This is a genomic window from Mycobacterium sp. pR1184 (genome assembly GCF_041287235.1).
Classification (GTDB): domain Bacteria; phylum Actinomycetota; class Actinomycetes; order Mycobacteriales; family Mycobacteriaceae; genus Mycobacterium.
In genome coordinates, this window is record NZ_JBGGKR010000019.1 from 1 (window position 1) to 56422 (window position 56422).

The 56422-nt window shown below is 67.4% G+C and carries 54 protein-coding genes and 1 riboswitch; of the genes, 12 read left to right on the plus strand and 42 right to left on the minus strand.

Annotated features, from left to right (window positions below; translation table 11 throughout):
- Positions 1 to 101: 101 nt before the first annotated feature.
- The 8 genes from ACAG21_RS25905 to ACAG21_RS25940 all read right to left on the minus strand — a co-directional run bounded on the left by ACAG21_RS25905 (position 102) and on the right by ACAG21_RS25940 (position 9784).
- Positions 102 to 2486 (minus strand): LGFP repeat-containing protein, encoded by a 2385-nt coding sequence (locus ACAG21_RS25905; protein WP_370499124.1) that lies wholly within the window; start codon positions 2484 to 2486, stop codon positions 102 to 104.
- Between the two features lie 547 nt (positions 2487 to 3033).
- The gene (locus tag ACAG21_RS25910; RefSeq protein ID WP_370499125.1) at positions 3034 to 4194 is read right to left on the minus strand and encodes an acyl-CoA dehydrogenase family protein; all 1161 of its coding nucleotides are present in this window, start codon (positions 4192 to 4194) and stop codon (positions 3034 to 3036) included.
- 75 nt (positions 4195 to 4269) lie between these two features.
- Positions 4270 to 5730, minus strand: a complete 1461-nt coding sequence (hflX, locus tag ACAG21_RS25915) for a GTPase HflX (RefSeq protein WP_370499126.1) — start codon at positions 5728 to 5730, stop codon at positions 4270 to 4272.
- Between the two features lie 46 nt (positions 5731 to 5776).
- Positions 5777 to 6643: a diaminopimelate epimerase gene (gene dapF, locus ACAG21_RS25920; protein WP_370499220.1), complete on the minus strand. Its 867-nt coding sequence runs from the start codon at positions 6641 to 6643 to the stop codon at positions 5777 to 5779.
- Positions 6644 to 6727: 84 nt separating this feature from the next.
- Positions 6728 to 7669: a tRNA (adenosine(37)-N6)-dimethylallyltransferase MiaA gene (miaA, locus tag ACAG21_RS25925; RefSeq protein WP_370499127.1), complete on the minus strand. Its 942-nt coding sequence runs from the start codon at positions 7667 to 7669 to the stop codon at positions 6728 to 6730.
- A 76-nt stretch (positions 7670 to 7745) separates the two neighbouring features.
- A complete protein-coding gene (locus tag ACAG21_RS25930) occupies positions 7746 to 8441 on the minus strand; it encodes a hypothetical protein (RefSeq protein ID WP_370499128.1) in 696 nt (231 codons plus the stop codon).
- A gap of 35 nt (positions 8442 to 8476) precedes the next feature.
- On the minus strand, positions 8477 to 9415 hold the full coding sequence (locus ACAG21_RS25935; RefSeq protein WP_370499129.1) for a DMT family transporter: 939 nt from the start codon (positions 9413 to 9415) through the stop codon (positions 8477 to 8479).
- 225 nt (positions 9416 to 9640) lie between these two features.
- Complete coding sequence (locus ACAG21_RS25940) at positions 9641 to 9784, minus strand: hypothetical protein (protein ID WP_370499130.1); 144 nt, start codon at positions 9782 to 9784, stop codon at positions 9641 to 9643.
- Between the two features lie 434 nt (positions 9785 to 10218).
- Here ACAG21_RS25940 and ACAG21_RS25945 point away from each other — a divergent pair, with 434 nt between their 5' ends.
- Complete coding sequence (locus ACAG21_RS25945; RefSeq protein WP_370499131.1) at positions 10219 to 11553, plus strand: DUF349 domain-containing protein; 1335 nt, start codon at positions 10219 to 10221, stop codon at positions 11551 to 11553.
- Here the strand turns inward: ACAG21_RS25945 and ACAG21_RS25950 are convergent.
- From ACAG21_RS25950 to recA, 4 genes are read right to left on the minus strand one after another with little or no spacing between them, the layout of a single operon-like run.
- The gene (locus tag ACAG21_RS25950; protein WP_370499132.1) at positions 11550 to 12179 is read right to left on the minus strand and encodes a hypothetical protein; all 630 of its coding nucleotides are present in this window, start codon (positions 12177 to 12179) and stop codon (positions 11550 to 11552) included. The genes ACAG21_RS25945 and ACAG21_RS25950 overlap by 4 nt on opposite strands.
- On the minus strand, positions 12167 to 13693 hold the full coding sequence (gene miaB, locus ACAG21_RS25955; protein WP_370499133.1) for a tRNA (N6-isopentenyl adenosine(37)-C2)-methylthiotransferase MiaB: 1527 nt from the start codon (positions 13691 to 13693) through the stop codon (positions 12167 to 12169). The genes ACAG21_RS25950 and miaB overlap by 13 nt, the downstream gene beginning before the upstream one ends.
- Before the next feature lie 44 nt (positions 13694 to 13737).
- Positions 13738 to 14259 (minus strand): recombination regulator RecX, encoded by a 522-nt coding sequence (gene recX / locus ACAG21_RS25960; RefSeq protein ID WP_370499134.1) that lies wholly within the window; start codon positions 14257 to 14259, stop codon positions 13738 to 13740.
- Entirely contained in the window at positions 14225 to 15265 is a 1041-nt protein-coding gene (gene recA / locus ACAG21_RS25965) for a recombinase RecA (RefSeq protein WP_096286348.1), read from the minus strand. Before recA ends, recX begins: the two co-directional genes overlap by 35 nt.
- A 156-nt stretch (positions 15266 to 15421) precedes the next feature.
- Positions 15422 to 15558: riboswitch (cobalamin riboswitch) on the plus strand.
- Positions 15559 to 15600: 42 nt separating this feature from the next.
- Here recA and ACAG21_RS25970 point away from each other — a divergent pair.
- Positions 15601 to 16275, plus strand: coding sequence for a (2Fe-2S)-binding protein (locus ACAG21_RS25970; RefSeq protein ID WP_370499135.1), 675 nt, complete (start codon positions 15601 to 15603; stop codon positions 16273 to 16275).
- 66 nt (positions 16276 to 16341) lie between these two features.
- Here ACAG21_RS25970 and ACAG21_RS25975 read toward each other — a convergent pair whose 3' ends face one another.
- Together ACAG21_RS25975 and ACAG21_RS25980 are read right to left on the minus strand one after the other, a co-directional pair.
- On the minus strand, positions 16342 to 16548 hold the full coding sequence (locus ACAG21_RS25975; RefSeq protein WP_370499136.1) for a DUF3046 domain-containing protein: 207 nt from the start codon (positions 16546 to 16548) through the stop codon (positions 16342 to 16344).
- An 11-nt stretch (positions 16549 to 16559) separates the two neighbouring features.
- On the minus strand, positions 16560 to 17726 hold the full coding sequence (locus ACAG21_RS25980) for a glycosyltransferase (RefSeq protein ID WP_370499137.1): 1167 nt from the start codon (positions 17724 to 17726) through the stop codon (positions 16560 to 16562).
- Positions 17727 to 17775: 49 nt separating this feature from the next.
- On the opposite strand from ACAG21_RS25980, the gene ACAG21_RS25985 reads away from it, so the two are divergent.
- Entirely contained in the window at positions 17776 to 18207 is a 432-nt protein-coding gene (locus ACAG21_RS25985; protein WP_370499138.1) for a limonene-1,2-epoxide hydrolase, read from the plus strand.
- On the opposite strand, the gene ACAG21_RS25990 is transcribed toward ACAG21_RS25985, so the two are convergent.
- The 4 genes from ACAG21_RS25990 to pgsA form a co-directional block, all read right to left on the minus strand.
- Positions 18204 to 19013: a hypothetical protein gene (locus ACAG21_RS25990; protein WP_370499139.1), complete on the minus strand. Its 810-nt coding sequence runs from the start codon at positions 19011 to 19013 to the stop codon at positions 18204 to 18206. The genes ACAG21_RS25985 and ACAG21_RS25990 overlap by 4 nt on opposite strands.
- 15 nt (positions 19014 to 19028) lie before the next feature.
- Entirely contained in the window at positions 19029 to 19859 is an 831-nt protein-coding gene (gene pspA / locus ACAG21_RS25995) for a phage shock protein PspA (protein ID WP_370499140.1), read from the minus strand.
- Between the two features lie 102 nt (positions 19860 to 19961).
- Positions 19962 to 20297: a transcriptional regulator ClgR gene (clgR, locus tag ACAG21_RS26000; RefSeq protein WP_370499141.1), complete on the minus strand. Its 336-nt coding sequence runs from the start codon at positions 20295 to 20297 to the stop codon at positions 19962 to 19964.
- Between the two features lie 57 nt (positions 20298 to 20354).
- Positions 20355 to 20945, minus strand: a complete 591-nt coding sequence (gene pgsA, locus ACAG21_RS26005; protein WP_370499142.1) for a CDP-diacylglycerol--glycerol-3-phosphate 3-phosphatidyltransferase — start codon at positions 20943 to 20945, stop codon at positions 20355 to 20357.
- 56 nt (positions 20946 to 21001) lie between these two features.
- Between pgsA and ACAG21_RS26010 the strand changes: the two genes are divergently transcribed.
- Complete coding sequence (locus ACAG21_RS26010) at positions 21002 to 21520, plus strand: amino-acid N-acetyltransferase (RefSeq protein WP_370499143.1); 519 nt, start codon at positions 21002 to 21004, stop codon at positions 21518 to 21520.
- Between the two features lie 6 nt (positions 21521 to 21526).
- Here the strand turns inward: ACAG21_RS26010 and ACAG21_RS26015 are convergent, their stop codons facing one another.
- Entirely contained in the window at positions 21527 to 24022 is a 2496-nt protein-coding gene (locus ACAG21_RS26015) for a DNA translocase FtsK (protein WP_370499144.1), read from the minus strand.
- Positions 24023 to 24229: 207 nt separating this feature from the next.
- Here ACAG21_RS26015 and ACAG21_RS26020 point away from each other — a divergent pair, with 207 nt between their 5' ends.
- Genes ACAG21_RS26020 through ACAG21_RS26030 form a run of 3 tightly spaced genes read left to right on the plus strand, consistent with a single transcriptional unit; the run spans position 24230 to position 26243 of the window.
- Entirely contained in the window at positions 24230 to 24544 is a 315-nt protein-coding gene (locus ACAG21_RS26020) for a putative quinol monooxygenase (RefSeq protein ID WP_370499145.1), read from the plus strand.
- A complete protein-coding gene (locus ACAG21_RS26025; RefSeq protein WP_370499146.1) occupies positions 24541 to 25365 on the plus strand; it encodes a mycofactocin-coupled SDR family oxidoreductase in 825 nt (274 codons plus the stop codon). Before ACAG21_RS26020 ends, ACAG21_RS26025 begins: the two co-directional genes overlap by 4 nt.
- A gap of 5 nt (positions 25366 to 25370) precedes the next feature.
- Positions 25371 to 26243 (plus strand): SAM-dependent methyltransferase, encoded by an 873-nt coding sequence (locus ACAG21_RS26030; RefSeq protein ID WP_342930360.1) that lies wholly within the window; start codon positions 25371 to 25373, stop codon positions 26241 to 26243.
- A gap of 5 nt (positions 26244 to 26248) precedes the next feature.
- Here the strand turns inward: ACAG21_RS26030 and ACAG21_RS26035 are convergent, their stop codons facing one another.
- Positions 26249 to 26563, minus strand: coding sequence for an ESX-1 secretion-associated protein (locus ACAG21_RS26035; RefSeq protein ID WP_370499147.1), 315 nt, complete (start codon positions 26561 to 26563; stop codon positions 26249 to 26251).
- Positions 26564 to 26608: 45 nt separating this feature from the next.
- Complete coding sequence (locus ACAG21_RS26040) at positions 26609 to 27970, minus strand: EspA/EspE family type VII secretion system effector (protein WP_370499148.1); 1362 nt, start codon at positions 27968 to 27970, stop codon at positions 26609 to 26611.
- Positions 27971 to 28149: 179 nt separating this feature from the next.
- Between ACAG21_RS26040 and ACAG21_RS26045 the strand changes: the two genes are divergently transcribed.
- Positions 28150 to 28575, plus strand: a complete 426-nt coding sequence (locus ACAG21_RS26045; RefSeq protein WP_370499149.1) for a YbaB/EbfC family nucleoid-associated protein — start codon at positions 28150 to 28152, stop codon at positions 28573 to 28575.
- A gap of 57 nt (positions 28576 to 28632) precedes the next feature.
- Here the strand turns inward: ACAG21_RS26045 and ACAG21_RS26050 are convergent, their stop codons facing one another.
- The 10 genes from ACAG21_RS26050 to ACAG21_RS26095 all read right to left on the minus strand — a co-directional run bounded on the left by ACAG21_RS26050 (position 28633) and on the right by ACAG21_RS26095 (position 39820).
- Positions 28633 to 30309, minus strand: a complete 1677-nt coding sequence (locus tag ACAG21_RS26050; RefSeq protein WP_370499150.1) for a ribonuclease J — start codon at positions 30307 to 30309, stop codon at positions 28633 to 28635.
- A 20-nt stretch (positions 30310 to 30329) separates the two neighbouring features.
- Positions 30330 to 31232, minus strand: coding sequence for a 4-hydroxy-tetrahydrodipicolinate synthase (gene dapA, locus ACAG21_RS26055; RefSeq protein WP_370499151.1), 903 nt, complete (start codon positions 31230 to 31232; stop codon positions 30330 to 30332).
- 82 nt (positions 31233 to 31314) lie between these two features.
- Complete coding sequence (gene thyX, locus ACAG21_RS26060) at positions 31315 to 32067, minus strand: FAD-dependent thymidylate synthase (protein WP_096286306.1); 753 nt, start codon at positions 32065 to 32067, stop codon at positions 31315 to 31317.
- 61 nt (positions 32068 to 32128) lie between these two features.
- Positions 32129 to 33703, minus strand: a complete 1575-nt coding sequence (locus ACAG21_RS26065) for an MFS transporter (RefSeq protein ID WP_243393841.1) — start codon at positions 33701 to 33703, stop codon at positions 32129 to 32131.
- 333 nt (positions 33704 to 34036) lie between these two features.
- Positions 34037 to 35122, minus strand: a complete 1086-nt coding sequence (locus ACAG21_RS26070) for a restriction endonuclease subunit S (protein WP_370499221.1) — start codon at positions 35120 to 35122, stop codon at positions 34037 to 34039.
- Positions 35119 to 36501 (minus strand): type I restriction-modification system subunit M, encoded by a 1383-nt coding sequence (locus tag ACAG21_RS26075; RefSeq protein WP_370499152.1) that lies wholly within the window; start codon positions 36499 to 36501, stop codon positions 35119 to 35121. The genes ACAG21_RS26070 and ACAG21_RS26075 overlap by 4 nt, the downstream gene beginning before the upstream one ends.
- Positions 36501 to 37727: a winged helix-turn-helix domain-containing protein gene (locus ACAG21_RS26080; RefSeq protein ID WP_370499153.1), complete on the minus strand. Its 1227-nt coding sequence runs from the start codon at positions 37725 to 37727 to the stop codon at positions 36501 to 36503. Before ACAG21_RS26080 ends, ACAG21_RS26075 begins: the two co-directional genes overlap by 1 nt.
- Positions 37728 to 37768: 41 nt before the next feature.
- Entirely contained in the window at positions 37769 to 38470 is a 702-nt protein-coding gene (locus tag ACAG21_RS26085; RefSeq protein WP_370499222.1) for a cell division protein DivIVA, read from the minus strand.
- 55 nt (positions 38471 to 38525) lie between these two features.
- Positions 38526 to 39023 carry a dihydrofolate reductase gene (locus ACAG21_RS26090; RefSeq protein WP_370499154.1) on the minus strand — a complete coding sequence of 166 codons (498 nt, stop codon included), beginning with the start codon at positions 39021 to 39023 and terminating at the stop codon, positions 38526 to 38528.
- Positions 39020 to 39820, minus strand: a complete 801-nt coding sequence (locus tag ACAG21_RS26095; protein WP_370499155.1) for a thymidylate synthase — start codon at positions 39818 to 39820, stop codon at positions 39020 to 39022. The genes ACAG21_RS26090 and ACAG21_RS26095 overlap by 4 nt, the downstream gene beginning before the upstream one ends.
- Before the next feature lie 42 nt (positions 39821 to 39862).
- Between ACAG21_RS26095 and ACAG21_RS26100 the strand changes: the two genes are divergently transcribed.
- The gene (locus ACAG21_RS26100; RefSeq protein ID WP_370499156.1) at positions 39863 to 40612 is read left to right on the plus strand and encodes a dienelactone hydrolase family protein; all 750 of its coding nucleotides are present in this window, start codon (positions 39863 to 39865) and stop codon (positions 40610 to 40612) included.
- Here ACAG21_RS26100 and ACAG21_RS26105 read toward each other — a convergent pair.
- From ACAG21_RS26105 to ACAG21_RS26120, 4 genes are read right to left on the minus strand one after another with little or no spacing between them, the layout of a single operon-like run.
- Positions 40609 to 41838 carry a glycosyltransferase gene (locus ACAG21_RS26105; protein WP_370499157.1) on the minus strand — a complete coding sequence of 410 codons (1230 nt, stop codon included), beginning with the start codon at positions 41836 to 41838 and terminating at the stop codon, positions 40609 to 40611. The genes ACAG21_RS26100 and ACAG21_RS26105 overlap by 4 nt on opposite strands.
- Positions 41839 to 41843: 5 nt before the next feature.
- The gene (locus ACAG21_RS26110) at positions 41844 to 42941 is read right to left on the minus strand and encodes an acyl-CoA dehydrogenase family protein (RefSeq protein ID WP_370499158.1); all 1098 of its coding nucleotides are present in this window, start codon (positions 42939 to 42941) and stop codon (positions 41844 to 41846) included.
- Positions 42938 to 44119 (minus strand): acyl-CoA dehydrogenase family protein, encoded by a 1182-nt coding sequence (locus ACAG21_RS26115; protein ID WP_370499159.1) that lies wholly within the window; start codon positions 44117 to 44119, stop codon positions 42938 to 42940. Before ACAG21_RS26115 ends, ACAG21_RS26110 begins: the two co-directional genes overlap by 4 nt.
- Complete coding sequence (locus tag ACAG21_RS26120) at positions 44112 to 44897, minus strand: SDR family oxidoreductase (RefSeq protein ID WP_370499160.1); 786 nt, start codon at positions 44895 to 44897, stop codon at positions 44112 to 44114. Before ACAG21_RS26120 ends, ACAG21_RS26115 begins: the two co-directional genes overlap by 8 nt.
- A gap of 133 nt (positions 44898 to 45030) precedes the next feature.
- Here ACAG21_RS26120 and ACAG21_RS26125 point away from each other — a divergent pair, with 133 nt between their 5' ends.
- The gene (locus ACAG21_RS26125; protein WP_370499223.1) at positions 45031 to 45360 is read left to right on the plus strand and encodes a PE-PGRS family protein; all 330 of its coding nucleotides are present in this window, start codon (positions 45031 to 45033) and stop codon (positions 45358 to 45360) included.
- Positions 45361 to 45380: 20 nt separating this feature from the next.
- Here ACAG21_RS26125 and ACAG21_RS26130 read toward each other — a convergent pair whose 3' ends face one another.
- Both ACAG21_RS26130 and ACAG21_RS26135 read right to left on the minus strand, forming a co-directional pair.
- The gene (locus ACAG21_RS26130; protein ID WP_370499224.1) at positions 45381 to 48608 is read right to left on the minus strand and encodes a carboxyl transferase domain-containing protein; all 3228 of its coding nucleotides are present in this window, start codon (positions 48606 to 48608) and stop codon (positions 45381 to 45383) included.
- Positions 48605 to 50137, minus strand: a complete 1533-nt coding sequence (locus tag ACAG21_RS26135) for a class I adenylate-forming enzyme family protein (protein ID WP_370499161.1) — start codon at positions 50135 to 50137, stop codon at positions 48605 to 48607. The genes ACAG21_RS26130 and ACAG21_RS26135 overlap by 4 nt, the downstream gene beginning before the upstream one ends.
- Before the next feature lie 37 nt (positions 50138 to 50174).
- Here ACAG21_RS26135 and ACAG21_RS26140 point away from each other — a divergent pair, with 37 nt between their 5' ends.
- Entirely contained in the window at positions 50175 to 51008 is an 834-nt protein-coding gene (locus tag ACAG21_RS26140; protein ID WP_370499162.1) for a thioesterase family protein, read from the plus strand.
- Positions 51009 to 51038: 30 nt separating this feature from the next.
- Here ACAG21_RS26140 and ACAG21_RS26145 read toward each other — a convergent pair whose 3' ends face one another.
- The 3 genes from ACAG21_RS26145 to dapB are packed head-to-tail and all read right to left on the minus strand — an operon-like array spanning position 51039 to position 52680.
- Entirely contained in the window at positions 51039 to 51440 is a 402-nt protein-coding gene (locus tag ACAG21_RS26145; protein WP_370499225.1) for a flavodoxin family protein, read from the minus strand.
- A gap of 50 nt (positions 51441 to 51490) precedes the next feature.
- Complete coding sequence (locus ACAG21_RS26150; RefSeq protein WP_370499163.1) at positions 51491 to 51946, minus strand: hypothetical protein; 456 nt, start codon at positions 51944 to 51946, stop codon at positions 51491 to 51493.
- Positions 51943 to 52680 (minus strand): 4-hydroxy-tetrahydrodipicolinate reductase, encoded by a 738-nt coding sequence (dapB, locus tag ACAG21_RS26155; protein ID WP_370499164.1) that lies wholly within the window; start codon positions 52678 to 52680, stop codon positions 51943 to 51945. Before dapB ends, ACAG21_RS26150 begins: the two co-directional genes overlap by 4 nt.
- A gap of 112 nt (positions 52681 to 52792) precedes the next feature.
- On the opposite strand from dapB, the gene ACAG21_RS26160 reads away from it, so the two are divergent.
- Positions 52793 to 54151, plus strand: a complete 1359-nt coding sequence (locus ACAG21_RS26160; protein ID WP_370499165.1) for an HNH endonuclease signature motif containing protein — start codon at positions 52793 to 52795, stop codon at positions 54149 to 54151.
- Here the strand turns inward: ACAG21_RS26160 and ACAG21_RS26165 are convergent.
- Positions 54141 to 55229 (minus strand): dihydrodipicolinate reductase, encoded by a 1089-nt coding sequence (locus ACAG21_RS26165; RefSeq protein WP_370499166.1) that lies wholly within the window; start codon positions 55227 to 55229, stop codon positions 54141 to 54143. The genes ACAG21_RS26160 and ACAG21_RS26165 overlap by 11 nt on opposite strands.
- 4 nt (positions 55230 to 55233) lie before the next feature.
- Positions 55234 to 56259: a Rieske 2Fe-2S domain-containing protein gene (locus tag ACAG21_RS26170; RefSeq protein ID WP_370499167.1), complete on the minus strand. Its 1026-nt coding sequence runs from the start codon at positions 56257 to 56259 to the stop codon at positions 55234 to 55236.
- Positions 56260 to 56422: the final 163 nt, after the last annotated feature.

A 56422-nucleotide genomic window follows, 5' to 3' on the forward strand; every position in this document is an offset into this window, starting at 1 on the left:
CTTCGACAAGCCACACCCCACCCGGGGGTTCTCCTCACATCAAGCCGACACGCCTGCTACAACCTCATGACCGAGTACATCTAGCGCCGCGCGTTACGGCGTCAGTCGGCTTTCACGAAGCCGTTGACCAGCGCGGCTTCCTCGCTGGACAGCCAGATCTCGGCGAGCGTGTCGTGGTAGAGATCGCTGTCCGGCGTGTAGTAGAGGCCGAAGCGAGCACTCGCCTTGATCGGGTAGCCGTCGGGCATCTGATACGGGTCGTCCAGCGGCATGTGGATCGTCGGGCGCCCGGCGGGGCCTAATGCCCCGATCGCCGCAACCGGTACGAAGTCCGCCTCGTCGTCGGCATCCGCGGCCGCGTGCCGCCCCGCCGCTCTGGGTGTGACGCCGGCCGCGGCACCCAGCGCGGCCGCCAGGCTGGCCGCGGCTCCACCCGCGGCGGGCCCACCGGCAGCACCGGACGCGCCACCGGCGGCGCCGGCAAGATCCGGAGGCGTGCGCGGGACGGCGACATCGGGGTACCCGGTCTCCGGTTCCTCGGCGGGATACGCGGCCTCGGGATAGGCGGCCTCTTCCTCGTCGGCGCCCGGGTAGCCCGCCTCCGGGTAAGCACCGCCCGGGTAGCCCGCCTCCGGGTAAGCGGCGTCCTCGTCGGCGAGTTCGGGATAGCCGGCCTCTGGATAGGCGCCTTCGGGTGAATAAGCGCCTTCCGGACCCGCGAGGTCGGCGTACTCGTCCTCCACGACGACGTCCGGATACGCGCTCTCCGGTACGTCCGGGCTGTCCGGATAGCCGGCTTCCGGCAGCTCATCGCCGTAGCCAGCGTCGGACAGATCGTCGGCCGACACGATCGGGATGGAATCGGTGTCGACCGAGTCGGGATCCCGCTCGTCGACCGCTAGCTCATCCCATTCCTCCTCGGTTAGGGGATGCGACGGCTCGTCATACCCACCGTCTTCGTCCATTTCGGCCGTTTCGGGTGAGTGCGGCCACCTGGCCAGCGGCGCGTGTTCGGCCTCGCGGTGATCCGGTTCGTGCGTGTCGGTGAACGACATGTGCTCGGCGTAGTCGGGATCCCAGCGCGGCTCACCCGTGCCCCCGTAGCCGCCGACGTCGACGTCGCGCTCCAGGTCGTAGGGAGCGCTGTTGCGATCGGCACGGTGCCGACGCCAGCGCAACGCCACGAACACCGCCAGCAGCACCAGAATCAGCAGCGGAACCAGGGCGAACAGGTACCACCAGTTCCAGGTGTACCACTTCTTGGCGTGCGCGGGCATCGCCGAACCGCTCGGCTGGTTCTGCCCCGACACCTGCAGGCCCGACAGCAGCGGAGCCAGGTTGGCCGGGTCCGTGGAGAAGGTGTTCTTCGCGCGGTTCCACGAGATCTTGCCGCCGGTGAACTTCTGCGAGATCACGTCGCCGTCGACGGTCTGGTCGCCGACCGGCGCGCCCAGTTTTCCGGTGGGACCACGCAGCTTGTCCCAGGCCGCCTTCATGGCGCCGCGCACGACGAACGCGCCGTGGTCGGACGTCCAGAAGATGACCGGCTTGTCGGCCCCGGAGAAGGTGGCGATCCGGCTGTTGGGGCTGATGCCGCCGTCGGACTCGTTAGCGGTGGGGAAACCCAGGTCGCTGCTGACCGGGCCACCGACCGACTCGTACTTCGCCAGGATGTCGCTTTCCAGCGCGCTCGCACCGGTCGCCGGGCTGAAGAACACCTTGCCGCCGGCGAAGTTCTGGACGATGCCGTCACCGCCGATCGGATTCGGACCGCCCTGCTTGGCGCCGAGCGGACCGTTGACGCCGCCGGCCGCGCGCCAGGCCATGTTGATGGCCGCGGTGGGATCGATCGCTACCTGCAGGCCTTTGAGCTGCTCGGCCAAATTCGCTGGCTCAGTGGTGAATTCCTTGGTTTTGCGGTTCCAGGAGATCTGGCCGCCGCTGAACTTCTGCGAGGACACTTCGCCGTCGTAGGTCTCATCGGAGACCGGGGCGCCCAGGACACCGCCGGAGCTGCCGAGCTTGTCCCAGGCGGCGTTCAGGGCGCCGCGCACGACGAACGCGCCGTGATCGGGCGTCCAATAGATCACCGGCTTGTCGCTGGCCGAGAACGTCGCCACCCGACTGTCCGGGCCCGCCAGACCGGGCACCTCGTTGATGGTCGGAAAGCCCAGATCGCCGCCGGCCGCACCGCCCAGCATGTCGTATTTTTCCAGGATCGGGCCGTAGATGAATTTCGCCCCGGTGGCCGTGGTGAAGAAGAACTTGCCGCCGTCGAAGTCGCACGCGAAGCCGTCGGCAACCGGGTAGACGTCGCCCTTGCGGGCACCGAGCGGGGAGGTGTCGCCGCCGGCCTTGGTCCACTCGGCCATGATGGCGGCTTCGGCGTCACCGATCGGAGACGCTGAAACGGTAGGTGCCAACAGCACGATGGCCAACGCTGTGGTCGCCACGCTGATGAGCGCCCGACCAGCGAGCCTGCGCACGTGACCTCTCTTCCCGTTCACCAAGCCTCCCAGCCGACGGATATGCCCCTTTGTATGGCCATGCCCGTACCCTGCGGCCCCTGCGCGCGGTTGGTGCCCCAAACGCGGGTTACGAACCCCACCGAGTTCGTATTATCGCCGGGCTCGCATAACTTTGCTCCAGCGAACAAGAAATACGAAGGCAATTCGCGAATATTACGAAAACGGAGACCACTCCGATGTCGAAATGATGCGGGACGACGATCGTGTCGCGACCGATCCTGCCTCAAGACACGCCGAGGGCGGGTGATTACGCGCTCCGCGTGGCCGATGGACATGCGCCGACCGTACGCGAGGCGCCGGCTATCCACTCGAGCAAAGGAGCTATTCATGGGCATCGACTATTTTGCCGTAAACCCAAGCAATGACAGCGTAAGCCGGCTATTTGCGCTCGGTTCGTGTCACCATCCGCGCGCATACCGCGCGTCTGCCGACGATGCGTTGTTGCGTGACAGCAAGATTGGTCCACCGCCGGCGACGTTAGCCGATGCGCGTCATGATCACCCGGCTAGACCCCGAGGCTGCGCCCGACGATCTCCTTCATGATCTCGGTTGTGCCGCCATAGATCGTCTGCACCCGGGCATCGAGATAGGAACGAGCGACCGAGTATTCGCGCATGTAGCCATAGCCTCCGTGCAGCTGCAGACAACGGTCGATCAGATGCACCTGTTTTTCGGTGGCGTACCACTTGGCCATCGCGGCCTGCTCTGCCGTCAGCTTCTTGTCCAGATGCAGTCGCAGGAACTCGTCGACCATGATGCGCACCACGGTGGCCTCGGTCGCCAGTTCGGCCAGCACGAAGCGACTGTTTTGGAAACTGCCGATCGGTTTGCCAAAGGCCTTGCGCTCCTTGGTGTATTGCAGCGTCTGTTCGAGCACTTGCTCCATCGCCGCGGCAGCCATGACCGCGATGTTGATTCGCTCCTGCGGCAGGTTCTGCATCAAATAGATGAAGCCCTTGCCCTCCTCACCGAGCAGGTTTTCGACGGGAACCTTGACGTCGGTGAACGACAACTCCGCCGTGTCCTGCGCGTCGAGACCGATCTTGTCCAAATGACGGCCGCGCTCAAAGCCTTCCATGCCGCGTTCGACGGCGAGCAGCGAAAAGCCTTGTGAGCCCTTGTCCGGATCAGTCTGCGCGACGACGATCACCAGATCGGAGTTGATTCCGTTGGTGATGAACGTCTTTGCGCCGTTGAGCACGTAGTGATCGCCCTGTTTGACCGCGCGGGTCTTGATGCCCTGCAGGTCGCTGCCCGTTCCCGGCTCGGTCATCGCGATTGCGGTGATCATTTCGCCGGTGCAGAACTTCGGCAACCAGCGTTGCTTCTGCTCGTCGTTGGTCAGCTCCAGCAAATACGGCGCGATGATGTCGTTGTGCAGTCCGAAGCCGATTCCGCTGTAGCGACCGGCGGTCGTTTCCTCGGTGATGATCGTGTTGTACCGGAAGTCGGGGTTGCCGCCGCCGCCGTACTCTTCGGGCACCGCCATGCCCAGAAATCCCTGTTTGCCGGCCTCCAGCCAGACCCCGCGGTCGACGATTTTCGCCTTCTCCCACTCGTCGTGGTACGGCGCGACATGGCGCTCGAGGAAGGCCCGGTAGGACTCGCGGAACAGATCGTGCTCGGGTTCAAACAGTGTGCGCTGGTACTTGATTGCACTGCCCATGGATAACCTCCGGCCGCCGGGAACTCTGCCGCCCAACATATACCAACCAGACGGTTGGTCGGCAGTCGCCCAGGTCTATCCCGGGGGCGTGGAGCCGTTGGCCGTGGCGAATTGCCGCAGGCTCGCGGCCAGGGCCACCGGAACCCGGGCCTTGATCCGGGTGCCAAACGAGCTGTGCTCTTCTTCCTGGACGCGGCCGTCGGCGTGCACGCGGGCCACCAGGTCGCCGCGGTCGTAGGGAATAACGACGTCGACGGCGGCGTCGGTGGGAGCGGCCAATTCGGCCATCCGCCGGCGCAGCTCGTCGATGCCCTCGCCGGTGCGCGCGGAGACGAACACCGCGCCGGGCAGCCCGTGCCGCAGCTTGGCCAGCATCAGGTCGCTCGCGGCGTCGATCTTGTTCACCACCAACAACTCCGGCGGCGGCTCCCCCTGATGCTCGGAGACCACTTCGGAGATCACCTGGCGCACCGCATTGATCTGGGCGACCGGGTTGACATCGGAACCGTCCACCACGTGCACCAGCAGATCGGCGTCGACGACCTCCTCCAGCGTCGAACGGAATGCCTCGACGAGCTGGGTGGGCAGGTGCCGCACGAACCCGACGGTGTCGGTGAGCACGAGCGGACGGCCGTCGGGGAACTCGGCACGCCGCGTGGTCGGCTCCAGGGTGGCGAACAGCGCGTCCTGCACCAGCACGCCGGCCCCGGTGAGTGCGTTGAGCAGGCTGGACTTGCCGGCGTTGGTGTAGCCGACGATCGCGACCGACGGCATGTCGCTGTGCACCCGGCGACTGCGTTGGGTGTCGCGGGCCTGCTTCATGTCCTTGATCTCGCGGCGCAGCTTGGACATGCGCTCGCGGATGCGGCGCCGATCGGTCTCGATCTTGGTCTCACCGGGACCACGCAGCCCCACCCCGCCGCCGCTGCCGCCGGCGCGACCACCGGCCTGCCGGGACATCGACTCACCCCAGCCGCGCAGCCGCGGCAGCATGTACTCCATCTGCGCCAGCGATACCTGCGCCTTGCCCTCGCGGCTGGTGGCGTGCTGAGCGAAGATGTCGAGGATCAGCGCGGTGCGATCGATGACCTTGACCTTGACGGCCTTTTCCAGGGCGGTCAGCTGCGCCGGGGAAAGTTCACCGTCGCAGATCACGGTGTCGGCGCCGGTGGCCACGACCACCTCCCGCAGCTCCTGCGCCTTGCCCGAGCCGATGTAGGTCGACGGGTCGGGCTTGTCGCGGCGCTGGATCAGCCCCTCGAGCACCTGCGAGCCGGCGGTTTCGGCCAGCGCCGCCAGCTCGGCCAGGCTCGCCCGGTTGTCGGCCGCGCTGCCCTCGGTCCACACGCCCACCAGCACGACGCGTTCCAGCCGCAGCTGTCGGTATTCGACCTCGGAGATGTCGGCGAGTTCGGTCGACAGCCCGGCGACGCGGCGCAGTGCCGATCGGTCTTCGAGGGCAAGTTCGCCGAGACTGGGCTCGGGCGTGGGATGGTCGGCCGATTGATCGGGGTACGGCAGTTCGGGATGTGTCATAGGCAATTAGCAATAGTGCACGCCAAATCCGCGGCGTGCATCCGAATTATTGGGCGTTCCACCAGTCCTCGCTCACTAGGCCACGGGCCAGCAGCACCGACGGCCCGCGCAGGTAGCTGGTGGCGTCGGTGATGGTGACGACGACGTCGCCCCCGGGCACCCGGACGGTCAGCGTCCCGGTGTCGGCCCCGGCGTCGGTGAGCGCGGCCACCGCGGCCGCGACGGTTCCGGTTCCGCACGAACGGGTTTCGCCGACCCCGCGCTCATGGACCCGCATCCGCACCACGCCCTCGACGGCCGGGGTGAGTACTTCGATATTGACACCTTCGGGGAACTGCGCCCGGTCGAACTGCACCGGCGCGGCGACATCCAACGCGGCGAGCTCGTCGCCAGTCAGCTGCGGGTCGACGCACGCCAGGTGCGGATTGCCGACGTCGATCGCCAACCCGCGCAAGCGCCTGCCGCCGACGACAGCCTCCCCCGCGCCCATCCGGTTGGCCTTGCCCATGTCGACGGTGACGTCGGCGTTGGTGGCATCGGCGTGGTGCATGGTGACCATCCGCGGCCCCGCCAGTGATCCGACGACGAACTCGTCGCGGGTCTCCAGGCCGCTGGCACGCAGGTAGTGCGCGAACACCCGCACGCCGTTGCCGCACATCTGCGCGGTCGAACCGTCGGCGTTGCGATAGTCCATGTACCAGTCGTCCGCGCCGACACCGTCGGGCAGCCGATCCAGCACGCCGACTTCCAAGGCGGCACCGGCGGTGGTGATCCGCAGCACGCCGTCGGCGCCCAGCCCGCGGCGGCGGTCGCACAGCGCGGCGACCCCGGTCGGGGTGAGCGAGAGCTCAGCGTCGAGGTCGGGCAGCAGCACGAAGTCGTTCTGGGTGCCGTGGCCCTTGGCGAAGATCATGTGCGCCATTCGCCCCCGCACGCGGGAGGTACCCCCACACCCCTGGCTGGGCCCGGGTCTTCGTCATTGGCGCGGATCACCTGTTCAGGGTACGTGCCGCCACGCCCGCAAGGTGTCGGCGACGACGCGGGCGCGGTCGGACTCGGTCGCGGCGCCCACGTCGACCCAGTGCACGCGGTGATCCCGGCGAAACCACGACCGTTGCCGCCGCACATAGCGGCGGGTGCCCACGAACGTCAGCTCCTGCGCGTCGCGCAACGCCGCGGGGTCGTCGGCATCGAGCACGGCGAGCACCTGCGCGTAACCCAGCGCGCGTGACGCGGTGACGCCGTCGCGCAGGCCCTCGCGTAGCAGCCCACGCACCTCGTCGACCAGGCCCCGGGCGAACATGATGTCGGTGCGTCGGGCCAATCTCTCATCGAGAATCGTTGTGTCACAATCTAATCCGACGATAGCGGTGCCCCAGCGGGGAGCGCCGATGCGGGGCGCGGACGCCGCGAACGGCTGGCCGGTGAGCTCGACAACCTCGAGCGCGCGCACCGTGCGCCGGGCATCGGTGGGCAGGATCGCCGCGGCGGCGGCCGGGTCGCGGCGGGCCAGCTCGGCGTGCAGCTCGCCCACGCCGACCTCGGCGAGCCGCTGTTCCCAGCGGGCCCGCACCGCGGGGTCGGTGGCGGGAAACGTCCAGTCGTCCAGCAGCGACTGGACGTAGAGCATCGACCCGCCGACGATGACCGGCACCGCACCGCGGGACGCGATCGCCTCGATATCCGCGGCGGCGGCCCGCTGATAGCGGGCGACGGTCGCGGTCTGCGTGACGTTCAGGACGTCGAGCTGGTGATGTGGGATACCGCGGCGTTCGTCGACGGGCAGCTTGGCGGTCCCGATGTCCATGCCGCGGTAGAACTGCATGGCATCGGCGTTGACGATCTCGGCACCCAGCTCGCCGTTGAGTTGCTCGACGACGTCGAGGGCCAGCTGCGACTTGCCGGTCCCGGTGGGCCCGATGATCGCCAGGGGTCTCATGCGTCGACCCTGCCCCGCAAGCGGGAGGTGCCCCCACGCGCCCGGCGTACCGCCGAGCTTGCGATCGCCGCGGGTCTCATGGCTGCCAGGCTCCGGCGAAGTACCCCACACCGTAGGGCGCTCCCCGGTACAACTCCTTGGCCGAACGTGGCCCCGGCTCGGTCAGCCCGGCCAGCACCTGGAATGCGACCCGCCCCAGGATCTGCCCCGGCAGCCCGGCCAGCGCGGCGCTGTCGCCGTTGGCCAACGCGTCGTCCAGGGCCCGCTGGGCGTCGGGGCTCGCGGGGTCAAACCCGCCGGGCGCGCCTTCGGTCAGGGTGTTCGCGCCGTCGGCGACAACCAGCACGCCGAGCGGATCGGACGCCCGGTCGATCTCGGCCCGCAGCCGCCGGCCCAAATCCAGTGCGGTGTCGACGTCGTGGTCGCCGCGGTAGACACGAACCTGAGCGTCGGCCTCCGGCCGGACCTGGCCACGCAACCAGCCCCCAATCAACGCGCAGAGCGGGAAGTCGGCCACCACATCGGCCGGCCCGGCGGCCGTCGGCGATAGGCGGACGCGCACCTCGGCGCCGTAGCCGGCAAAGCTGCCGACGCCGTCGGGGCCCAGCACATCGTCGGTGTCGGCCGTGCCGATCACGACCCACCGCGGCGGCAACAGCGCGGCCCCCGCCAGCACCGCCGTGGCCAGGTCGGCCAGTTCGGCGGCCGCCGCGCCGGCGAGCTCGGGAACAAGCAGCGGCGTGGAGGGAACGATCGCGATGGCGCTCAGCACGACATCAAACTAATCGACGCCCACTCAACCGAGCGTCAGCTGCGGCACTCCGCCTCGGCGAGGCGCACTTCGCCCGATCGGCGCAACGCTTTTTTCGCCAGCTTCTCCGCGAAGCTGCTGGACATGGTCGCCGCCTCACCGCGGGCCAGGGCCACGGTCGCGACCGCCACCACCACGACGCCGACGGCGAGCACCACCTTGGCGGTTCCGTTGCAGTCGAGATATTCACCGAGGACGGCCATGCCCAGGATCGACCCGACGACCGGCTTGGCCACCACGGAGGTCGGCAGCGAGGCGGTCAGCGAGCCGGCGCGAAACGACGACTGCTGGAAGATCATCCCCGCGAGGGCAGCCGCTATCCACGCGTAGAACTCGGGCGCGGTCAGCAGCGCACCGACGCCGTCCCCGACGATCACCACCACGGCCTTCGTCAGGACCGCGAACAGTGCCAGCGACGAACCGGCGACGATGGCCAGCAGTACGGCGGCGACCGAGCCCGGCCACTTCCGCGCACCCCACACGCAGAAAACCAGCGCCGGCCCCATCACCAGGGCCACGACTATCCAGGTCTGTACCGAGCCGCGCGAGGCGCCGGGATCCGGATCGCCGACGACGACCACCACCGCCAACGCGGCGGCCAGCAGCAGTGCCCAGGTCCATTCCCAGCGGGTGACCGAGCGCCGGGTCATGCGCGCGTAGATCGGCAGCGCGAACAGCAGCGCCGTCACCTGCAATGACGTGACCAGCATCACGGAGCCCAGCGTCAAGGCCGCGGCCTGCAGGGCGTAGTTCGCGATGGCTCCGCCGGCCCCCAGCCACCACTTGCCGTCGCGCACCGACATCCGGAACAGCTCGAGGTGGCCCACCGGCTTGTCGGTGATCTCCTGCGCTGAACGCTGACGGACGACATTGCCCAGCGCCGACGCGAACGCGGCGAGCAGGGCGAGAAGAACCGCGATATCCGTCTTCTCCATCTGCGACCTCCTCCCCGGCACGCGGCCACGTGGGCCATCATTCGCGACGGGTATTCACTACCCGTTTCGGAGCCGTTTCCGTTGTGTGAGCGTCGTCATTGCCCGCGCCACTGCGGAAGAAACGGTCCTGCGCAATAAGTAGTTCACGAACCTATGTAGAGCCTGTGGCAAGGCTGTGGCCGGCTGGTGACGCCCGAACGGACCGATGAACTCGCTCCCATCGTGTCACGGCCCGGCGACCGCCCCCGGCCCGGCTTGCGCGGCGACGACGATGCCGGTCTCCGAACCGCGGGCTACATCCGCCGCCGCGAGGACCCCACCCCGGCTACCTTGACTTGCCCCCTCCAGCCCCACAAGTACCAACAACACCAACTGTCTCTACTACGGTACCGGGCGCCGGGTGCCTGCCCTACGGCTCCGGCGACGGTGGAATCGAACCGTTACCCGCGTCCTACACCGGCCGCTCGGCGCCAGCACCCAACGTTTGCTGGTCGCGACGCACAGCACCGAACCCAACGCAGGCAACGCCGCGATGTCCACCTTGTCCAGGTGCGGTTTCTCTGCGAAGTCGAGCGCGGTTCACGGAAAAAATGCTGGGTGCACCCGCTGTTTCAGAGGGGCTGTCGAGGCGGTGACGATCAGGTTGCGGCATACGGTCCGCCAAGCTGCTTGAATACTGGTGGAATCGGTGACGGAGCAGCTGTCGATCGCAGCAAGTCTCCCGACCGTAGTGGTGCCGCTATGCGCGGCAGGTGCGCGGGACAGCGAGCGCGCGAAAGGGTGCAAGAGATGGTGACGAGCGCATGACCGACGACGAGCCCCGCTCCAGCGACGCGCCCAAACCGGCACCCCGTCCTGGGCCGCGACCGGGTCCCCGCCCGGGGCCGGCACCGCGACCCAGCGCGCACCCGGTCGTGTTGCCACCGGCCAGCAATCCGCATCAGTACGGACGCGTCGACGACGACGGGACGGTCTGGCTGGTCAGCTCGGCCGGCGAACGCATCATCGGCTCCTGGCAGGCCGGCGACCCTGAGGCCGCATTCGCCCACTTCGGCCGGCGATTCGAAGACCTGAGCACCGAGGTCACGCTGATGGAGGAGCGGCTGGCCTCCGGAAGCGGCGATGCCCGCAAAATCAAGGCCAACGCGACCGCGCTGGCCGAGACATTGCCGACGGCCTCGGTGCTGGGCGACGTCGACGCGCTCGCCGGGCGGCTGACCCTGCTTGTGGAGCACGCCGAGGCCTCGGTCGCCGCCGAACGCTCCCGCCGCGACGAGCATCGGGCCGCGCAGACCGCCCGCAAGGAGGCGCTGGCGGCCGAGGCGGAGGATCTGGCCGCCAACTCGACGCACTGGAAGGTCGCCGGGGACCGGATGCGCGAGATTCTCGATGAGTGGAAGACGATCACCGGACTGGATCGCAAGGTCGACGACGCGCTGTGGAAGCGCTATTCGGCCGCGCGCGAAGCGTTCAACCGGAGACGGGGTTCGCACTTCGCCGAGTTGGACCGCGAGCGCGCGGGCGTACGGCAGTCCAAGGAGCGGCTGTGCGAGCGCGCCGAGGAGCTGTCCGATTCGACGGACTGGGCCGCCACCAGCGCCGAATTCCGCAACCTGCTGACCGAGTGGAAATCGGCGGGGCGCGCGACCCGTGAGGTCGACGACGCGCTGTGGAAGCGCTTCAAGGCAGCCCAGGATGCTTTCTTCTCGGCCCGCAATGCCGTGACGGCCGAGAAGGATCAGGAGTTCCGCGCCAACGCCACCGCCAAGGAGGCGCTGCTGGCCGAGGCCGAGAAGATCGACACCAGCAACCACGAAGCGGCCCGGGCGGCATTGCGGGCGATCGCCGACAAATGGGACGCGATCGGCAAGGTGCCGCGGGAACGGTCAGCCGACCTGGAACGGCGGTTGCGTGCCGTCGAGAAGAAGGTGCGCGACGCCGGCGAATCGAATTGGTCTGACCCCGAAGCGCAGGCACGCGCCGAGCAGTTCGCCACCCGCGCCGAGCATTACGAGCAGCAGGCCCGCAAGGCGGCCGCGGCCGGCCGGACCAAGGAAGCCGAAGAGGCGCAGGCCAACGCCGAACAATGGCGGCAGTGGGCGCAAGCGGCCGCCGACGCGCTTACCCGCAGGTCCTAGCCCCCCGCCGGCTGGTCTGGCGGCGCCTGGACCTCGGGACCATCGGGGGTGTCCGGGTCCCCCAGGCTCTCCAGCAGCGTCCTGGACTGTTGCTCGGCGTTGATCCGGCGCCGCTGTTCCTCGGCCGCGAGCTGCACGATCGTGCGTGACCACACCACGCGGGCCCAATGGAACGTCAACAGGATCACCGTGATCCACGCGACCCACAGCCCGATCCCCGGGCCGGGATGGCCGGCGGCCGCGGTCTGGCGCGACCACACCGCCAACAGCCCGGTCGCGCTGGCGATCGACGAGCCCGCCAGCGCGATCCAGGCCAGCGTCCAGCGGCGGGTCAGCAATGCCAGCATCGAGAACCCGACGCCGAAAACCAGTGTTAGCCAAAGGAATACCTTCGACGGTAGCGACAACGCGGCCGCGCCGGCGCCGTGGCTGCTGAACAGTACATCCCAGCCGCGGACCTGGCCGGTATGCGGCAAGATGAACGACCCGAGCAGCACGAACACCAGGATGGCGACGATCAATGCCCTTGGGCCGGGGTCGATTTCGCGTGCAACGCGGCGTTCTGCGGCCTCGATATCGGCGCGCAGCGCATCAAGGTCCGTGTGTTCTTTCGTCATCGGGCACATCCCTGGGTTTCGACTGTTTGAATTGCCGGCCCAATGCCGGGCATGCCCAAACCGACGCCGCGCGGGCGCCGTCCGGCGGCGTGCGCGTCGCCGGCCCGGGTGCGGCGGTGGGTCAGGATGCCGGCGTCGGCGATCAGGTGGTGCGGCGCGGCCTCGGTGACCGCGGTGGTGATGATGTCTCCGGGGCGCACCGGGGTGTCGGCGGTGAAGTGCACCAGCCGGCCGTCGCGCGCGCGTCCGGTCATGCGGGCGGTGCGCGCATCCTTGCGGCCCTCGCCGGTCGCGACCAAAAGTTCGACCTGCTGGCCGATCAGTTCCCGGTTGCCCTCCAGCGAGATCTGCTCCTGCAGTTCGATCAGCCGCATATAGCGTTCCTGCACAACGTCTTTCGGCAACTGCCCATCGAGTTCGGCGGCCGGGGTTCCGGGCCGCTTCGAGTACTGGAAGGTGAATGCGGCCGCAAACCGGGCCTGGCGCACCACGTCGAGGGTGGCCGCGAAGTCCTCCTCGGTTTCGCCGGGGAATCCGACGATCAGGTCGGTGGTGATGGCCGCGTGCGGCATCGCTGTGCGCACCCGGTCGATGATGCCGAGGTAGCGCTCGGCGCGATACGAGCGCCGCATCGCCCGCAGCATCCGGTCCGACCCCGACTGCAACGGCATGTGCAGGGCCGGACACACATTGGGCGTCTGGGCCATCGCATCGATGACGTCGTCGGTGAACTCGGCCGGGTGCGGGGAGGTGAACCGCACGCGTTCCAGTCCGTCGATGTCTCCGCAGGCCCGCAGCAGCTCGGCGAAGGCGCCGCGGTTGCGAGGCACAGCGGGATCGGCGAACGAGACACCGTATGCGTTGACGTTCTGCCCGAGCAGCGTGACTTCCAGCACGCCGTCGGCCACCAACGATCGCACTTCGGCGAGAATGTCGGCCGGGCTGCGGTCGACCTCCTTGCCGCGCAACGACGGGACGATGCAGAACGTGCAGCTGTTGTTGCAGCCGACGGAGATGGAAACCCAAGCAGCATAAGCGGATTCGCGGGCGCTCGGCAGCGACGATGGAAATTCCTGCAGCGCCTCGACGATCTCCACCTGGGCGACCTTGTTGTGCCGGGCCCGCTCCAGCAGGGTGGGCAGCGACCCGATGTTGTGCGTGCCGAAGACCACATCGACCCAGGGCGCCTTGTCCAGCAACGCTTCTCGGTCTTTCTGGGCCAGACAGCCACCGACGGCGATCTGGAAGTCGGGGTTGTCGCGTTTACGCGGGGCCAGGTGGCTGATGTTGCCGTACAGCTTGTTGTCGGCGTTCTCGCGCACCGCGCAGGTATTGAAGACCACGACATCCGCGTCGGCGCCCTCGTCGGCGCGTTGGTAGCCGGCGGCTTCGAGTAGACCCGCCAACCGCTCGGAGTCGTGGACGTTCATCTGACAGCCGTAGGTGCGGACCTGATAGGTGCGCCCCGACCCCGTCGCGGGCCCGGCCAGGCTCGCGGCGTCCGGTGCCACTGTCGAAGTCACGGGGCCATGGTACGGCGACCGGGGTCTACGCCATGAACCCCCAGCTAGACGCGGCGGCGTTCGCGCTCGGCGTTCAGCTCGGCGAGGACAACCTCGCAGGCAAGGTTCTGGCCATAGCCGCGGCGAGCCAGCATGCCCACCAGTCGGCGGGTGATCCGCGCGTCGTCCCCGCTCAGCGTTTCCCGCCGCAGCTTGGCCCGCACCAGTTCTTCGGCCCGGCTTCGCTCGGCACCGGCGTCGATCCCGGCCAGTGCGGTATTGATGACCTCTTTGTCGACGCCCTTGGTGTGCAGCTCGGCGGCCAACGCGCGCCTGCTTTTCCCCGCGCGGGCGTGCCGGGACCGCACCCACTGCTCGGCGAAGTCCTGGTCGTCCACCAGCCCGACGGCGGCCAGCCGGTCGAGCACCCGAGCACTGACGTCGCCGGGGTATCCGCGTTTGGCGAGCTGGCCGGACAACTCGGCCCGGGTGCGCGACCTCGCGGTGAGCAGGCGCAGGCACAGCGCCCGCGCCTGCTCCTCGCGGGCAGGCTCAGAAATCGACGGGGGCGGGGAGGACGTCGTCATCGGTCAGCACCGCGCCAATGCCCAACTTTTCCTTGATCTTCTTCTCGATCTCGTTGGCGATATCGCCGTTCTCCACCAGGAAGTTGCGCACGTTCTCCTTGCCCTGGCCGAGCTGCTCGCCCTCATAGGTGAACCAGGAACCGGACTTGCGGATGAAGCCCTGATCCACACCCATGTCGATCAGCGACCCCTCCCTGCTGATGCCGCGGCCGTAGAGGATGTCGAACTCGGCCTGCTTGAACGGCGGCGACACCTTGTTCTTGACGACCTTGACCCGGGTGCGGTTACCGACCGCATCGGTGCCGTCCTTGAGTGTCTCGATCCGGCGCACATCCAGGCGCACCGACGCGTAGAACTTCAAAGCCTTTCCACCCGTGGTGGTTTCGGGGCTGCCGAACATCACCCCGATCTTCTCGCGGAGCTGATTGATGAAGATCGCGGTGGTCCCCGAATTGTTCAGTGCGCCAGTCATTTTCCGCAGCGCCTGGCTCATCAGCCGGGCCTGCAGCCCGACGTGGCTGTCACCCATCTCGCCCTCGAGTTCCGCGCGCGGCACCAATGCGGCTACCGAGTCGATGACCAGAATGTCCAGGGCGCCGGAGCGAATCAGCATGTCGGCGATCTCGAGGGCCTGCTCACCGGTGTCGGGCTGGCTGACCAGCAAGGAATCGGTGTCGACGCCGAGTTTCCTGGCGTAGTCCGGGTCCAGGGCGTGCTCGGCGTCGATGAACGCCGCGACACCCCCGGCGGCCTGGGCATTGGCCACCGCGTGCAGCGCGACGGTCGTCTTACCCGAAGATTCCGGGCCGTAGATCTCCACGACCCGGCCGCGTGGCAGGCCGCCGATGCCCAGGGCCACGTCCAATGCGATGGATCCGGTCGGAATGACCGAAATCGGCTGACGCTGCTCGTCGCCGAGACGCATCACCGAGCCTTTGCCGTAGCTCTTCTCGATCTGGGCCATCGCCAGTTCGAGAGCCTTCTCACGGTCGGGCGCTTGCGCCATGGTGCTCTCCTAATAGTCGGTGTTCTTCTGACCGGTATCGGTCGGTTGGCCGTGACACTAGAGCTGGCCACCGACAAGTCGTCTCTTCGAGTGATCCCCACAGTAGACGAACACCTGTTCGATTCAAGTTCGACACGCCGCAGGCGGCTGCGTGTGGCAATATCGGCTACCGACAGTGCGCCGACGGGCCTGCACGAAGAGGAAACCGGTGCGAATCCGGTGCGGTCCCGCCACTGTGATCGGGCACATTGCGACCCGAGAGCCAGATACTCACCGCCGGCGCTTCCTCACTAGACGCTGGGGCGGGTCTCCCCAGAGAGGCTGGTTTCGCACGCATGGATATCTCCGGTGAGCTTGCCGAAATATCTTCCTACAAAGGGTTTTTCGCACTGACCGTGGGCGGCGGGGCGACAGGATGGCACCCGGTCCGCCAGGACTACGCCAACGGCTTTGCGGGTTTGATCGACACCACCGCGGCGCGCTACCACACGACGGACCTGCGGATCGGCGCCTCCCTGGTCCACCTCGGCCACGCCACCCGGCTGTGGTCACCGGCGCTGGCCTGCGCGTTGGCCCACGGCGTCGTGCCGGATCTGCAACACCTGGAACGTGCCGACGACGGGGCGCAGCTGCGCCTGCCCGAGCCCATCGGAGAGCCGGTCGAGGACATCGCGGCCGACTTGTATCGCCTTGTGGTGCAACACCATATGCAGCCGTTTGCGGCCGGGCTGCGGGTCAAACTGGCGCCAGCCCTGCTGGCGGGCAACATCGCGTCCGCACTCGTCGGCGCGTCGCGGGCGCTGCTCGCGGCCCGACCGGACCTGCGGGCACGGATCGTCGAGGTCACCATGTCCCTGCTCGACACCGGCGTGCTGTCTGGATCCGGTGCCATCACCGGCTCACACCTGGGCTTCAAGCGCGACAGCTGCTGCCTGTTCTATCGCCTGCCCGGGCGATCGGTCTGCGGTGACTGCGTGTTTCGCCAGGCACCGCGCTCGACCCGGCGTTGAGGGTGCGCTGGCGACGGCCAGTGTGCGCCCAGGGCGCCGTAGCCGCACACTCGACGGGAAGAAAGCTCACCATTGCTCACGGGGCACGTCGAAGTCGATGCACAACGCCCGCCAGACGTCGCGGGGTTCGACGCCGTCCTCGATCGCCTGGGCGGCGGTCCGGCCGTCGAAACCGGGCAGCACGTGATCTACCAGTACCGATGCGCCGTAGGCGGCGCCGAATCGCAGCACCACCCGCTCGTTGAACTCCGTCAGCCGCACGCCAGCCAACATACCGAGCCCCGCTATTTCGCGAGCGCCAGCGCTTGGTGGCACACCCGAACCGGGTCGGCGACGCGGTGGATACCCGACGCGGCGGTGCGCGCGGCGTCGCGGTAGCCCGGCGTCGACAACACGTCGTTGACCGCGTCGGCCAGCGCATCGGCGGTCAGCGGCCGAATCAGCCGCGCACTCCCCTGCCGCTGCACCCGGTTGGCGATCTCCCACTGATCCCCGCCGCCGGGAACCACCACCAGCGGCACCCCGGCCAGCAGCGTCTTGGCGACCATGCCGTGGCCGCCGCCGCAGATCACGACGTCGGCATGGGAGAGCAGCTCGTCCTGACGGCCCAGCCCGACGGCCGCCCACGGCGGCACCGTCAGGTCCGGTCCGTCCAACCGCGACACCAGCAGGCGCGAACCCGCCGGCAACGTCTCCCCCGGCGTCAGGCAGCCCAGCGCGACTTCGGCCAGGCCCTCGGTCCCGATCAAGGCGGTCGACGGCGCGATGACGATCACCGGCCCGGAGCCGGCCGGGACCTCGAGGATGCGATCGGTCGGCTCGAAGTGCAGCGGTCCCACGACGACGGCCTCGGCCGGCCAGTCCGGACGGGCCACCTCGAGGGCGGGCAGCGTCGCGATCAGCCGTCGCAGCGGACCGGGATCGCGCGCCGGCAGTCCGATCTCGGTGCGCGCCATCTCGCGCTGCTGCAGACCCGTGCGCACCGACCGCGCCGTCAGCGCCCGCATCGTGGCGTCGCGCAGCCGGCCGCGAATGCCGATACCCGGCGCCAGCCCACTGCCGATCGGCGGCAACCCCTTCGACGGCAGATACAGCGGGTGCGGGTTCAGTTCGATCCACGGGATCCCGAGCAGCTCGGCGGCCATGCCGCCGCCGGCGGTGATGACGTCGGACACCACCAGGTCGGGCGCTAGGTCGCGCAGCGCCGCAACATTGAGCACCGCCATTCGCGCCGCGCGCCGGTGGATTCGGGCCCCGGCGTCGACGTCTTCGTCGGTCGCGGCCAGCCCGTCCAGCGCGAGCGCCTCGATGCCGACGTCGCGGGCGGCTTGCAGCCATTCCTCGCCGGTGAACAGGGTCGGCTCGTCGCCCGCGTCCCGGAAGCGCTGGCACAACGCGATCGCGGGAAACGAGTGCCCGGGATCCGGCCCGGCGACCACGGCGACTCGCACCGCCTTACCCTGCCACAGCGCTCAACGGGCGCGCGCCTACTCTGGCACCATGACCGAGCTGACTGGAACAGCCGTCGCGAACACGCGCACGGTCGAGACTTTTCTGAACGCCCTGATGGACGCGGACTTCGACACCGCGGACGCCTCGCTGGACGACAACCTCGTCTACGAAAACGTCGGGCTGCCGACAATCCACGGTCGTGCCCGAGCCATGAAGCTGTTTCGCCGAATGGACGGTCGCGCGGGGTTCGAGGTGAAGATTCACCGCATTGCCGCCGACGGTGCCGCGGTGCTCACCGAGCGCAGCGATGCACTGATCCTGGGCCCGCTGCGCCTGCAGTTCTGGGTGTGTGGCGTGTTCGAGGTCCACAACGGCCGAATCACGTTGTGGCGGGACTACTTTGACTTCTTCGACATGACCAAGGCGTTGCTACGTGGGCTGGCCGCGCTGGTGCTACCGTCGCTCAAACAGTCCTTCTAGCGTCGCGGTAACCCACCGAGTTCGTCGAACGCCTGCGCCCAGCCGGTCAGGCGGTCGGTAGCCTCGGCGAGCTCGGCCCGGTAGCGCTGGTGTGCATCCGCTAGCCCATCACCGTTCGCCGAGGAAACCAATTGCGCTGCGGCGGTAACCATTTCGTTGTACTGGCGGACGCCGGCGCCCAGCTGCGCGGTGAACGCGTTAATGCTGGGCACCAGATACGCGCGCGACGATTCCGAGTTGTGCGCCGCGCGCTCCATCGACACCACCTCCGCGGCGGTCGACGCCATCGCCGCCGAGGTCCTGTTCGCCGCCGCGGTCAAATCGCTGATCTCGTCCGACGGCAACATGGCGCCGCGCTCGATGACGCCCAACAGCGAGAAGAACCCGCGCTCGGAGGCGCCGAGTGCATACATCGCGGGTCGCGCCGCGGAGCCGGGCGGCGGTAGCCGGCGGGCGTTGGCGGGCCGGCTGGCCGGCAGCGGCTCGGCCTTCAGCCAGTGGTAGCGAAAGAACAGCAGCGTCGCGGGAATCGTCTCGAGCACCGCGATCCCGCCGGTGACCTGCAGCAGCAATACGAACCAGCCCCACCACGCCAGCACCGCGGTGACCAAACCCCAGAACACGCTGCCGATGGTGAAGATCCAGGCCCAGCGCAGCGCACGACGGCGGCGGCGCAGCAGCCGCGCCCGCGGGTCGGCGGCCGCGCTGATCTTCTGGGCGACGAAGCCGGTCACGTCGGCGGCGGTCTCCAGCCCCTGCTGCAGCAGTGCGCGCCAAAGCCCGCGCTGCGTTGCCTTCACCGCCATGTCACACCGGCCGGGCTACTGGCCGAAAGGTTTCTCGGCCACCTGCCCGCCGGCACCCTCGGCCGGCGCGGGAGTGGCCGGCGTGGCTCCGGGAGCCGCCGCGGTTCCACCCGTCGGCAGCGCCTCGCCACGCATCGACGCGCGAATTTGCTCGAGCCGAGAATGACCCGCCATCTCGACGCTGGCCTGCTGGACCTCGAGCATGCGGCCCTGCACCGAACTCTGGGCGAGCTCTGCCGATCCGACCGCGTTGGCGTAGCGCCGTTCGATCTTGTCGCGCACCTCGTCGAGACTCGGCGTGTTGCCCGGCGCGGCGATCTCGCTCATCGACCGCAGCGACGCGCTGACCTGCTCCTGCATCTTGGCCTGCTCGAGCTGGCTGAGCAGCTTGGTGCGCTCGGCGATCTTCTGCTGCAACACCATCGCGTTGCGCTCGACCGCCTTCTTGGCCTGTGCCGCCGCGCCCAGCGCCTGGTCGTGCAACGTCTTGAGGTCTTCCACGCTCTGCTCGGCGGTCACCAGCTGAGCCGCGAACGCCTCGGCGGCGTTGGTGTACTCGGCGGCCTTGGCGGCGTCTCCGCCGGCGGTGGCCTGGTCGGCCAGCGTCAGCGCCTGGCGCACGTTGACTTGCAGCTTCTCGATGTCGGCCAGTTGCCGGTTGAGCCGCATCTCCAGCTGACGCTGGTTGCCGATCACCTGCGCGGCCTGTTGGGTCAGCGCCTGATGGGTGCGCTGGGCTTCCTCGATGGCCTGCTGAATCTGGATCTTGGGATCGGCGTGCTCGTCAATTTTCGCGTTGAACAGCGCCATGACGTATTTCCACGCTTTGACGAACGGATTGGCCATGAGTTAGCTCCACCTTCGTTTCTGTGTGCCGGAGGCCCCCTGCTGAGCCCTGGCGATCACCCTGCCGCTCAATTTAACGGGTTGGGGCCGTTCGCCCCACCCTCAGGCCACCGCGAACGACGCGACCTGCGGGATGACGACCTTCGTGGTGGCGTCGATGGTGGACGCACTGGCCTCGGCGGTCTGCGCGGCCGCGGCGCGTTCCTCGTCCGCCATTCGTTCACCGGCGTCGGTGAGCACCGTCGACAGCGGGACGTCCAGCGCGTCGCAGATGGCGTTCAGCAGCTCGCTGGACGCCTCCTTGCGGCCACGCTCCACCTCGGAGAGATAGCCGAGGCTCACCCGCGCCGTGTCCGATACTTCGCGCAGCGTCCGTCCCTGGGTCGTTCGGGCCAGGCGCAGCACCTCGCCGATGACCTCGCGCACCAATGGCGACATCCTGCTCTCCTTCGTCCGGCAAAGCTGCTTCATGAGGTCAACGCCGGCAGCTGCCGCCTAGGTTCCCGTCCGCCGCACTTCCTTGACGGTCGACGCCACGTAGTCGATCCCGGTCACCACGGTCAGCACGATCGCGGCTCCCATCACCACCGACGCCGCGACCAGGAACGGTCCCGACAGCGGCAGCACGAACAATCCGATCGCCACCGCTTGCACAAATGTCTTCAGTTTGCCGCCCCAGCTGGCCGGAATGACGCCGCGGCGAATCACGGCCAGCCGCAACAGGGTCACGCCGATCTCGCGGACCAGGATCAGCACGGTCACCCACCAGGGCAGATCGCCGAGCATCGACAGGCCGACCAGGGCCGAGCCGATCAGCATCTTGTCGGCGATCGGATCGACGAACGCGCCGAATTCGGTCGCCATGCCGTAGTTGCGGGCCAGCAGACCGTCCAGCCGGTCGGTGATACACGCCGCCGCGAACACCACGAAAGCCACGATCCGCGCGACGGTTTCGTGGCCGCCGCCGGCGAACAAAGCAAGCAGGAAGATCGGAACCAGTACCAGCCGCACCAGGGTGAGGACATTGGCCAGGTTGGCGATGCTGACGCGTCCCGCCACCGGTCCTGTCTGCGGCTGCCCCGACACGGCATCAGAATAACGGTTGACCAGCACAGCCGCCCTCGATGTCAATACTGTTACCCGTGACCGAACGTTCTCGGGAGAACCAGAAAGTGGTCGTCCGGCGCGCGCGAACATCCGACGTCCCCACGATCAAGCACCTCGTCGACACCTATGCGGGCAAGATTCTGCTGGAAAAGGCCCTGGTGACGCTGTACGAGGCCGTCCAGGAGTTCTGGGTGGCCGAGCTGGACGGCAAGGTGGTCGGCTGCGGGGCGTTGCACGTGTTCTGGTCGGACCTCGGCGAGATCCGCACCGTCGCGGTCGACCCCGCCGCGACGGGTCATGGTGTCGGCCACGCGATCGTCCAGTGCCTGCTCGACGTCGCGCGCGAGCTGCAGCTGGAACGGATCTTCGTGCTGACCTTCGAAACCGAGTTTTTCGGCAGGCACGGGTTCACCGAGATCGAGGGCACGCCGGTCACCGCCGAGGTGTTCGAGGAGATGTGCCGCTCCTACGACATCGGTGTCGCGGAGTTCCTGGACCTGAGCTACGTCAAGCCCAACATCCTCGGCAACACCCGGATGCTGCTGCTGCTCTGACCGCAGCTAGTCGCCGTCGTCGCCGCCGCCGTCGGCGTTCGCCCCGCCGCGGATCAGTGCCAGCGTTCCGGCCAGCTCGTCGGGCTTGACCAGCACCTCCCGCGCCTTGGATCCCTCGCTGGGCCCGACGATGCCGCGGGTCTCCATCAGATCCATCAGCCGGCCGGCCTTGGCGAAGCCGACGCGCAGTTTGCGCTGCAGCATCGAGGTGGAGCCGAACTGGCTGGACACCACCAGCTCGACGGCCTGCAGGAAGACGTCCATGTCGTCGCCGATGTCGGGGTCGACGTCGGTGCGCTCGGCGGTGGGCTTGGCGGTGGTGACACCCTCGGTGTACTCGGGTTCGGCCTGGTCCTTGCAGGCGCTGACGACGGCGTGGATCTCCTCGTCGGTGATGTAGGCCCCCTGCAGACGCAGCGGCTTGTTGGCGCCCATCGGCAGGAACAGGCCATCACCCATACCGATCAGCTTCTCGGCGCCCTGCTGGTCCAGGATCACCCGGCTGTCGGTCAGCGACGACGTCGCGAACGCCAGTCGCGAGGGCACGTTGGTCTTGATCAGCCCGGTGACGACGTCGACGGACGGGCGCTGGGTGGCCAGCACCAGGTGGATGCCGGCGGCGCGGGCCTTCTGGGTGATCCGCACGATGGCGTCCTCGACGTCGCGCGGTGCGGTCATCATCAGGTCGGCCAGCTCGTCGACGATCGCGACCACATACGGGTACGGCCGGTACTCGCGCTGGCTGCCCAGCGGCGCGGTGATTGCGCCGGAGCGAACCTTGGCGTTGAAGTCGTCGATGTGCCGCACCCGCGACGCCTGCATGTCCTGGTAGCGCTGCTCCATCTCCTCGACCAGCCAGGCCAGCGCCGCGGCGGCCTTCTTCGGCTGCGTGATGATCGGCGTGATCAGGTGCGGAATGCCTTCGTAGGGCGTCAGTTCCACCATCTTCGGGTCGATCAGGATCATCCTGACCTCCTCCGGCGTGGCCCGGGTCAGCAGCGACACCAGCATCGAGTTGACGAAGCTGGACTTGCCGGAACCGGTGGAGCCGGCGACCAGCAGGTGCGGCATCTTGGCCAGATTGGCCGAGATCATCTCGCCCTCGATGTCCTTGCCCAGCCCGATCACCAGCGGGTGGTGATCGCGGCGGGTGGACGGATCGGTGAGCACGTCGGCCAGCCGCACCATCTCCCGGTCGGTGTTGGGCACCTCGATGCCGACGGCGGACTTGCCGGGGATCGGCGCCAGCATGCGCACGCTCTCGGTGGCCACGGCGTAGGCGATGTTCTTCTGCAGCGCGGTGATCTTCTCGACCTTGACACCCGGCCCCAGCTCCACCTCGTAGCGGGTGACCGTCGGACCGCGGGTGCAGCCGGTGACGGCCGCATCGACCTTGAACTGGGTCAGCACCTCACCGATCGCCTCGGCCATCTGCGTGTTCGCAGCGCTGCGCTTCTTGGGCGGGTCGCCGGCGACCAGCAGCTCCATCGACGGCAGCGTGTACGGGCCTTCGACGACCCGGTCCACGACCGGGGTTTCCGGTTTCTTGGCGGCTTTGCGGCGGGTGCGAGCCGTGGGCTCCGGGATGGTCGGCGTCTCGTCGGCGGGCGGTTCGTCCAGGGCGACGGGGGCTTTCTCCGCCGCCCAGGCCCGCGGTTGCTTGTCGGCGGGGCCGTCGTCGTATCCGTCGGAAAAGTCTTCGCCCGGTTGGTCTTCGGCGTCGTCGTAGTCGTAGTAGTCCTCGTCGTCGTACACCTCGTCGACGAATCGGGTGTGGAACATGTTGCGCATCACCACGGGCAGCTCGCGGATCGTGGTGCCGGTCAGCAATAGCAGGCCGAACAGCGCGCCGATGAACAACAGCGGCGCGGCGATCCAGGGTGTCAACCCCTCAGACAGTGGGCCACCGATCGCAAAGCCGACGAATCCCGCTGCGCGACGGCGCAATTCGGGGTCACCCGGCGAGCCCGACCACAGGTGGCGCAGGCCGAGCAGCGAAAAGCTGATCATGCTGGCCCCCAAGATCAGCCGCGGCCGGGCCTCGGGGTTGGGCTCGGTGCGCATCAGCAGCACGGCCACCGCGCCGAGCACGAGCGGCAGGGCCAGGACACCGGCGCCGATGAAGGTGCGCAGCACCGTGTCGACCCACGCGCCGATCGGCCGTGCGGCGCCGAACCACGAGCTCGCGGCGACCACGACGGCCAGCGCCAGCAGCACCAGCGCGATGCCGTCGCGCCGGTGCCCGGGATCGATGTCGCGGGCGCGCCCGATCGACCGTGCCGCACCGCCGGTGCCGCGTGCCGCCATCAGCCAGGTGGCCCGCAACGCGCGCCCGCCGGTGACCCCGGCGGCAACCAGCAGCGAGCGGTTGTGCCGCTTGGCCGCCCTGCTCGCCTTCTTCCGGGCAGGTGCCGGTCGTGCGTTTCGGGACCCGCCGGAGCGTGAGGTGGCCTTTGACCTGCTCGTTCGGGTTGCGGAGCGGGCAGCGGTCTTACTAGGCATGTCCACCAGCCTAGTCGCACTAGCACCATATTCACCATCTGCCACACGGGTCACAAAAGGGTGTCGGTTCGGTCATCCGAAGGCGTCTGTGAGCCCGAAACGGCCCACGCCAGCGTCGTTTCGCCGCGCTGGACGTGCCAGCGGTCGGTAATCGGGGGTGAGTAGGGTGATTTGCATCCCCTCCGTCACCCCTTCAAGGAGCACCGCATGCCCGTCGTCGTCGTCGCCACCTTGACCGTCAAGCCCGAATCGGTTGACACCGTCCGCGACATCCTCAAGGCCGCGGCCGAGGAGGTGCACTCCGAACCCGGCTGCCAGCTGTATGCGGTGCACGAGTCGGGTGAGACCTTCGTGTTCGTCGAGCAGTGGGCCGACGAGGAGGCGCTGAAGGTGCACAGCACCGCGCCCGCGGTGGGCAAGATGTTCGCCGCGGCCGGGGAGCACCTCGCCGGGGCGCCCGACATCAAGATGCTGCAGCCGGTTCCCGCGGGCGACGCGGACAAGGGACAACTGCGGCAGTGACCGCTCCCGGCCCGCTGCAGGGAAAGGTCGCGCTGATCACCGGCGCGGCCCGCGGCCAGGGCCGTGCGCACGCGGTGCGACTGGCCACCGACGGCGCCGACGTGATCGCGGTCGACATCTGCGCGCCGATCGCCAGCGTGCCCTATGCCCTGGCCACGCCGGAGGACCTGGCGGCGACCGTCAAACTCGTCGAAGACACCGGCGCCCGCATCGTGGCCAAGCAGGCCGATGTGCGTGATCGCGTGTCGCTGTCGGCCGCCGTACAGGCCGGTATCGACGAGCTCGGCCGCCTCGACATCGTGGTGGCCAACGCCGGCATCGCGCCGATGCAATCCGGTGACGACGGCTGGCGCGATGTCATCGACGTCAACCTGACCGGTGTCTACAACACGATCAAGGCTGCGATACCGACAATGGTGGCCCAGGGTGACGGTGGCTCGATCGTGCTGATCAGCTCAGCGGCGGGACTGGCCGGCGTCGGTAGCCCGGACGCCGGTTCGGTCGGTTACGCCGCCGCCAAGCACGGCGTGGTCGGCTTGATGCGGATATACGCGAATTTGCTTGCGAAGGAAATGATTCGGGTCAACTCGATTCACCCGTCCGGCGTGGATACGCCGATGATCAACAACGAGTTCACCCGGGAATGGCTGGCCACGATGGCAGCCGCGACCGACGCGCCCGCGGCGATGGGCAATGCCATGCCGGTGGAGGCGCTGGACCCCGAGGACATCGCCAACGCGGTGGCCTGGCTGGTGTCCGACCAGGCGCGCTACATCACCGGCGTGACACTGCCGGTCGACGCGGGCTTCTTGAACAAGTAGCTGCCATGGCGCGAAACCCCGCTGCGCAAACCGCTTTCGGCCCCATGGTGCTGGCCGCCGTCGAACAGAACGAACCGGTCGGGCGCCGGCTGGTCGACGACGACCTCGCGGATCTGTTCCTGCCGGCGCCGCTGCGCTGGCTGGTCGCGACGACCCGGGCGACGCCGATCCGCCGGCTGATGATTCGCGCATCCGAGTACAGCGGCCCCGGCCTGTGGGCAAACCTGGCCTGCCGCAAACGATTCATCGCCGACAAGATCACCGAGGCCCTCGACGATATCGATGCGGTCGTCATCCTCGGCGCCGGACTGGACACCCGCGCCTACCTGCTCAACCGGCGGGTCCGGATGCCGGTCTTCGAAGTGGACCTGCCGGTCAACATCGCCCGCAAGGCCAAGACGCTGCGGCGGGTGCTGGGCGGTCCCCCGCTCTCGGTTCGCTTGGTAGCCTTGGATTTTGAGCGTGACGACCTGCTGACCGCCCTGGCCGAGCACGGCTATCGCACCGACTACCGGGCTTTCTTCGTCTGTGAAGGCGTGACGCAGTACCTGACCGAGGAGGGGGTGCGGCGAACGCTGGATGGGCTGCGGGCTGCGGCTTCGGGCAGCCGGCTGGTGTTCACCTACGTCCGCCGCGACTTCATCGACGGGACAAATCGCTACGGCACCCGCACGTTGTACCGCACGGTGCGCCAGCGCAAACAACTTTGGCATTTCGGCCTGGAGCCCGACGAGGTCGCCGACTTCATCGGCGAATACGGCTGGCGACTGGTCGAGCAGGCCGGGCCGGATGAACTGGTCGCGCGTTACGTCGCACCCACCGGACGCAAACTCAAGGCGTCGCAACTGGAATGGTCGGCCTACGCCGAGAAGATCTGACGTGGTCAGCGATCCAGGAGCTGTCGGTCGATGCTCTTGCCCGCTTCGTCGTCGGCGCTGCCGTAAACGGCCTTTGCGGTGCGCAGCTTGCCGGCAAGCCCGGTCGACGCCTTGCTCATGGCGTCGGCCGTCTTCTTCCGCGCGGCAGCGGCGTTGGTGAAGGCCACGTTGGATGTCCCGCTGATGACGCCGTGGGTGACCCACACGGCTACTTCTACATTGGAGCCCGCGGACCCGGCGGTCTTGGCCTGAGTAGCTGCCTGGTCTTGCTTGGTCGCCAAATTGTCGAGGTGTTCTGGTGTGACGGCTAGATCAGCCATGGTTACTCTCCTTGATCCTGCTGAATTGCGTTAGTTTGCAAGGAATTACACGCCGCGCGGGAACGCGCTCGGCACCTCCGCCGGTGCGGCGGCCGCTGGCGCCGCGCCGATCGGTGCGCGCTCGGTTCCTTGTGCCGCCAGACTCGTACCCGCACCGTCGTCGGCACGGACCTCGTTGGCGGGTGCCGCAGCGTCTTCCTGTGGGTCCGGCTGGGCGAGTTGGCGCACCTGCGACCTGGCCTGGTTGACCAGGCTTTCGGGCTGGGAGACCCGGCCGGCCAGGTTCGTGCCGGACATCGCGGCGGCCTGGACAAGCGTGGGCATGGTGCCCGTCGGCGCGGACGCAGGCGCGTAAGCCGGCGCGTCCGTGGCCGCGGGAGCCGCGGCGCCGCGAGAATCAGCGGCGTTGCGCTCGGCGTGCACGCGTTGTTGCGCGCGATCCTCGGCTGTGCTCGCCGGCGGGGCGACCGTCGGCGCGTCGGCGACGGCGGATGGTCCGGACAGGCCGGCCGAGATGGCCTCGAAGCCCGACATCGCGGAGTTGGACTGGCGGGAGACGGCGACCTGCGCCTGGGCGACCGTGTCGGTTTGAACGATTCCCGCGACCAGCGCCGCGTAGCGCTCGGCCAAGGCATCGGCCTTTTTGCCGTTCTCGATCGAATAGCCGAGCAACGTCCCCAGGAAGCTCACGGCGGCCGCAATCCCCAAACTCGCAACCGTGATCGCGAAGATCTTCGCCACGGCGGGCCCGACCGGCGCCGGCACCGCCATCGTGAGAATCAACTCGATGATCAGGGCCGTGGTGAGCAGACCGTTCAATATGCTGAAAGCCAATTGCATATGGGTGACCCACTCGCCCTGGTTTTTCACCAGAGCCGCCAGCTGGGTGTCCAGGTCGGCCATTTGCTGCGCCGCTGTCTGCAGCGCCGCGTCCAGGTCGGCATAGGCTTGCGACGCATCGCCCTGCCACTCGGTGTCGGGAAGTGCGGACTTCAGCTGCCCGGCGAGCGAAGTGAATTGTTGCGAACCGGTTTGCAGGGCAGCGCCGTCATACGGCGTCCCGAATCCGGTCGTCAGCTGCAAAAGCTGGACGGTGGTGATGGTCCAGGAGATGATGCTGGCCGCTTTGGCGAAGTCGTTGACGCCCTTTTGTCCGCCCATCCGGTTCTGCAGCTGGATCAGTTCAGCCTGAGACATGTTCTTGATGGACCGAGACATCATCTTGCCGCCGATGGCGGCCCCGATCGACCCAAGGTCGGCCGCGGTGTTGGTGGCTGTCGTCGCGTAGCCTTCAGCGCCCGGCGTTGAGCCGCTCCAGCCACTGAAATCGAGGCCCAGGCCGGCGCCCTGCTGACCCAGGTTGGCCAGGCTGGCGATGCACCTGGCGGCAGAAGCAAAGATAGACATCGGAGATTCCCTTCGTTCGAACGTTGCACCTAGGCAACAGTTGCGCATACGCAACGTAACACGGCATTTGACGCTATCCGCGCACCAATTTTTTGCGCACTAATGGCATATAAAAATTGGATTCACTCAAAAAATGCTGACTAAACAAGTGCATTCTCCGCGGCTAACGGGCTTTAAACTTGAAGGGATTCTGGACCGAAAAACGTGACCAGTTCAGCCCCAAAAATACTGTTCCTGACAACGGAGGGACGGCACTGATGACCGCCCAAATGCACCCGCAGGTCGCCGAGGCGCTGGCGCAAGCACAGCAATTTCAGTCGATCATCGACGACCATATCCATCGAACGAACACCGATACCATCACGGTCACCGACGAAACCGAAACCGTCGAAGTGACGGTGGACAGGCACCTGGTATTGACCGGCCTCACCATCGAGCCGGGCCTGCTCAGGCTGGGCTCCGAGGTGGTCGAGGAGCGCATCAACGACGCGCTGCGCAGAGCAGAAGCCGCCGCGACCGCGGCCGGCGACGCCGACGACGAACGCCTGGTCGCGTCGCTCGCCGAAGTTACCGGTTCGCTGAACAGTATTTTGGGCTTGGCCTGAACTATTTGTCCTGAAGCGCGGAAAGTACTGCGGCAGATTACATCTCGCGTAACCGCGTCACACTTCGATGACGGTCGGAACGATCATCGGCTGGCGGCGATAGGTTTCGCCGACCCACTTGCCGACGGTGCGCCGTACGCCTTGCGCGATCCGGATCGGGTCGGTGACGTTGTCGGCGACCAGCGCTTCGAGCTCTTCGGTGACTTTGCGCACCGCAGGCTCGAGAGCCTTGGGATCCTCGGAGAATCCGCGCGAGTGCAGGTGCGGCGTCGTCACCGGTCGCCCGGTGCCGCGGGTTACCACCACGGTCACCGCGACGAAGCCCTCGGACAGAATCAGCCGCTCGCCCAACGTGATATCGCCGACGTCGCCGGTGATGAGCCCGTCGACGAACATCTTGCCGACCGGCACCGCACCGGCGATCGACGCCCTGCCGCCGACCAGATCGACGCTCACGCCGTTCTCGGCCAACAGGATTGACTCCTGCGGCACCCCGGTAGAGGCGGCCAGTTTGGCGTTGGCGCGCAACATGCGCCAGGTGCCGTGCACGGGCATCACATTGCGGGGCCGCACCCCGTTGTAGAGGAAGAGCAGTTCGCCGGCGTAGGCATGGCCCGAAACATGCACCCGGGCTTGGGCATTGGTGACCACTTGGGCACCGACCTTGGCCAGCGCGTCGATCACGCCGTAGACGGCCTCCTCGTTGCCCGGGATCAGCGACGACGACAGCACGACCAGATCCCCCGCGGTCAAGGTGATACTGCGATGCTCGCCGCGCGACATCCGGGACAACGCGGCCATCGGCTCCCCCTGGGTGCCCGTGGTGATCAGCACCACCCGCTCCGGCGCCATCATCTCGGCCGCCCCGATGTCGATCAGGTCGGAGTCGTCCACCCGCAGGAACCCCAGGTCCCGGGCGATGCTCATGTTGCGCACCATCGAGCGCCCGACGAACGACACTCGCCGGCCCAAAGCCACTGCGGCATCGATGATCTGCTGCACTCGGTCGACATTGGAGGCGAAGCAAGCCACGATCACGCGGCCTTCGGCGCCGCGGATCAGGCGGTGCAGCGTCGGGCCCACCTCGCTCTCCGACGGCCCGACCCCGGGGATCTCGGAGTTGGTCGAGTCACACAGGAACAGATCCACACCGGCGCCGCCGAGCCGCGACATGCCGGGGAGGTCGGTGGGCCGGCCGTCCAGCGGCAGTTGGTCGAGCTTGATGTCGCCGGTGTGCAGAACCGTTCCCGCGCCGGTGTACACCGCGATGGCCAGTGCGTCCGGGATGGAGTGATTGACCGCGAAGTATTCGCACTCGAACACGCCATGGCGGCTGCTCTGTCCCTCTTTGACTTCGACGAACACCGGCTTGATCCGATGCTCGCGGCACTTCGCGGCCACCATCGCCAGGGTGAACTTGGAGCCGACGACCGGGATGTCGGGCCGCAGCCGCAGCAGGAATGGGATCGCCCCGATGTGGTCCTCGTGCGCATGGGTCAGGACCAGCGCCTCGATGTCGTCGAGCCGGTCTTCGATGTGGCGCAGGTCGGGCAGGATCAGGTCGACGCCGGGCTCGTCGTGGGTGGGAAACATCACCCCGCAGTCGATGATCAGCAGCCGGCCCAGATGCTCGAAAACCGTCATGTTGCGCCCGATTTCGCCGATGCCCCCGAGCGCGGTCACCCGCAACCCACCTGTGGTCAATGGACCTGGCGGGCTGAGGTCTACATCCACTTTCTATGCCACCCCTTGGGTCACCGAAGTACCGAGGCCGCACGCATGTCGGCGGCCAGCGCGTCGATCTGCTCGGGCGTCGCGGGCACCTGCGGCAACCGGGGATCACCGACGTCGATGCCCTGCAGGCGCAGACCCGCTTTGGACAGCGTCACTCCGCCCAGGCGGCTCATCGCGTTGCACAGCGGCGCTACCGCGACGTTGATCTTGCGGGCGGTCGCGATGTCCCCGGAACCGAAGGCGGACAACAACTCCCGAAGCTGGCTCGGGGCGAGGTGAGAAATCACGCTGATGAAGCCCGTCGCGCCCATCGCCAGCCAGGGCAGATTGAGCGCGTCGTCTCCGGAGTAGTAGGCCAAACCGGTCTCGGCGATGATCTGGCCGCCACTGTGCAGATCGGCTTTGGCGTCCTTGATCCCGACGATGTTTGGGTGTGACGCCAGCACGCGGATCGTGTCGGGTTCGATCGGGACCACCGACCGCGGCGGGATGTCATACAGCAGCACCGGCAGGTCCGTGGCGTCGGCGACGGCGGTGAAGTGCGCGATCAGCCCGCGCTGCGGCGGCCGCGAGTAGTACGGCGTGACCACCAGCAGTCCGTGTGCGCCCTCGGCCGCGCTGGCCTTCGCCAGCTTGATGCTGTGCGCGGTGTCGTAGGTGCCCGCGCCGGCGATGACACGTGCCCGGTCCCCCACGGCTTCGAGGACCACGCGCAGCAGTTCGAGCTTCTCGTCGTCGCTGGTGGTGGGCGATTCACCAGTGGTTCCCGAGACGACCAACCCGTCGCAACCGGCGTCCACCAGGTGGTTTGCCACGCGCGCCGCCGCGGCGGTGTCGAGGGAACCGTCGGGGCCGAACGGCGTCACCATTGCGGTCAGCAAGGTTCCCAGACGCGCGGGGGCATCGAATCCGACAGAACTCACGGGTCCAAGATTACCTGGCGGTGCCAACCCGATTTCGCCGCCGCGCGGCTCAGGCTTCGGTGCGCGAGCCGGCGCAGTCGGCTCAGGCTTCGGTGGCCAGCGGACTGGTTGCGACCTCGGTGCCATCGGCCAGGGTGGAGATCTCGAAATCGGCGAACACCGCCGGCGCGACGTCGATGAGCTGACGCAGGCATTCGATGGCCAGCCGCCGGATCTCCACGTCGGCATGCTCGCTGGCACGCATGGCGACGAAGTGCCGCCAGGCGCGGTAATTCCCGGTCACGACGATGCGGGTTTCGGTGGCGTTCGGCAGCACCGCGCGGGCCGCCTGGCGCGCTTGCTTGCGGCGCAGCACCGCATTGGGCTGATCCGCGAACTTGGCCTCGAGCTTGGCCAGCAGCTCGGTGTAGGTGGCGCGGCTGGCGTCAGCGGCCGCGGCCAGGATCTCGCGCAGTTCGGGGTCGTCCTCCATGCCCGGCGGGACGACGATCTGCGATTCCGTCTCCGGGACATAGCGCTGCGAAAGCTGCGAGTAGGAGAAATGGCGGTGCCGGATCAGTTCGTGAGTGCACGACCGCGAGATGCCGGTGATGTAGAACGACACAGTCGCGTGCTCGAGCACCGAAAAGTGGCCGACGTCGATGATGTGTTTGATGTAACCGGCATTGGTGGCGGTCTTGGGGTTGGGTTTCGACCAGCTCTGGTAGCAGGCGCGCCCGGCGAACTCGACCAGCGCGGACCCGCCGTCGGCGTCGGTGGTCCACGGCACGTCGGGCGGCGCCAAGAACTCGGTCTTGGCGATCAGTTGCACGCGCAGCGGCGCGGTCTCGGCCACGGCGCTCACCCTAGCCCGGCGGCACGCGCGCCGCGCCGGGGGAACCGCCAAACGCGAAGGCTCAGGACAGCTCGTCGGAGGGTTCGGCATACCGCGTGACGTGGCGCAGATGCGCTCGCAGGGGCATCGGGCCGAGCGTTCTTTTCATCGCGTGCCCGACCCGAAGCCGCGGCGGCCGCTGCGGTTCGGGTGCGGTCGGCCAGACGGGCGTGGGCGTTTCGCCCGCGGTGTCCCCGAGGGGCAGCTTCTCGGTGATCGGTTCAGCGGGCACTGCCGGGTTGGCGACGGCCATCGCAGCGACGACGGCGCCCGCGAGATACAGCAATGCCGAAACCTCCAGTAGCCGGGTGAAACCGGCGTTGTTCAGTGGGCCTGCGGTGATTACCCCCAGGCACGCCACGGCGGTCAACGCGGAAGTCCGACCTACCGCGTTTTGGATCGCTGCCGCGATTCCGCTGTGGACGGGCTCAACCGAAACCAAGATGACCGAGCTCAGCGGCGTGATGGTGAGGACCAACCCGGCAGCCAGCATCAGCCGGCCCGGCAGCAGGTTTGTGAGGAAATCGAAATGATGACCGGAAGGGCAGATCGTCAGCAGTCCGATCGCGGCCAACACCGGGCCACCGGTCAGGAAGATCCGCGGGCCGACACGCGCAGCGGCGTTGCCCACCCGGCGGGCGAACAGCATCGACGCAACGGGAGTGGGCAGAGTGATCAGACCCGCCAGCAGGGCTGAATAACCCGCAACCTCTTGTAGATATAGCGCCATGGCGATGGAACCCAGCGTCAGGCCGCCGTAAATGAATGCGGTCGCCAGATTGGCCCCGGCGAAGTTGCGCATGGCGAATAGTTTCAGCGGCACCATCGGTTGCGGGGCGCGACGCTCCCAGGCCACAAACGCGAGCAGCGCCGCGACACCCACCGCTAATAGGGTCGCGACCAAGGGGTTGCTCCAGCCGCCCCGATTGGACTCGATGAGCGCGTACACGATGGCGCCGAGCCCGATCGCGGTCAACGCAGCACCGGCGAAGTCAACGCGGGCGCGTTCGACGGGACGCGGTGTCGGGCGCAGCCAGTATGTCAGCGCGAACGCAACGATGGCGGGCACCATCAGCAGGAAGTAAATCCACCGCCAGCCGAGGTAGTCGACGGCCAGTCCTCCGAGCACCGGGCCCAGCGCGAAGATCGTGCTGGTCCAGGCGGTCCACGCTCCGATGGCGGCGGGACGTTCGGTGCGGTCGAAGGTGGAATTGATCAGGGCTAGCGAACCCGGGACCAGCAACGCACCGCCCAGACCTTGGACAAGCCGAGCGACGATCAGCATCGCCGGCCACGCGGCAACGACCGCCAGGGCCGTACCCAGCGCGAAAGTCACCAAGCCGACGCGCAGCATCGGCAGTCGCCCGAACAAATCGGAAAGAGAGCCGCCCGGCAGAATCGCCACCGCGAGCGCCAGCAAATAGCCGTCGACAATCCACTGCTGCAGCGTCAAGCCCCCGCCGAGTTCGTGCGCTGTGGCGGGCAGGGCCAAGTTGATGATGTTGCCGTCGAGAAAGGTGACCATCGAAGCCACGATTGCCACAACCAGGACCCGATTCTTCGGAGCGACCTGGCGCGCATCAATGCGAAAGTTCACACGCCGCCCCTGGCATGTGTGAGATCGCCTGCAGCGCACGGCTATTTCCGCTGCATGATTAATTGCCCACGGGATCGCTTCGCAACTCTCCGGCGTGGGTGACATGCGAGTTGATTGACTTCGTAGTGCCAAAGGCTATGCGATGCAGGCGATCTCTCCGCCAGCAGGTTGCTATAACCACCCGCCGCTCCCGCCACCGCCGAGAACGCGGCCCCCGGCGCCGCCGCCCCCTTGGCGTGCGATGCAACTCGACATCTGCCCCTCCTCTCGGAACGACCACGTGTCCCCTCCCGACGAGGCGACGTCAGTGATGTATTCCAGCGTAAGGGCGATTTATGTCGACAACCTGTGAGTTGCGTGGGCATTGACTTCTGGTTTTATTACCCCCGTTATCAGCAACGGCAGCAACGCATCACGAAATGCTTCCAACCTTGCCGACTCGGCGCGCCGCGCATGGCACAGCGCGCCCGCAGCGGTGATCGTCTGTGCCGCATCGGCGCTCAGGCGCCGAACGTCGCGCACCTGGACATCTATCAGGTCTCGCGGCTGGATGCGTTGGTGACTGGGCGAGGTTCCGGCGGCCTGTTGCTGCAGTCGCTGCGAGACGTCGGGTTGCCCCACCGCGGCCCACAGCGCCGAGGTATCGACGCCGTCGGGAGTGAGCACGGCGAATTCCATACTCGCCACCGCCATTTCGCAAGGCAACTGCACGACATTCCAGATACGCGGAATCCGCGGGTTGAGCTTGGCGAACAACACGCACGGTTGCGACAACACGAACTTGTCGCTTTTCACCGTCGCCCGCTCGACGCGCCGTGCAGTGGCGCCGTCGTCGAACGCCGGAAGACTGAAATGCGCTACGAAGCCGTCGAATTGACGCGGTTTGCGAACGACCGTGGATAGTTGCGCCAGTTTCGACAGCGGTATGTGGTCACCGATCGGCTCGACAAGGCCCAGCATCAGCCGCTCGGCGGCGTTGATCACGCGTTCGTTGGACGCCACCTTGTCGTCGAAGGCGCCGAGTAGTGCGGCGATCCGCTGGCGTTGGCGTCCGGGAACGGTCCGCACCGAAACGTCGCGCAGAATCGCCTGATTGAGCAGGGGCTGGCCCGACCCGGCCCGATGATCGCCGAGCCGGCAGGTCTGTAACGCGTAATACCAGTAGCGGGTCTCGGCAGGCTCTTTGGCCCGGCACACCAGCGCGTTGTCGGTGACCCACGCATCGGAGTCGCAGTAACGCACACTGCCGCAATACGACCCGACGCGACCGAGCACGATCAGTGGGCCACTCGCGTTGGACTGCGCCGCGTACCCGATCGCGCCGTTGGCACCGTAGACGGGAAACCGCCCGCCGGGCACCCGGGCCGGCGCGCCGCTCCCGGAGCGGAAGTCGAGATACTCGCCCAGCGTCGCGTTCAGCACAGGCGACGCACCTGTTCTCGCAGCACCGTTTCCATTCGCGCGGATTCATCCAGCGCCACCAATAGGTCCCGGGTCAGCCGGGCGATCTTCTCGTCGGGCGGCTCCGCGTCCTCGGCGGTCGCCGGTGCACCGACGTAGCGCCCCGGTGTCAGCAGGTAACCGGCGGCGGCGATGTCTTCCAGCGAAGCGGATTTGCAAAATCCCGGAATATCCTCGTATACAAAATCTTTCGCCGACGACGACCCGCACCAGGCGTGGTAGGTGCCGCTAATCCGGACGACCTCGTCGTCGGTCAGCGCGCGTTCCGCCCGATCGACGAGATAGCCGAGCCCGCGCGCGTCGATGAACAGCACCTGCCCCGACCGATCACCTTTATCCATCGCAAAGAACCACAGGCACACCGGTATTCCGGTGCTGCGAAACAACTGAGCGGGCAGTGCGATCATGCAGGACACCAGGTCGGCGTCGACGATCCGCGCGCGAATGTCGCCCTCCCCGGCCACATTCGACGACATCGAGCCGTTGGCCATCACCACCCCGGCCTGACCCCCCGGCGCCAACTTGGCCAGGATGTGCTGAATCCAGGCGAAGTTGGCGTTGCCGGCCGCGGGAACACCGAAGCGCCAGCGCGGATCGTGCTCGTCGCGGGCCCAATCCTTGATGTTGAACGGCGGATTGGCCATCACGTAGTCCATGCGCACGCCGCAGTGCAGGTCTTCGACGAACGTGTCACCGTGGGCCAGGCCCGCGTTGTCGATGCCGTGAATAGCGAGGTTCAACTTCGCGATTCGCCAGGTCTGCTCGACGCCCTCCTGACCGTAGATGCGGACGTCGTTGGGGTCGCCGTCGCGGGCGGCGATGAAATTCTCGGTCTGCACGAACATGCCGCCGGAGCCGCAGCACGGGTCGTACACCCGCCCGCGCACCGGTTCCAGCACCTGCACGATCAGCCGCACCACGCTGGGCGGGGTGAAGAACTCACCACCCCGTTTCCCTTCTGCTCGCGCGAAATTGCCCAGGAAGTACTCGTAGACCTCCCCCATCAGGTCCCGAGGGCCCGGGCCAACCAACCGCGCGTTCTCCAACAGCTCGACCAGCTCGCCGAGCCGGCGCTGGTCGAGGTCCTCATAGATCCGCGGCAACAGTCCGGCCAGGGCCGGGTTTGCCGCCATCACCGCGCCCATCGCGTTGTCGGCGACCCGACCGATGCCAGGGGATTTCGCGTTGTCCACCAAGGTATTCCAGTGCGACGCGGAGATGTACTTCAAAAACACCAGCCCGAGCACAACGTCCTTGTACTGACCGGACGACAGGGATCCGCGCAACTTGTCAGCCGCTTTCCACAGCGTTGCTCTGAGCTCCTTGGACGACGTCATCAGCTGATCCGCTTGCGCAGTTCCGTGGCCAAGTCGCCGCGGCTCGAGACCGTAATCCCGCCCAGGCCAAGCCATGACGCCATCGACTCCAGCTCGCCGGCCAGTGCGGCGGCCACCCGGGCGCGCGGGGCTCGATCGGCTTCGGAGGGCTCGCCGAACGCCCCCACCACCCGCAGCGTGTCGGCGGTGCGATCGGCCTTGAGGTCCACCCGCGCCATCAGCTGACCGTCCACCAGCAGCGGCCACACGTAATAGCCGTACTTCCGCTTGGCTGCCGGGGTGTAGATCTCGATGCGGTAGTGGAAATTGAACAGCCGCTCTACCCGGGGCCGGAAGAAGATCAACGGATCGAACGGGCACAGCAGCGCGGTGCCGCGATCCAGTCGGGGCACGGTGCGCCCGGCGTGCAGATACGCGGGCGCCGACCAGCCGTCGACCTCCACCCGCTCGATCTCGCCGGCCGCGACGAGCTCGGCGATCGCCGGTTTGACCTGCTGGGCGGACAGCCGGAAGTAGTCGCGGATGTCGGCCTCGGTGGCCACGCCCAGCGCGGTGGCAGCGCGCAGGCTGAGCTCGCGGATGGCTTCGGCGTCGTCGACCTCGCGGGCCAGCACACTAGCCGGCAGCACCCGTTCCACCAGGTCGTAGTGGCGGGCGAACCCGACCCGGGTGGCCGTGGTGAGCACTCCGGAGGCGAACAGCGCTTCGGCCACCCACTTGGTATCGCTGCGACTGCCCCACCAACTTCCCCGCGGGCCAGACGTTTCGGCCTCGAGATGTGCCTCGATCTGTCCGGCCGTGCTGGGCCCGAGTTCGGTGACCGCATCGACGATCTTCTCGGCGAGCTCCGGGTTCGCCTTGACGATGTGGGTGCCCCACCGGCCGTGCCGGTACTGGCGCATCCGCCAGCGCAGCAGCGGCCAGTCGTCGACGGCCATCAGTGCGGCCTCGTGCGCCCAGTACTCGGCCAGCAACCGCGACGAACGCGGCCCCCAGGCGGCACGGTCCAGCACGTCGCGATCGTAGGGGCCGAGCCGGCTGAACACCGGAGCATAGTGGGCGCGCACCGCGACCGAGACTGAATCCAATTGCAGCACTTGGATTCTCGATATCAGCCGACGCAGGTGAGCGCGGGTGATCCCGCCGCCGGGTCGCGGCTCGGTAAACCCTTGGGCCGCAACGGCTATCCGCCGTGCCTGCACGGCGGTCAGCCTCCTGATCGACACGCGCCGAGAATACCGGTCAACCGGTCGCCTTCAGCGAAGGCTCACCCCGTGCCGACCTTCTCGTCGGCCGGTGCCGCAACGCTGTCCCGCGGCGGATTCTTCTGTTCGTGGTATGCCGCCTCGAGGGCGGCCGGAACCGCTTCCAGGTCGCGGTAGACGCCCATCAGTTGTTCCAGCACCTTGATCCGCCGGTCGGTCGCGGCGTTCACGGCGCGCCGCGCCTGCTCACGATCTCGCTCGATTCGCTCCCTGGCGTCGGCAAGCAGCTGCTCACGCGCCTTTTGAGCGTCGTCGCGCATGCTGGCAAGTTCGGCCTCGAGCGTTTCCCTGGTTTGACGGTATTCGGCTTCCATGGCCTTTTGCTGCGAGGCCAACTCCGCCAACACGTCGCGGTGCTTTCGCTGCTCGGTCTCGATTTCCGCCTCGGCCGCGGTGATCAGCGCCTCGGCCTCGGCTCGCGCCTCGGCCTGCATCTCGGAAATCTCCTCGACGGCGCGGCTCAGCATCTTTGCCATTCGCTGTTGCATCGCGTGCGGCGCGGGTGAGGTCTCGGTGAGCGCAGCGACCTCGTTGCGCAGCGCGGCCGCTTCCTCGCCGGAGTCCTTCAGCCGGGCCCGCAGGCTCTCGACGTCGTTGAGCAGCAGATTCTGCTTGGTGGTCAACATCTCGATGTGCGCATCGACCGCGGCCGAGTCATAGCCCATCCACTTGCGGGCGAACGCCGTTGTGGGTTCGGTGATCACTGCCAATTTCCCCTCCCTGGAAATTCGGTTAAGCGCCTAGCGCCGAGGCGAGGGCTCAGGACCGACGATAGCTGTGAAACCGATACCGCAGCCCCGAGCGGCTGACCTGCCACTCCCCCGTCTCGCCGAGCCATGTTTCGTCGAGCACCGGCGCCATCGCGTCCTCGTCCTCGCGGATCAGGTCTATCTCGATCTCGGTGACTTCACAACGGGCGGCGTGCGGCAGCGCGAGCCGATAGATCTCGGCGCCGCCGATCACCCAGGCTTCGGGGTCGGTCATGGCCCCGGAAAGAGCCGAGTCCAAGGAGTCAACCACGTCGGCTCCCTCGGCGACGAAGTCGCTGCGGCGGGAGAGCACGATATTGCGGCGCCCGGGCAGCGGCCGCACCCTGGCCGGCAACGAGTCCCAGGTCAGCCGGCCCATCACCACGGTGTGGCCCACGGTCACCTGCTTGAAGCGGGCCAGGTCTTCGGGAACGTTCCAGGGGATGTCGCCGTTGCGGCCGATGACACCGGATGTGGACTGAGCCCACACCATGCCGACGAGTGTCATACAGCGACGGGAGCTTTGATCGCCGGGTGCGGATCGTAGTTGCGCACCACGACGTCGTCGTAGGTGTAGTCGAAGATCGAAGCACGTTGGGCCAGAACAAGTTCCGGATACGGCCGTGGATCGCGACTGAGCTGCGTGCGCACCTGCTCGACGTGGTTGTCATAGATGTGGCAGTCGCCGCCGGTCCAGACGAACTCGCCGACACCCAGGCCGGCCTGGGCAGCCATCATGTGGGTCAGCAACGCATAGCTGGCGATGTTGAACGGCACGCCCAGAAACAGGTCCGCGCTGCGCTGGTAAAGCTGGCAACTCAGCCGCCCGTCGGCCACGTAGAACTGGAAGAACGCGTGACACGGCGGCAGGGCCATCTGCGGGATTTCGCCGACGTTCCAGGCCGATACGATGTTGCGCCGGGAGTTCGGGTCGGTGCGCAGCAATTCCAGCGCGGCAGTGATCTGGTCGATGTGCTCGCCCGACGGGGTCGGCCAGGATCGCCACTGCACACCGTAGATCGGTCCGAGATCGCCTGTGTCGCTGGCCCATTCGTCCCAGATTGTGACGCCGTGCTGCTGTAGCCAACCGACGTTGGAGTCGCCGCGCAGGAACCACAGCAACTCGTAGATCACCGATTTGAGGTGGACCTTCTTGGTGGTCAGCAGCGGGAAACCGGCCGACAGGTCGTAGCGCAACTGGTGGCCGAACAGGCTGCGGGTTCCGGTGCCGGTGCGGTCCGATTTGACCGAACCCGTCTCGAGGACCAGGCGCAGTAAGTCCTCGTAGGGCGTGGGGATCGGCACGCGCAAAGTTTACGTCCACCCACGCGGAGTAGAACGGGTGCCATGCCGAACATCACCGACACCATCACCACCGCCGATGGGACCTGCACGGTCCATCTGTTCACCCCCGGGGGCCCGGACACCCAAGCCCCCCACCCCGGCGTGATCATGTATCCCGACGCCGGCGGCGTGCGCGACACCTTCCAGCACATGGCGGCCAAGCTGGCCGGATTCGGCTACACGGTGCTGCTACCGGACGTGTATTACCGCCACGCCGGCTGGGCCCCGTTCGACATGGCCAGCGTGTTCGGCGACGAACAGGAACGCAAGCGCCTGTTTTCGATGGTCGGCAGCCTGACGCCGGACAAGATCACCAGCGACGGCCGCGCCTTCTTCGACTACCTGGCGGATCGCCCCGAGGTATCCGGTGAACGGTTCGGCGTGTGCGGTTACTGCATGGGCGGGCGCATCTCGGTGATGGTGGCCGGCCGGATTCCCGACCGCGTCGCGGCCGCGGCGTCCTTCCACGGCGGCGGCCTGGTGTCCGACACCGCGGACAGCCCGCATCTGCTGGCCGAGAAGATGACCGCCACGGTCTACGTCGGTGGCGCCGAGAACGATGCGTCGTTCACGGCCGAGCACGCCGAGCAGCTCGACAAGGCGCTGACGGCGGCCGGTGTGCGGCACACCATCGAGTGGTACTCCGCGGCCCACGGCTTCGCGGTCCCGGACAACGCGCCCTATGACGAGGCCGCCGCGCAGCGGCATTGGCAGGCGATGGCGGAGGTCTTCGCCTCGGCACTGCCGCGCTAACGCCTCGTCTGACTCACCGCGTCGACCAATAATTTTGCGGCCACCGCCGCGCCGTCGCCGCGGGTCATGCCCGCCACGGCGTGCGCGCGGGCGCGGGTTTCGTCGGTCAGGACCATCTCCAGCGCGGCCGGCAGCGAGCCCGGGGGCGGCGTCGGACCGTCGCAGGCGGTGCCGACGCCCAGCTCTGCCACCCGGATGGCCCAGTACACCTGGTCGGCCCCCTGCGGCACGACGAGCTGAGGCACGCCGGCGCGCGCTGCCGTCGTCGTCGTGCCCGCACCGCCGTGGTGCACGACTGCGGCCACCCGCCCGAACAGCGCTTGCTGGTTGACCTCACCGACGGCGAGGCAGTCGTCGCGGTCGTCGATGGGGACCAGCTCGGCCCAGCCGTGCGAAAGCAGCACGCGCCTGCCCTGGGCGCGGATCGCCTCGATCGCCATCGGGACGACGTCCTTGGAACCCCACAGCGGCATGCTGCCGAAGCCCAGGTACACCGGCGGCGTGCCGGCGTCCAGGAACTCCTCCAGCTCGGCCGACAGGGGACGCTCGTCGGGCAACACCCAGGCGCCGGTTTGCACGACGTGCAGGTCCGCGAGCGGCTGCCACGGGCCCAGCGTCGGGTCGGCCGCCAGCCACGGGCGGTCGGTGTAGGCGTAGCCGCGCACGTCGTCCACCGGGGCCAGGCCGATCGCCGCGCGGTGACTGTTGAGCGATGGACCGAACAACATGGTGGCGTTGTGGGCGTTGTGGTTCCACATCATCCGGTTGTCGATCTCGCTCGTCCCCATTCCCCGGCCGACGAACTCCGGCGGCGGGTGATACGGCGACGGCAGGTGGGTCGGGTGATAGCTGCCGTAGACGTAGTGGATGCCGAGTTTCTCGGCGACCGAGCGTGCGCCGGCCGCCGTCCACACCAAAGCGGTCGCCACTATCGCGTCGCAGCCCTGCGCCGCGGCGGCGACCGTGTCGAACTGCGCGGCGAGCAGACCCAGCACATGCGCGCGCACGTCGGCCTCCGACGACTGCGCCGCCGCGGTCGTCATCGCGCGCACCGAAGGACCGAATCCCACCAGTGGTATCCCGAAATCGGCTGCCCGCTCGGCGAATTCGTCGTCGGGCGGCGCGCACACCACCGCCTCGGCGCCGAGCGCCTGCAACTGCACCGCGACCGCCAGCAATGGTTCGACGCCGCCGCGCGTGTCGTACGTCGACAACAGCACCCGCATGGCGATTACGAGACCGGCAGATCGACCAAGGCGGCCAGCCGGGCCCGATGACGATAGGCAGTGCCGAGGGCCAGCTGATCGCTCTTGGCCCGCTTGAGGTATAGGTGTGCGGGATACTCCCACGTCATGCCGATGCCACCGTGCAGCTGCACGCACTCCTGCGCCGCATGCACCGCGATGCCGCTGCAGTAGGCCTGCGCGACCGCCGCGGCGATGCTCGCGTCCGGATCTTCCCGAGCGCAGGTGTCCGCGGCGTAGCGCGCCGCGGACGTCGCCGAGCCGACCTCGAACCACAGATCCGCCAACCGGTGTTTGATCGCCTGGTAGGACCCGATCGCGCGGCCGAATTGCTTGCGCTGCTTGGCATAAGCCAGGGTGGTCTCGAAACACCACTGCGCCACCCCGAGTTGCTCGGAGGCCAACAGCGCGGCACCCGTCTCCAGCGCCGCGGCCACCGACTCGCCCGCCGGCCCGACGCGGATTGACGGCGCTGCCGAAAACTGGACATTGGCAAGCGGTCTCGTCATATCCAGGGCCAGCTGCGGTGACACTTGAACCCCGGCCGCACCCCTGGCGACGGTGTGCAACTCGAGTCCGTCGGCGCCCGCGACCGGCACCACCAACACGTCGGCCTCGGCGGCGCCCGCCACGCTGCTGACCGTCCCGGTCAAGCCGTCGGGGCCGGTGCTCACGCCGGCGATCGGATCGCCGGGAGCGGTGGACAGCGGCACCACCAGCGTGGCGGTCTGCTCCCCCTGGGCCAGCGCGGACAGGATTTCGGTTTCGCCGGCGCGCGAGAGCGCAACCGTGGCGAGCACCGCGCTGGACAGAAACGGCACCGGCGCGACCGCGCGACCGATCTCCTCCATCACCACCGCGACCTCGCGGGCACTGGCGCCCGCACCGCCGAGCGACTCGGGCACCAGCAGGCCGGCTACCCCCAGGTCACCGGCCAGCTGTCGCCACAGATCGGAAAAGTCCTGTGGCACTGGATCGTAGGCCCGGGTCACCACCTCGGGTGGGCACCGGTCGGCGAACAGGTGACGGACGCTGTCGCGCAAGGCGTCCTCGGTATCGGAGTACAGCAGATCGCCGATGCTCATCGATCCAAATCCTTCCAGGCGACGTCCTTGTCGACGCGGTGTTCGCCGGGCAGGCCGAGAATCCGCTCGGAGATGGTGTTGCGCAAGATCTCCGACGTGCCGCCCTCGATCGAGTTGCCCCGCGCGCGCAGATACCGGTAGCCGGGTTCGCGACCGATCAGGTCGACCGTCTCGGGTCTGCGCATGGTCCAGTCGTCGTAGTGCAGTCCCCCCTCGCCGTGCATTTCGATCTCGAATCCCGAGATCGCCTGCGCCAGCGTCGCAAAGGCGATCTTCATGCCGGCGCCCTCCGGCCCGGGCTGGCCGGTGCTGGCCTGCTGCCCCAACCGCTCGCCGGCCAGCCGCAGCACCTCCGCCTCGACCCACAGTCGCATCAGCTCGTCGTGCATCGCGGGACTGCGCAGTGCGGGCTCATGTCGCCAGGCTTGGGCGACCTTGCCGATGTGGCCGCTTTCCCGGGGCACACCGGTGCGAGAGCCGATCGCGACCCGCTCGTTGTTCAGTGTGGTGGTCGCGACCCGCCAGCCACCGCCCACGGGGCCGAGCCGATTCGCGTCGGGCACTCGGACATCGGTGAGGAACACCTCGTTGAACTCGGCCTCGCCGGTGATCTGGCGCAGCGGCCTGATCTCGACACCAGGCTGGGTCACGTCGCACAAAAAGTAAGTCAGGCCAGCGTGTTTGGGCACCGTCGGGTCGGTGCGGGCAACCAGGATGGCCATCTGGGCGTTCTGCGCCTGCGACGTCCACACCTTCTGCCCGTTGACAATCCAGTCGTCACCGTCGCGGACCGCACGGGTGGCCACCCCGGCCAGGTCCGATCCGGCACCGGGCTCACTGAACAACTGGCAATAGATCTGTTCACCGGTGAACAGCGGACGCAAGAACTTTCGCTTCTGCTCGTCGGTGCCGAAGGCCGCGATCGTGGGCGCGGCCATGCCCATGCCGATGTAGTTCTTCACCGTGCCGCCCACCGGTGCACCGGCCGCGGCGAGCCGCATGTCGACGTACTCCTGGGCTTTGCGCGGCAGGTCCAGACCGCCGAAACCCTGCGGCAGGTGGACCCAGGCCAGCCCGGCGTCGAATTGCGCGCCAAGGAAATCCCGCGGGTCAGTGGTCGCCGGGTCGTGCTCGGCCAACAGTGCCGTTACCCGCGCGTCCAGATCTTCGCTACTCATCGGTTGTCCCCGGGTGCATTTGGAAGCCCTGCGCGCCGCCCAGCAATAGCCCTCCGTCGATCACCATCGTCTCGCCGGTGATCCAGCTCGCCGCGTCGGAGACCAGAAAGGCGACCGCGTTCGCGACATCGACGGGCTCGCCGATGCGACCCAGCGCGATCTGCGACGCCAGCGGGTCCTCGTGGTCCTTCCACAGCGCCTCAGCCAATCTGGTGCGGACCACACCTGGAGCGATGGCATTGACACGCACGCGCGGCGACAGCTCCAGGGCCAGCTGTTTGGTGACGTGGATCAGTGCCGCCTTGGTGGCGTTGTACATCCCCATCCCCGGCGATTGGTGCAGCCCGCCGATGGACGCGGTATTGACGATGGCGCCACCGTGCTCGCCCATCCAGGCCTTGACCGCAAGCGACGTCCACAGCAGCGGAGCCCAGAGATTGACATCGAAGATCTTGCTGAACCGCGCATGGTCCTGGTCGATCAGTGGGCCGAATGCCGGATTGGTACCCGCGTTGTTGACCAAAATGTCGACGCTGCCGAACTTTTCCAGGGTGATCTGCACACAGTTGTGCGCGGCCTCCTCGTCGACCGCGTGAGCGCCGACACCCAGCGCCCGTTCCCCCACTTCGGCCGCCGCCGCCTCGGCCGCTTCCTGTTTGCGCGCGGTGAGCACCACATTGGCGCCCGCGGCCGCGAGCTGTTGGGAAATAGCTAACCCGATTCCGCGGGAGGCGCCCGTGACAATCGCCGTACGGCCGGTCAGATCCAGTGTGGTCATCGTTGTACACCTTTTGTGTTGTGAGGCCCGCGTTCACCAGCGACGAACGACGATTGCAATCAATCTTTCGTAGAGAGGTTTTGTTCGCGCGCGTGCGTGGTATGCGAGTCGCATGTTAGCGAAATTGACCCTCCTGAAACCACTAGTCATCGGCGGCGCGGTTGCTGCCGCGATCGCCGCTGCACCGATGGCCGCGGCGGATAGTTTTGCGACCGCCCCGGCAATGACCAGCCCCGCACCCACCCACATCGTGTTCAAGGACGATCCGGGCGGCGGCGGTTGCGATGCCAACGGCAACTGCGGTTCCGGTGGCCAGAACAACGGACCCGGCGGCGGCCCCGGCGGTCAAGGCTGTATCCCCGGTGTCGGCTGCGGCTCCGGCGGCCAGAACGCCGGCCCGGGTGGCGTTCCGGGCGGCACTGGGTGTCTGCCGGGCGTTGGCTGCGGATCCGGCCACGCCTAATTCCCTCCAGAGACGACCCTTCAGACTTCCGCGAGCCTGGTAATCCAGGCCCGGGAGTCTGAAGGGTCGATTACGTCGTCCAGCTCGAACGTCGTTGCGGCCCGAAGGGCCTTGCCGTGTTGATAGGCCGCCGCAACCAGCTTCTCGAATAGCTGCTCCCGCTCGCCCGCATCGGCAACCGCGGCCAGCTCCTTACTGAAGCCCAGGCGCACGGCGCCTTCCAGGCCCATGCCGCCGATCTCGCCCGTCGGCCAGGCGACGGTGAACTGCGGGGCGTGAAAAGAACCACCCGCCATGGCCATCGCGCCCAATCCATATCCCTTGCGCAGGATGATCATTCCGAGCGGCACCGTCAATCGTGCACCGAGCACGAACATCCGGCCGAACCGTCGGACGGCGGCCTGCTTTTCCGCATCCGGTCCGACCATGAATCCCGGTGTGTCGCATAACGAAATCACCGGCAGCCGAAACGATTCGCACAGGGTGAGAAAGTCGCCGGCCTTGTCGGCGGCCTCGGCGTCGATCGCACCGCCCAGGTGGTGGCTGCTGTTGGCCAGCAGTCCATACGCGACACCCTGGACCCGGACCAGTGCGGTGACGATGCCGACGCCGTAGTCGGGGCGCAGCTCTAGGACGGAGCCGACGTCGACGATGGACTCGATTGCACGGCGCACGTCGTAGGCGCGTAACCGGTTCTCGGGCACCACATGTCGGGCCAGACGTGGGTCGGGCGCTGACCAGTCGCCGGTGCTGCCCTGAAAATACGACAGGTACTGCTTGGCCAGCGACACCGCGTGTACCTCGTCACGGGCGACCAGGCTCACCACGCCGTTGTGGCGCTGCACGTCGATCGGGCCGATCGCCTCCGGCGGGTACACCCCGAGCCCACCGCCCTCGATCATCGCGGGCCCGCCCATCCCGATGTTGGCGTCCGGTGTCGCGATGATCACATCGCACACCCCGGCCAGCGCGGCGTTGCCGGCGAAGCAACGCCCGGACACGATAGACACCAGCGGCACCCGCCCGCGCAGCCCGGCGAGCACCCGAAACGTCGGCACGTCCAGCCCGGCCGCCCCACCGACGTCGGTGTCACCGGGCCGCCCGCCGCCACCCTCGGCAAACAGCACCACTGGCAACCCTTTTCGAGCGGCCACGTCGAACACACGGTCCGTCTTGGCATGGTTGCGCATGCCCTGCGTCCCGGCCAGCACGGTGTAGTCGTAGGACACCACCACCGCCTCGGCCGCGGCCCGCCCGAATCGGTCCGCACCGATGGTCGCCACGCCGGCCACCAGGCCGTCGGCCGGGGTGTTGGCAATCAGATCCTCGTCCGTGCGCCGGCTGCGTTGCGCCGCGATGGCCAGCGCACCGTACTCGACGAAGCTGCCGTCGTCGATCAGGTCGGCGATGTTCTCCCGAGCGGTGCGGCGACCCTGCTGGTGCCGCTTGGCCACTGCCGAGTGGCGGCCCTCGTCGAGGGTGATCAGGTGGCGCCGCCGCACCTCGTCCAGGTCGGCCCGGGGTCGGTCGAGATCGACTGCGGCGCTGGCAGACTCGCGGCCCCCGCTGTCCCCGGTGCGGGCGAAGACAACCAGCGGGTCTCCGGTTCCGACGACCTGGCCGGGGGCCACGAGATTGCGAACCGTGCGCAGCGCGTCCGGCGCGACGAGCACGTGCTGCATTTTCATCGCTTCCAGCACGACCAATTGATCGCCGGGTGAAAGCTCGGCGCCCTCGGGCGCCACCTCCACCACGGTGCCGGCCAGCTGGGCACGCAGCGCTTCTTCGCCGGGATACAGCTCGACGGAGGCCACCGGGGTGTCACGCTCGTGGGTCAGCGCCGCGGCCGCCAGCTCGGGAAGCTTCGCGTCGAGGAAGGCCGTTGTCACCACACCCGACTCAACCTGGCTGTCGGACAAGAGCTCTTGCAGAAACTTGATGTTCGTCCGGACGCCCTCGATCCCGAATTCGGCCAGCGCGGTCCGCGACTTGCGCAGCGCCGCAGTGAACGAGGCTCCGCGGACATGGGTGACGACCTTGGCCAGCAGCGAGTCGTATCGCGTGCTCAATGCCAGGCCGGTGCGGCCGAAGGTGTCCACCCGCACTCCCGGTCCACTCGGCGGCGAAAACACCGTCAAGGCACCCGCCGTGGGCACCACGCTGCCGTCGGCCGTCAGGGCTTCCATATTGACCCGGGCTTGTATCGCAATGCCGCGCTGAGTACTCGGCTCGCCGATGACTTCTTCACCGTCCGAGGCGATTCCGGGTGGCAGTCCCAATTGGTAGTAGGAGGCGCCGCTGGCGATAGCGAGCTGGGCGGCCACCAGGTCTACCCCGGTGGTCTCCTCGGTAATCGTGTGTTCGACTTGGATGCGGGGGTTGATCTCGAGGAAGACGAATTTCTCACCGGCGACCAGGAATTCGACGGTGGCCAGCCCGCGCAGACCGGCCCGCGCGCACAATCGGGCCGCGGCAACATGCAGACCGCGGCGCAGCGCATCCGAAAGCGCCTGTGCAGGGGCAATTTCCACGATCTTTTGGTAGCGCCGCTGCATGCTGCAGTCGCGATCACCCAGGGCGAGCGCATGTGTTCTCGGCCCGGCCGGCGCAGCGACGATCTGCACCTCGATGTGCCGGGCGTCGTCGAGAAGCGCCTCGGCGAACACCGCCGGATTGCCGAAACCCAATTGCGCCTCGGCCGCACATTGGCGGTAGGCGTTGTCGATCTGATCCGCACTGTCCACGCGGCGCATTCCGCGTCCGCCGCCGCCGGCCACCGCCTTGATCATGACCGCCCCGCCTCGAGTGGCGAAAAATGCCCGGACATCCTCGACGCTGCTGGGCCCGTCGGTCGCCGGCAGCACCGGCACCCCCGCGGCGACGGCGGCGGCACGTGCCGAGGTTTTATTGCCGACCGCCTCGAGCACATCGGCATCCGGACCCACGAACACGTATCCGGCCGCCGCGCAGGCACGGGCGAAATCGGCGTTCTCGGAAAGGAAGCCATACCCCGGGTGAATCAGCTGCGCGCCGGCGCCTTTCGCTGCCGCCAGAATCGAGGACTGGTCCAGGTAGGCGTCGGGCCCGCTGCCCGGTAGACCGATCGCTTCGTCGGCCGCGTGCACGTGCGGGCTCTCGGCATCGTCGGTGGCGTAGACGGCAACCGTCGGCATGCCCAATTCGGTTGCGGTGCGGATGATCCGAAGGGCGATCTCGCCGCGGTTGGCGATCAGCAACGTCGCATTCATCGCAGCGGGTCGCCCCATTGCAGCTCGCCGCGAAGCTTGGCTTTGAGCAGCTTTCCACCGGCATTGCGTGGCAACGCTTCTGAGGCGATTGTGACGTACTGCGGGACCTTGAAGTCGGCGAGTTGTGCGCGGCAATGCTCGAGCACGGCCGGAACGTCAATCGGCGCTTCGCCGCCGAACAGCACCGCTCCGACCTTTTCTCCCATCACCTCGTCGGGCACCGCGAGTACGCAGGCATCGGCGACATTGGGTGCTGCCAGCAGCACCCCCTCGACCTCCACGCTGGAGACGTTCTCGCCGCCACGGTTGATGATGTCCTTGAGCCGGTCGACGATGTGCACCCGGCCCGCGGCATCGACCCGGACCACGTCGCCGGTGTGCAGCCACCCGTCGACGATGGTGGCCGCGGTGGCCTGCGGACGGTTCCAGTAACCGGCCGTGATATTGGCCCCGCGCACCACCAATTCACCAACACCGGGATCGTCACCGCTGGGGATCACGCCGAGGTCCACCGATGGGACCGCGTAGCCGACCGAGTCGGCGTGGTCGAGGGCGTACGAGTCGGGCAGCACGGTCATCAGGGAGGCCGACTCGGTCATGCCGTAGCCGTTGAACACCGTCGCCCGTGGGAACGCGTCCTTGATCGACTGCACCATCGAGGGCGCGGTGGGTGCACCTCCGTAGCCCACCCACCCGACGCCGGACACATCCGTAGCAGCAAACTGCTTGTGCCGCAACATCAGAGAGTAGATCGCCGGAACAGTCACCAGCTGTGAAATCCGCTCGGCCGCCACGGTGGCGATCAGTTCGTCCAGGTTCAGCGCCGGCAAGATGACCGACGTTCCCCCCATCCGGGCGGCCACCAAAAGCTGTGTGTTGCAGCCTGTCACGTGAAACAGCGGAACCGAGATCAGGGTGCGCATCCCTTCGCCGAGGTCCCGTGGCATTCCCGAGCACCGGATCGCATTCTCGGTGTTGATGACGAACGCCTCGTGGGTGGTCGGCACGCCTTTGGGATGGCCGGTGGTCCCCGAGGTGTAGAAGATTGCCGCCGTGTCGCCACGCGTGAGTCCGTCGGCCACATACGGTCGGCCATCGGGCAGCGGCGTGCCCGCGGCCAGATCCATCCGTGCCCCGGAATCGGACAACACGAAGTCGACCTCGGGCTGCGCCGAGCGCGTATTGACCGCCACCGCGATACCGCCGGCCATCATCGTGCCCCAAAATGCCAACGCCCAGTCGAGGCCCGCGGGGTAGCGCAACGCGATACGGTCACCGCCTTGCACGCCGGCTTCGCGCAGCCCGCCGGCGACTCGCGCGGCGCCGTCCCACAGCTGCCGGTAAGTCAATCGCCCGGCGCCTACTTCAACGACGGCCTCGCTGTCGGGACGCGTGGCGACCTGCTCGGCCAGCATGTCTAGCAACGTGGTCGGCAGATCGTCGTAGCGCGGGATACCGTCGCGATCGCGGGAGACGCCCGTCGTGGCGAACGGGTTCTGGTCACGCGAAATTTCGATCACTGGAGGCATGCCCGGTCCTTACTATCCGGTGTCCTATCGTGATGCGGTGACGATCGACGATCCCGCTATCATGCCCGAGGCGTTCTTCACTGTCGACGGCGACTCCTATATTCCGGGCCCGCTGACGAAAGGCCCGTGGGGCGCGGCGATGGGCGGTCAGATCGTCGGAGGCCTGTTGGGTTGGGGGATAGAACAATCGGGTATTGATCCCGACTTTCAGCCGGCCCGCCTGACCGTCGACTTGTTGCGGCCCGCGCTACCGCGCCCGGTGCAGATTCAGACCGCGATACAGCGGGAAGGCCGCCGCATCAGGCTGATCGATGCCGCCCTGATGCAGCGCGGCGAGATCGTCGCGCGGGCCAGCGCGCTGTTCCTGCGCCGCGGCGATCATCCCGACGGCCAGGTGTGGTCCTTCCCGGTACAGATGCCCGCGCTGCCGACGTCCTACGAGGGCTTCCCGGCCGACATGCCGTTTCACATCTGGGGATACGGGGCCACCTTCGAAGGCAGTCCCGGCATCTCGGCGGGTGAATGGGAGCAGTCGCACGCGCAGAAGTTCGCCTGGGCGAGGCTGTTTCGCCCCATGGTGCATGGCCACCCGCTGACGCCGTTTACCCGTCTGGCCTTCGCGGGCGATATCACCAGTTCGCTGACGCACTGGGGCACAGGCGGATTGCGCTACATCAATGCCGACTACACCGTGACGGCGAGCCGACTGCCTGACGGCGAGTTCCTGGGGCTCGCCGCCCAAAGCCACTACGGCACCGCCGGTGTGGCCACGGGTGCGGCGACGCTGTTCGACTGCCACGGCGCGCTCGGCACCAGCTCCGCACTGGCGCTGGCCCAGCCCGCGGACGCATTCAAACCGCCCCACCCGTAGTCGGTGCGCGTCAGGGCGACTGCCCGATTTTCACTCCATCAATTGAGCGGCGAGACTCGCCCCGAGGTTCCAGCATGCCTCGACGTCGTCCTTGCCGGGCTTGCCCGAAACCGCTACGGTCGCAGCGGCTTTCACCCATCCCAGCCCCGTCGTGATGGCATCGACGGCCCGCTCGGCACCCTCGGTGCCCTCGTTGCCGTGCAGGTACAAGCCGAACGGGCGTCCTTGGGTCGAATCGAGCAATTGGTAATAGGCGCAATCGAATGCGTGCTTGAGCGCACCCGAAATGTAGCCGAGGTTGGCAGGCGTGCCGAGCAGATAGCCGTCGGCCTCGAGCATCTCGACCGGCGAGACCGTCAGCGCCGCCCGACGCACCACGTCCACCCCTTCGATTTCGGGGTCGGTCGCCCCCGCCACCACCGCCTCGAACATCTCCTGGCAGTGCGGCGACGGCGTGTGGTGCACGATCAGCAGCGTTTTGGTCACGGGCGCCCCTCCAGTTCGACCGCCTTCTTCATGGCCTCGCGGGCGCGGCGACGATCCCCCGCATAGTCGTAGGCGCGCGCCAGCCGATACCAATGCCGCCAGTCGTCGGGGTGGGCTTCCACTTCGGTGCGCACGGTGGCGAACAGCGCGTCAGCCGCATCGCGATGAATGCGACCCGATGGCCGCCGCGGCAGTTCGCCGGCATCGAGTTCCATTCCCTCCTCGGCGATCAGTCGGGCCAGCTTCTGGTGCGCGAATCCGGCGCGCAGCGTGGAGATCATCGCCCACAGCCCGATCACCGGCATGATCAACACCGCCAGGCCGAGACCGACGGCGGCGGCCCGGCCCGAGGCGATCATCGCGACGGCCACGCGCCCCAGCAGCGCGAAGTACAGCAACATCGCCGCGCACAGGAACGCGATCAGTAATTGCGTGCGCAGCAACCTGCTCATTGCAGGTTGAGCAGGGGCTCCAGCCCCACCGTCAGCCCGGGACGTTCCCGCACTCGGCGCACCGCCAGCAGCACGCCCGGCACAAACGACGTGCGATCCAGGCTGTCGTGGCGGATGGTCAGCGTCTCCCCCTCCGTGCCGAACAACACCTCCTGGTGTGCGACCAGACCGGCCAGCCGCACCGAGTGCACCGGAATTCCGTCGACGTCGGCGCCGCGGGCCCCGGGCAGGCCGGTACTGGTGGCATCGGGGTTGGGCGGCAAGCCTTTCCGAGACTCGGCGATCAACTTGGCGGTTCGAGTTGCCGTCCCCGACGGCGCATCTGCCTTGTGCGGGTGATGCAGCTCAACGACCTCTGCGGAGTCGAAAAACGGCGCGGCCTGTTTCGCGAAGTGCATGGACAGCACCGCCCCGATCGCGAAATTCGGCGCGATCAGCACGGAGGTTTCGGGGCTGTCGGCCAGCCACGACTCCACCTGTTCCAGCCGCTCGGCGGTGAAGCCGGTGGTGCCGACCACGGCGTGAATCCCGTTGCCGATCAAGAACTCCAGGTTGCCCATCACCACGTCGGGGTGGGTGAAATCGATCACGACCTCGGTGTCGTGATCGATCAGCAGGCTCATCGGGTCGCCGGCGTCGACCTCGGCGGACAACGTCAGATCCTCGGCGGCCTGCACACCCGCCACCATCGCCGACCCGACCTTGCCTTTGGCTCCCAGCACACCTACCCGCATGGTGTTCACCCTAGACGGGCCGTTGTTATGGCTTTGTCCACAGTTGGACGTTTGTCCACAGCCTCGGTTTTTGCCTTAGCCGGCGCGCGATAACCACCGATAACATTCGAACATGTATTCGATCGAGGTCCCCGCGAAGGTGGCCGCCGCGGTGGCCGCGCTGACCGCCGGCGACGCCGCGATACGCGGCCTGAACCTCGACGTGTTGAGCCCGATCGTCCGGCTGCGACTGCTCGAAGAGATGGAAGCCTCGCGCCGACGGCAGATCGCGTTGAGCCACGACATCATTGCGAGCCTGTGCAAGGAGGAACCGGCCGCCGTGGGCGGACCAATCCACCAGGTCATCGCCGATCGGCTGCGGATTAGTTCCGCCGAAGCTCGCCGACGGGTCAAGGACGCCGAACAGCTGTCTGCCCGCATCACTCTCACCGGTCAAGAATTGCCACCCGAGTTGCCCGCGACCGCCGCGGTTTGGCGGGAAGGCAAACTCGACGCGCAACACCTGCGGGTAATTCAGACGTTCGTCCGCGACCTCCCGGAGGCGACGCCCGCCGATACCGTCGAGAACGCGGAGCGATTTCTTGCCTGGCAAGCCACCAAGCTGCGCCCCGATCAGCTGCAAAGGGCGGCACACCGGATCGCGCTGCACATCAATCCCGACGGGAAGTTCTCCGACTCCGACCGCGCCCGCCAACGCGGCTTCGCGTGGTGCGGCCAACGCAGCGACGGGATGAGTATCGGAAAACTCATCGCGTCACCGGAATTGCGCGCCAGTCTCGACGCGTGGTTCGCACGCTTCGCCGCGCCCGGCATGTGCAACCCCGATGACGAATACCCTTGCACCACTGCCGAACCCGCCGAGGAAGCCGTCAGCCAAGACACGCGAACGCCGGGTCAGCGTCAGCACGATGCGCTCAGTGTTCTGGTCCGCGGCCAGTTGGGCGACCCAAAACTCGGTCAGCACAACGGACTGCCGGTCAGCATCATCGTGTCGACCACGCTGCAGGAGCTGACGGCGGGCTCGGGCCGGGCGGTGACCGGCGGCGGAACGCTGCTGCCCATGCGAGACGTGATCCGGATGGCCAGCCACGCCTACCATTACCTTGCTGTATTCGACGACCATCAAAGTCGGCCACTGTATCTCGGCCGATCGCGCCGAGTCGCCACACCGGACCAACGCGTGGTCCTGTACGCCAGAGACCGCGGCTGCACGCACCCGGGTTGCGACGCGCCTGGCTATTGGTGCGAAGTCCACCACATCGACGAGTGGGCCGCCGGCGGCGCGACCGATGTCGACAACCTCACGTTCGCTTGTAGGCCCCACCACAAGCTCGCCGGAATGGGTTGGCGAACAAGGAGATTAGCCAACGGCCGCACCGAATGGATCCCGCCGCCGCAGTTCGACCTCGGCGCGCACACCAACGACTACCACCACCCGGAGCGAATTGTGGGCGATGACGCTACAGCTTGAACCGCCCGGCGAATGCGCGCAGCGGAAGGTCGGCACTGGTGATCAGCCCGGGCGGCGCCGCCACCACCGACCTGATCGAGGCCAGGGCGGGCATGCCGGTCACCGTCATGCCGATGGAGGCGAAGTTGTCCGGGTTGGACAGGTCGACGCCGGGCTTCGGGAAAATCATGTGCTTGTTGTAGATACACGGGTCACCCTTGATCTGGGTGATGTAGCAGCCCTTGATATCCCAGTGCGGATCGGTGTGCGGGGTCATCTGCCATTCCAGGTGCGTCTCCACGCGGGGCACCCCGTCCACCATGCCCTGGTACTTGATGTAGTTGCCGCCCAGCGAACCCTTGGGCAGGATGTACCAGCCCAGGTCGACATCCTTTGTGCATGCGCCCAACTCGTAGCTGAACTTGACCTCGTCGAGTGTGACGTCGAAGCAATCGGCCATCATCAGCACACTGTCGGCGAACACGCGGGTGTACTTCTCCAGCTTGGCCGGGATCGACGGATCATCAACCGGCAGGCCGTAACCCACCTCGATCCAGGTGTCCTTGGAGTGGTGACACGACACATCGACGGACTCGATCGTGGTGACGTTTTCGATGTCGGCGACGTCGGCCGAGCACACCACACCCAGAATCTGGTTGAGCCCCGGGTTCATCCCGGTGCCGTAGAAGGTGGCGCCGCCCTTCTCGCACGCCTCGGCCAGCAACTGGCTTACCAACTTGCCGGACGGGTGCGGATGGTTGGTGTCGCGGTGCCACCCGGTGATCCAGTCCGCGGTGGTGACAATATCGATGCCCGCCTCAAGCACCTGCAAGTAGAGATCCTCGTCGGGGAACACGCCGTGGAACGTCAGCACGTCGGGCTTGGCGGCGACGATTTCCTCGATGCTGCCGGTGAACTTCACCCCGTTGGCCCCCACGCCGGCGAACTCGCCGGTGTCCCTCCCGACTTTCTCCGGCGAATAGGCATGCACACCAATGAGTTCAAGATCGGGCTGGGTCGCGATCCGCCTGATCATCTCCGACCCGACGTTTCCACTTCCGACTTGGAAGACGCGGATCGGTCCAGCGGGTGCATTCATGCAATCAGCCTTTCTGGGATGCTGCGTACACTTCGGCGGCGCTGCCACCGATGCCGTCGGGATAGAACTGCTTGGCCCACTTACGGATTGCCGTAAAGCCTTCGTATTCGTCGGTGGCGAGCGCGGGCGGATCCGAATAGCGCTGGTGTTGCCAGATTTCGATGTCCTGCTCGAACTGCCGGATGACTTCTCGGCCGAACTCCTGGGCCTTCATCTCGGCGCGGACCGGATCCTTGTGCGGCGTGCGGCCGATGTACACCATGAACCGGACATCGGACGTGCACTCGTCGACCGGGGTGATCGCCGAGATGGTGCGGTTGTCGACCATGCCCCAACTCTTGGTCACCGCGATCCCCAGCCCGCCGTTGATCGCCTCGACGCCGCTGTTGACATCCTCGATCCGCTGCCCGTCGTCGCCCTCGAAGGTGATGGTGAAGTCCACGAAAGACACCGGTTCGCCGAAGTCGTGGCGAGTGAACACCGGCACGATCGGCGTGTTGTGCACGTACTTGAAGTGTGCGAAGTCCACCCCGTTTTCCAGCACGTACTGCGGGTGCAACTCCAGGCCGGCGCGGTACAACCGCTGCTGCGGGTAGTAGCCGTCGGCACTACTGCCGTCGCCGAACGCGGCGAACACGTCCGGGGCGTCGAAGAACGGTTCGCGACGGTCGACGTCGTGCCAGATGTAGACCGACTCATTGCGCTCCACCACGGGATAGGTGCGCACCCGGCGGCCGCGATTAGGGCGGTCCTGATACGGAATGCACACGTTGCGACCCTCGTTGCTCCACTGCCAGCCGTGGAACGGGCACTGCAACACCTCGCCGACGACCTTGCCGCCGTAACCCAGATGCGCACCCAAGTGCTCGCAATAGGCGTTCATGACGGTGAGCTGGCCGGAGTCAGCCCGCCAGGCGACCATTTCCTGGTCGAAGTACTTCATCTTGTGGACGTCCCCGACGCCGATCTCCTCGGACCAGGCGACCTGGAACCATCCGGTCGGTTTCATCGACAACGGCGGCTTGGCCATCAGAGCTGTCCTCCTCGCAACGAATGATAGCGGCGCCAGTCAATAATCAAAGTACCCTCTATGAAAACCTAGTCCGCACGGCCGCTGCGTGCAAACAATCAATTAGGATCGGCCGATGGCGCAGCGGGCTACCAGGCACGTTTCGGAGGCCGGCATCGTGGGC

Coding starts and splice junctions, on each gene's coding strand:
- clgR (WP_370499141.1), bottom strand. CDS start 20,297: ATGTCGCCATTGGTGCGCGAGGTCATCGGCGAGGTGCTGCGCCTGGCC.
- ACAG21_RS25975 (WP_370499136.1), bottom strand. CDS start 16,548: ATGTTGGCTGGCGTGCGGCTGACGGAGTTCAACGAGCGGGTGGTGCTG.
- ACAG21_RS26040 (WP_370499148.1), bottom strand. CDS start 27,970: ATGTCTATCTTTGCTTCTGCCGCCAGGTGCATCGCCAGCCTGGCCAAC.
- ACAG21_RS26035 (WP_370499147.1), bottom strand. CDS start 26,563: ATGGCTGATCTAGCCGTCACACCAGAACACCTCGACAATTTGGCGACC.
- ACAG21_RS26165 (WP_370499166.1), bottom strand. CDS start 55,229: ATGAATGCACCCGCTGGACCGATCCGCGTCTTCCAAGTCGGAAGTGGA.
- dapF (WP_370499220.1), bottom strand. CDS start 6,643: ATGATCTTCGCCAAGGGCCACGGCACCCAGAACGACTTCGTGCTGCTG.
- ACAG21_RS26120 (WP_370499160.1), bottom strand. CDS start 44,897: ATGACCACACTGGATCTGACCGGCCGTACGGCGATTGTCACGGGCGCC.
- dapB (WP_370499164.1), bottom strand. CDS start 52,680: ATGCGGGTAGGTGTGCTGGGAGCCAAAGGCAAGGTCGGGTCGGCGATG.
- ACAG21_RS26115 (WP_370499159.1), bottom strand. CDS start 44,119: ATGAGTAGCGAAGATCTGGACGCGCGGGTAACGGCACTGTTGGCCGAG.
- ACAG21_RS26015 (WP_370499144.1), bottom strand. CDS start 24,022: ATGCCTAGTAAGACCGCTGCCCGCTCCGCAACCCGAACGAGCAGGTCA.
- hflX (WP_370499126.1), bottom strand. CDS start 5,730: ATGACACATCCCGAACTGCCGTACCCCGATCAATCGGCCGACCATCCC.
- ACAG21_RS26075 (WP_370499152.1), bottom strand. CDS start 36,501: ATGACGTCGTCCAAGGAGCTCAGAGCAACGCTGTGGAAAGCGGCTGAC.
- ACAG21_RS26160 (WP_370499165.1), top strand. CDS start 52,793: ATGTATTCGATCGAGGTCCCCGCGAAGGTGGCCGCCGCGGTGGCCGCG.
- pspA (WP_370499140.1), bottom strand. CDS start 19,859: ATGGCCAATCCGTTCGTCAAAGCGTGGAAATACGTCATGGCGCTGTTC.
- ACAG21_RS26100 (WP_370499156.1), top strand. CDS start 39,863: ATGCCGAACATCACCGACACCATCACCACCGCCGATGGGACCTGCACG.
- ACAG21_RS25990 (WP_370499139.1), bottom strand. CDS start 19,013: ATGGCGGTGAAGGCAACGCAGCGCGGGCTTTGGCGCGCACTGCTGCAG.
- ACAG21_RS25945 (WP_370499131.1), top strand. CDS start 10,219: ATGACCGACGACGAGCCCCGCTCCAGCGACGCGCCCAAACCGGCACCC.
- miaA (WP_370499127.1), bottom strand. CDS start 7,669: ATGAGACCCCTGGCGATCATCGGGCCCACCGGGACCGGCAAGTCGCAG.
- ACAG21_RS26150 (WP_370499163.1), bottom strand. CDS start 51,946: ATGAGCAGGTTGCTGCGCACGCAATTACTGATCGCGTTCCTGTGCGCG.
- recX (WP_370499134.1), bottom strand. CDS start 14,259: ATGACGACGTCCTCCCCGCCCCCGTCGATTTCTGAGCCTGCCCGCGAG.
- ACAG21_RS25935 (WP_370499129.1), bottom strand. CDS start 9,415: ATGGAGAAGACGGATATCGCGGTTCTTCTCGCCCTGCTCGCCGCGTTC.
- recA (WP_096286348.1), bottom strand. CDS start 15,265: ATGGCGCAAGCGCCCGACCGTGAGAAGGCTCTCGAACTGGCGATGGCC.
- ACAG21_RS26170 (WP_370499167.1), bottom strand. CDS start 56,259: ATGGCCAAGCCGCCGTTGTCGATGAAACCGACCGGATGGTTCCAGGTC.
- ACAG21_RS26020 (WP_370499145.1), top strand. CDS start 24,230: ATGCCCGTCGTCGTCGTCGCCACCTTGACCGTCAAGCCCGAATCGGTT.
- ACAG21_RS26090 (WP_370499154.1), bottom strand. CDS start 39,023: ATGACACTCGTCGGCATGGTGTGGGCTCAGTCCACATCCGGTGTCATC.
- ACAG21_RS25910 (WP_370499125.1), bottom strand. CDS start 4,194: ATGGGCAGTGCAATCAAGTACCAGCGCACACTGTTTGAACCCGAGCAC.
- ACAG21_RS26135 (WP_370499161.1), bottom strand. CDS start 50,137: ATGCCTCCAGTGATCGAAATTTCGCGTGACCAGAACCCGTTCGCCACG.
- ACAG21_RS25950 (WP_370499132.1), bottom strand. CDS start 12,179: ATGTGCCCGATGACGAAAGAACACACGGACCTTGATGCGCTGCGCGCC.
- ACAG21_RS25970 (WP_370499135.1), top strand. CDS start 15,601: ATGGATATCTCCGGTGAGCTTGCCGAAATATCTTCCTACAAAGGGTTT.
- ACAG21_RS26130 (WP_370499224.1), bottom strand. CDS start 48,608: ATGAATGCGACGTTGCTGATCGCCAACCGCGGCGAGATCGCCCTTCGG.
- ACAG21_RS26105 (WP_370499157.1), bottom strand. CDS start 41,838: ATGCGGGTGCTGTTGTCGACGTACGACACGCGCGGCGGCGTCGAACCA.
- ACAG21_RS26030 (WP_342930360.1), top strand. CDS start 25,371: ATGGCGCGAAACCCCGCTGCGCAAACCGCTTTCGGCCCCATGGTGCTG.
- ACAG21_RS26110 (WP_370499158.1), bottom strand. CDS start 42,941: ATGAGCATCGGCGATCTGCTGTACTCCGATACCGAGGACGCCTTGCGC.
- ACAG21_RS26145 (WP_370499225.1), bottom strand. CDS start 51,440: ATGTTCGAGGCGGTGGTGGCGGGGGCGACCGACCCCGAAATCGAAGGG.
- ACAG21_RS25985 (WP_370499138.1), top strand. CDS start 17,776: ATGACCGAGCTGACTGGAACAGCCGTCGCGAACACGCGCACGGTCGAG.